This is a genomic window from Methylobacterium crusticola, from assembly GCF_003574465.1.
In the GTDB taxonomy this organism is placed as follows: Bacteria; Pseudomonadota; Alphaproteobacteria; order Rhizobiales; family Beijerinckiaceae; genus Methylobacterium; species Methylobacterium crusticola.
Genome location: NZ_QOWC01000059.1, coordinates 1 through 41,816, shown reverse-complemented (window position 1 = coordinate 41,816; position 41,816 = coordinate 1). Strand labels below are relative to the sequence as shown.

At 74.9% G+C, this 41,816-nt stretch carries 37 protein-coding genes and 2 pseudogenes; 24 read left to right on the top strand and 15 right to left on the bottom strand.

Annotated elements, in window-relative coordinates; translation table 11 throughout:
• From DT057_RS19200 to DT057_RS19175, 6 genes and pseudogenes are all read right to left on the bottom strand, one after another.
• A pseudogene (locus tag DT057_RS19200) lies at positions 1–225 on the bottom strand (hypothetical protein); the annotation flags it as partial.
• 929 nt (positions 226–1,154) lie between these two features.
• Positions 1,155–2,318, bottom strand: a complete 1,164-nt coding sequence (locus tag DT057_RS19195) for a DegT/DnrJ/EryC1/StrS family aminotransferase (RefSeq protein WP_128563710.1) — start codon at positions 2,316–2,318, stop codon at positions 1,155–1,157.
• The gene (locus DT057_RS19190; protein WP_128563709.1) at positions 2,315–3,334 is read right to left on the bottom strand and encodes an NAD-dependent epimerase/dehydratase family protein; all 1,020 of its coding nucleotides are present in this window, start codon (positions 3,332–3,334) and stop codon (positions 2,315–2,317) included. Before DT057_RS19190 ends, DT057_RS19195 begins: the two co-directional genes overlap by 4 nt.
• The gene (locus tag DT057_RS19185) at positions 3,318–4,433 is read right to left on the bottom strand and encodes a DegT/DnrJ/EryC1/StrS family aminotransferase (protein ID WP_128563708.1); all 1,116 of its coding nucleotides are present in this window, start codon (positions 4,431–4,433) and stop codon (positions 3,318–3,320) included. Before DT057_RS19185 ends, DT057_RS19190 begins: the two co-directional genes overlap by 17 nt.
• On the bottom strand, positions 4,430–5,464 hold the full coding sequence (locus DT057_RS19180) for a Gfo/Idh/MocA family protein (protein WP_128563707.1): 1,035 nt from the start codon (positions 5,462–5,464) through the stop codon (positions 4,430–4,432). Before DT057_RS19180 ends, DT057_RS19185 begins: the two co-directional genes overlap by 4 nt.
• A gap of 80 nt (positions 5,465–5,544) precedes the next feature.
• Positions 5,545–6,063, bottom strand: a complete 519-nt coding sequence (locus tag DT057_RS19175; protein WP_128563706.1) for an acyltransferase — start codon at positions 6,061–6,063, stop codon at positions 5,545–5,547.
• Between the two features lie 248 nt (positions 6,064–6,311).
• On the opposite strand from DT057_RS19175, the gene DT057_RS19170 reads away from it, so the two are divergent.
• Positions 6,312–7,100 (top strand): WecB/TagA/CpsF family glycosyltransferase, encoded by a 789-nt coding sequence (locus tag DT057_RS19170; protein ID WP_162501449.1) that lies wholly within the window; start codon positions 6,312–6,314, stop codon positions 7,098–7,100.
• A 342-nt stretch (positions 7,101–7,442) separates the two neighbouring features.
• Here DT057_RS19170 and DT057_RS19165 read toward each other — a convergent pair whose 3' ends face one another.
• Entirely contained in the window at positions 7,443–8,717 is a 1,275-nt protein-coding gene (locus DT057_RS19165) for a glycosyltransferase family 4 protein (RefSeq protein ID WP_128563704.1), read from the bottom strand.
• A gap of 368 nt (positions 8,718–9,085) precedes the next feature.
• Here DT057_RS19165 and DT057_RS19160 point away from each other — a divergent pair, with 368 nt between their 5' ends.
• Positions 9,086–9,733, top strand: coding sequence for a NeuD/PglB/VioB family sugar acetyltransferase (locus DT057_RS19160; RefSeq protein ID WP_128563703.1), 648 nt, complete (start codon positions 9,086–9,088; stop codon positions 9,731–9,733).
• A gap of 2 nt (positions 9,734–9,735) precedes the next feature.
• The gene (locus tag DT057_RS19155) at positions 9,736–10,677 is read left to right on the top strand and encodes a glycosyltransferase family 2 protein (protein WP_128563702.1); all 942 of its coding nucleotides are present in this window, start codon (positions 9,736–9,738) and stop codon (positions 10,675–10,677) included.
• A gap of 179 nt (positions 10,678–10,856) precedes the next feature.
• Here DT057_RS19155 and DT057_RS19150 read toward each other — a convergent pair whose 3' ends face one another.
• Positions 10,857–12,068, bottom strand: coding sequence for a glycosyltransferase family 2 protein (locus tag DT057_RS19150; RefSeq protein ID WP_128563701.1), 1,212 nt, complete (start codon positions 12,066–12,068; stop codon positions 10,857–10,859).
• Between the two features lie 140 nt (positions 12,069–12,208).
• Positions 12,209–12,940, bottom strand: a complete 732-nt coding sequence (locus tag DT057_RS19145; RefSeq protein WP_128563700.1) for an exopolysaccharide biosynthesis polyprenyl glycosylphosphotransferase — start codon at positions 12,938–12,940, stop codon at positions 12,209–12,211.
• A gap of 381 nt (positions 12,941–13,321) precedes the next feature.
• Between DT057_RS19145 and DT057_RS19140 the strand changes: the two genes are divergently transcribed.
• Entirely contained in the window at positions 13,322–14,656 is a 1,335-nt protein-coding gene (locus tag DT057_RS19140) for a polysaccharide biosynthesis/export family protein (RefSeq protein WP_162501448.1), read from the top strand.
• A 37-nt stretch (positions 14,657–14,693) separates the two neighbouring features.
• On the opposite strand, the gene DT057_RS19135 is transcribed toward DT057_RS19140, so the two are convergent.
• The gene (locus DT057_RS19135) at positions 14,694–15,023 is read right to left on the bottom strand and encodes a hypothetical protein (protein ID WP_128563698.1); all 330 of its coding nucleotides are present in this window, start codon (positions 15,021–15,023) and stop codon (positions 14,694–14,696) included.
• A 122-nt stretch (positions 15,024–15,145) separates the two neighbouring features.
• Here DT057_RS19135 and DT057_RS19130 point away from each other — a divergent pair, with 122 nt between their 5' ends.
• The 4 genes from DT057_RS19130 to DT057_RS19115 all read left to right on the top strand — a co-directional run bounded on the left by DT057_RS19130 (position 15,146) and on the right by DT057_RS19115 (position 19,732).
• Complete coding sequence (locus tag DT057_RS19130) at positions 15,146–16,381, top strand: GNAT family N-acetyltransferase (RefSeq protein ID WP_128563697.1); 1,236 nt, start codon at positions 15,146–15,148, stop codon at positions 16,379–16,381.
• 270 nt (positions 16,382–16,651) lie between these two features.
• Entirely contained in the window at positions 16,652–17,992 is a 1,341-nt protein-coding gene (locus DT057_RS19125; RefSeq protein WP_238313590.1) for a serine hydrolase domain-containing protein, read from the top strand.
• 129 nt (positions 17,993–18,121) lie between these two features.
• On the top strand, positions 18,122–19,288 hold the full coding sequence (locus tag DT057_RS19120; RefSeq protein ID WP_128563695.1) for a M20 aminoacylase family protein: 1,167 nt from the start codon (positions 18,122–18,124) through the stop codon (positions 19,286–19,288).
• Positions 19,289–19,300: 12 nt separating this feature from the next.
• Complete coding sequence (locus DT057_RS19115) at positions 19,301–19,732, top strand: HIT family protein (protein WP_128563694.1); 432 nt, start codon at positions 19,301–19,303, stop codon at positions 19,730–19,732.
• A gap of 21 nt (positions 19,733–19,753) precedes the next feature.
• Here DT057_RS19115 and DT057_RS19110 read toward each other — a convergent pair whose 3' ends face one another.
• The gene (locus tag DT057_RS19110) at positions 19,754–20,215 is read right to left on the bottom strand and encodes a hypothetical protein (protein WP_203236322.1); all 462 of its coding nucleotides are present in this window, start codon (positions 20,213–20,215) and stop codon (positions 19,754–19,756) included.
• 115 nt (positions 20,216–20,330) lie between these two features.
• Complete coding sequence (locus DT057_RS19105; RefSeq protein ID WP_128563693.1) at positions 20,331–21,560, bottom strand: ISAs1 family transposase; 1,230 nt, start codon at positions 21,558–21,560, stop codon at positions 20,331–20,333.
• Between the two features lie 282 nt (positions 21,561–21,842).
• Between DT057_RS19105 and DT057_RS19100 the strand changes: the two genes are divergently transcribed.
• The 7 genes from DT057_RS19100 (at position 21,843) to DT057_RS19070 (ending at position 27,611) form a co-directional block, all read left to right on the top strand.
• Complete coding sequence (locus DT057_RS19100; RefSeq protein WP_128563692.1) at positions 21,843–22,064, top strand: eL24 family ribosomal protein; 222 nt, start codon at positions 21,843–21,845, stop codon at positions 22,062–22,064.
• 18 nt (positions 22,065–22,082) lie between these two features.
• The gene (gene ffh / locus DT057_RS19095) at positions 22,083–23,771 is read left to right on the top strand and encodes a signal recognition particle protein (protein WP_128563691.1); all 1,689 of its coding nucleotides are present in this window, start codon (positions 22,083–22,085) and stop codon (positions 23,769–23,771) included.
• A gap of 57 nt (positions 23,772–23,828) precedes the next feature.
• Positions 23,829–24,188, top strand: a complete 360-nt coding sequence (gene rpsP / locus DT057_RS19090; protein WP_128563690.1) for a 30S ribosomal protein S16 — start codon at positions 23,829–23,831, stop codon at positions 24,186–24,188.
• Between the two features lie 11 nt (positions 24,189–24,199).
• The gene (gene rimM / locus DT057_RS19085) at positions 24,200–24,901 is read left to right on the top strand and encodes a ribosome maturation factor RimM (RefSeq protein WP_128563689.1); all 702 of its coding nucleotides are present in this window, start codon (positions 24,200–24,202) and stop codon (positions 24,899–24,901) included.
• An 81-nt stretch (positions 24,902–24,982) separates the two neighbouring features.
• Entirely contained in the window at positions 24,983–25,681 is a 699-nt protein-coding gene (gene trmD, locus DT057_RS19080; RefSeq protein ID WP_128563688.1) for a tRNA (guanosine(37)-N1)-methyltransferase TrmD, read from the top strand.
• 224 nt (positions 25,682–25,905) lie between these two features.
• Positions 25,906–26,712 (top strand): Crp/Fnr family transcriptional regulator, encoded by an 807-nt coding sequence (locus DT057_RS19075; RefSeq protein ID WP_128563687.1) that lies wholly within the window; start codon positions 25,906–25,908, stop codon positions 26,710–26,712.
• Between the two features lie 62 nt (positions 26,713–26,774).
• Positions 26,775–27,611, top strand: coding sequence for an ABC transporter substrate-binding protein (locus DT057_RS19070; RefSeq protein WP_128563686.1), 837 nt, complete (start codon positions 26,775–26,777; stop codon positions 27,609–27,611).
• A 7-nt stretch (positions 27,612–27,618) separates the two neighbouring features.
• On the opposite strand, the gene DT057_RS19065 is transcribed toward DT057_RS19070, so the two are convergent.
• The gene (locus tag DT057_RS19065) at positions 27,619–28,320 is read right to left on the bottom strand and encodes an ABC transporter permease (protein WP_128563685.1); all 702 of its coding nucleotides are present in this window, start codon (positions 28,318–28,320) and stop codon (positions 27,619–27,621) included.
• Between the two features lie 273 nt (positions 28,321–28,593).
• On the opposite strand from DT057_RS19065, the gene DT057_RS19060 reads away from it, so the two are divergent.
• From DT057_RS19060 to DT057_RS19045, 4 genes are all read left to right on the top strand, one after another.
• The gene (locus DT057_RS19060) at positions 28,594–29,763 is read left to right on the top strand and encodes a phosphoserine transaminase (protein WP_128563684.1); all 1,170 of its coding nucleotides are present in this window, start codon (positions 28,594–28,596) and stop codon (positions 29,761–29,763) included.
• Positions 29,764–29,951: 188 nt separating this feature from the next.
• On the top strand, positions 29,952–31,547 hold the full coding sequence (serA, locus tag DT057_RS19055) for a phosphoglycerate dehydrogenase (RefSeq protein ID WP_128563683.1): 1,596 nt from the start codon (positions 29,952–29,954) through the stop codon (positions 31,545–31,547).
• Positions 31,548–31,607: 60 nt separating this feature from the next.
• Positions 31,608–32,705, top strand: coding sequence for an S-methyl-5-thioribose-1-phosphate isomerase (gene mtnA, locus DT057_RS19050; RefSeq protein WP_128563682.1), 1,098 nt, complete (start codon positions 31,608–31,610; stop codon positions 32,703–32,705).
• Positions 32,706–32,879: 174 nt separating this feature from the next.
• A complete protein-coding gene (locus DT057_RS19045) occupies positions 32,880–33,155 on the top strand; it encodes a hypothetical protein (protein ID WP_128563681.1) in 276 nt (91 codons plus the stop codon).
• Between the two features lie 6 nt (positions 33,156–33,161).
• Here the strand turns inward: DT057_RS19045 and DT057_RS19040 are convergent, their stop codons facing one another.
• A complete protein-coding gene (locus DT057_RS19040) occupies positions 33,162–34,451 on the bottom strand; it encodes a hypothetical protein (RefSeq protein ID WP_128563680.1) in 1,290 nt (429 codons plus the stop codon).
• A 259-nt stretch (positions 34,452–34,710) separates the two neighbouring features.
• Entirely contained in the window at positions 34,711–35,427 is a 717-nt protein-coding gene (locus tag DT057_RS19035; RefSeq protein WP_128563679.1) for a GntR family transcriptional regulator, read from the bottom strand.
• Between the two features lie 100 nt (positions 35,428–35,527).
• Between DT057_RS19035 and DT057_RS19030 the strand changes: the two are divergent.
• The 5 genes and pseudogenes from DT057_RS19030 to DT057_RS19010 form a co-directional block, all read left to right on the top strand.
• A pseudogene (locus tag DT057_RS19030) lies at positions 35,528–36,556 on the top strand (zinc-dependent alcohol dehydrogenase); the annotation flags it as partial.
• 217 nt (positions 36,557–36,773) lie between these two features.
• The gene (locus DT057_RS19025) at positions 36,774–38,519 is read left to right on the top strand and encodes an acetolactate synthase catalytic subunit (RefSeq protein ID WP_128563677.1); all 1,746 of its coding nucleotides are present in this window, start codon (positions 36,774–36,776) and stop codon (positions 38,517–38,519) included.
• Positions 38,520–38,585: 66 nt separating this feature from the next.
• Entirely contained in the window at positions 38,586–39,791 is a 1,206-nt protein-coding gene (locus DT057_RS19020; RefSeq protein WP_128563676.1) for an ABC transporter substrate-binding protein, read from the top strand.
• Positions 39,792–39,896: 105 nt separating this feature from the next.
• The gene (locus DT057_RS19015) at positions 39,897–40,784 is read left to right on the top strand and encodes a branched-chain amino acid ABC transporter permease (RefSeq protein WP_128563675.1); all 888 of its coding nucleotides are present in this window, start codon (positions 39,897–39,899) and stop codon (positions 40,782–40,784) included.
• Between the two features lie 68 nt (positions 40,785–40,852).
• Positions 40,853–41,816: branched-chain amino acid ABC transporter permease (locus DT057_RS19010; RefSeq protein ID WP_244937384.1), on the top strand; the 964-nt coding region annotated here is incomplete at its 3' end.

The following is a 41,816-nucleotide window of genomic DNA, read 5'->3' as shown; positions in this document are numbered from 1 at the left end:
CCAGGCGTCGATCGACGCGTAGGTGACGATCCGGTGGTCCGGGATGGCCTCGGCCAGGCAGTTGCTGAGGCACTCGCGCACGAGCTGGCGCGGTTCGATGATCACGATGGCGGGGCGGGTGTCGGCATCCTCGTCCGGTTCGCACGCAGGCGTCGCTTCGGGCATCCCGACGAGGCCGCGGCCTCTCGGGGCGAGGCTGTAATCAACCAGCGCAGACGTCGACATCCTTCACCTCCATGACTCGTGCGAGTATCTTGTTGTTGCTTGTCCGCACGGCCCAGGTTGTCCCGGGACCGCACCGCAGGCTTGTCCGCGACAGGCCTGCTCATCCATTCTGCTTCGATGCCGAGGTCGTTTTCGAGTGGACTCGTCCTGCGCGCTGTTCGATCGATGGGGTCGCTGCTGCAGGATGACCAATCGGTTCGACCTACCTCACTCGGTTACTGTTGCTGGCATAATAGAGCGGAAACAGTCCAATGGCTACAGATGTTAGAACTAAATTTCGCCGAATTTGACCGGATTCCGCTGAATCAAGATGTGTAGAACTGCTGACGATGCCCGCGGCACGGGTGCATAAAGTGGATCTCGATTGACAAAAAGGCGTAGTCCCCGCCGGGCTGAGGGACGCGAAACACCCCGCTCCTCAGGCTCTCGCTCGAGGAACAGGTTCGCGGATCTGGCCGGTGAGGGTCGGGGCGGCAGCCTGCCGCGGCGCGCGCCGGGGGCGACCGTGCTCCTGTCCGGCAGCGCGCCGGCGAACAGGACGAGTGCCGCCAGGTCCGTTCCCGCCATCGCGTCGGGGAAATCAGGTCTGGCTCGATGCGGGCATGGCCTGTATGAGGCCGGGGATCGCGCGCCCGCGGCGCCTGGTGGGCATCCTCAGGACAAGGCTTGCTCCGGTCGATCCTCCATCAAACGATGTATGCAATTGATCAAAGCAGTATCGGTTCTTCGCGTCTCGCGAGCCGTGACTAACGCCACAATGAAAGAATGCGATCTATATCAAAAGATAATTTTTGACGGTAAATTAACAGAGTTGCCATGCGCTTAGCCGCCGGGCCGCGGCCCGGGCGATGCCCGGCAGGATTGGGATCGGCCGGGTCGTGGCCCGGCCGATTACCCGGGGATCGGGATCGGCCGGGCCCTTGGGGGCCTCAGGCGGTGCGCGACAGGACCGGCCGGCGGTCCAGGACCTCGTCGAGGGCGCCCGCGATCTGCCGGACCACCGCCTCGGACATGCCGGGGAAGAGCGGCAGCAGGATGCAGCGGTCGCGGGCCGCCTCGGAGTGCGGCAGCCGGAACCGCTGCTCGAGGTCGGCGTAGGCCGGCTCGAGGTGGATGCACATCACGCCGCGGCGGGTCGCGATGCCGCGGTCGAGCATCCCCTGCATCACCCGGACCTGGTCGCTCCCGGGCGGCAGCCCCACGCAGTAGCTCTGCCAGTTGGTCCGGGCCCAGTCGGGCTCGGCGGGGGGGCTCACCCCCGGCACCTCCGCCAGGGCGTCGCGGTACGCGTCGGCGAGCCGGCGCCGCTCCGCCACCATGGCGTCGAGGCGCTTGAGCTGCTCGCGGCCGACCGCCGCCTGGATGTCGGTCATCCGGTAGTTGAAGCCGGCCGTCGGGTAGTCCTCGAACACCACCGCGCTCATGCCGTGCCGGGCGACGTCGGAGACGCTCATGCCGTGCTGGCGCCAGAGGCGGAAGAGGCGGTCCCACTCGGCGTGGCGCGTCACCAGCATCCCGCCCTCGCCCGTGGTGAGGAGCTTGCGCGGGTGCAGGGAGAAGCACGCGACGTCGCCGATGGGGCGCCCGATCCGCTCCCACTGGCCGTCGACGTGGATCTCCGAGCCGATGGCGCAGGCCGCGTCCTCCACCACCGTGAGGCCGTGCCGGCGCGCGATCGGCATCAGGCGGGCCATGTCGCAGGGCATGCCGATCTGGTGCACGCACAGGATGGTCCGGGTCCGCGGCGTGATCGCCGCCTCGACCCGGTCGGGGTCCATCGTGAAGGTGAGCGGGTCGATGTCCACGAACACCGGCAGGGCGCCGCACTGCCGGATCACGTTGGCGCAGGCGATGAAGGTGTGGCTGACGGTGATCACCTCGTCGCCCGGGCCCACCCCGGCGGCGAGGAGGGCGAGGTGCAGCGCCGTCGTGCAGTTCGAGACCGCGCAGGCGTGGTCGGCCCCGACCGCGCGCGCGAACTCCCCCTCGAAGGCGGCGACCTGGGGACCCTGCGTGAGCCAGCCGGAGCGGATCACCGCGGCGGCGGCCTCGGCCTCGGGCTCGCCCATCACGGGCTTGATGATCGGGATCATGAGGCGAGGTCCAGGGCGAGAGGGGCGGTGTCGGCGGCGCGGCTCGCCCGCCACCAGGCCACGAGGGCGTCGAGGCCCTCGGCGAGGCCGGTCTCGGCCGTGAACCCGATCCGGTCCCGGGCGAGGGAGACGTCGGCCAGGCGCCGGGGCACCGGGTTGACGCTGCGCTCGGCCTCGTGGACCGGGACGAGGTCCGGCCGCCCCATGACGGTGGCGAGGCGGAGCGCCAGGTCCATCAGGGAGGTCTCCTCGCCCCGCCCGACGTTGAGGACGAGGTCGGTCTCGGTCGAGACGGCCGCCAGGATGTTGGCCCGGGCGATGTCGCGCACGTCGACGAAGTCCATGGTCTGGAGGCCGTCGCCGAAGATCAGCGGCGGGTCGCCCCGGGCGATCCGCTCCATCCAGCGGATCAGCACCTCGGTGTAGCGCCCGTGCAGGTCCATGCGCGGGCCGTAGACGTTGAAGTAGCGCAGGGCCACGTAGTCGAGGCCGTACATGTCGTGGAAGGAGCGCAGCAGCCCCTCCCCGAAACTCTTCGCCGCGCCGTAGAGCGTGCGGTTGCCGTAGGGGGCCTGCGACTCGGGCGTCGGGAAGGTGTCGGCCATGCCGTAGACGGAGGCCGAGGAGGCGAACACCACCTTGCCGACCTTCTCCTCGACGCAGAGCTGCATCAGGTCGGAGGTGGCGTCGACCATCACCGTGATGGCCTCCCGCGGCTCGGCCGCGCAGTGGGTGATGCGCAGGGCCGCCTGGTGGAAGACCGTGTCGCAGCCCGCCACCAGCCCGGCCATCAGGTCGCGGTCGCGGATGTCGCCGACCACGAGCTTCACGGCCCCGGAGGCGAGCGGCCCGGCCAGGTTCTCGGTCCGCCCGCGCACCAGGTTGTCCACCACCACGATCTCGCGGCAGCCCCGGGCCACCAGGAGGTCGACGATGTGGGAGCCCACGAAACCGGCCCCGCCGGTGACGAGGACCCGATCGAGCCGCCGCGGCATCGACTCAAACCGCTTCAGCATATCGGTCTCCCAGGCTGCGGGTCAGGGACGCGACGACCGTCGCGATCTGCGTGTCGGTGATCTCGGGGAAGAGCGGCAGCGACAGCCACTCCCCGGCGAGCGCCTCGGCCACGGGGCAGGGGCCGCCGAGCACCACCTTGTCGGCGTAGGCCGGCTGGTGGTGCACCGGGCGCGGGTAGTGGATGCCGGTCGCGACCCCGTCCTCGAGCATCCGGGCCCGGACGGCGTCGCGGTCGGGCACCCGCACGGCGTAGACGTGGTAGACGTGCTCGCGCCCGCCGGGCTTCGGGGCCCTGAGGCCCGCCTGCGCCAGCAGCGCGTCGTAGCGCGCCGCCGCCCGGCGCCGGGCCAGCGTCCAGCCCGCCAGGAACGGCAGCTTCACCCCGAGGGCGGCCGCCTGCACGGTGTCGAGCCGGTAGTTGAACCCGGCCCGGACGTGGTTGTAGCGGCCCTCCTGCCCCCAGTCGCGCAGGGAGCGGATCTCCTCGGCGATGCGCGGGTCGTCGGTCACGACCGCCCCGCCCTCCCCGCAGGCGCCGAGGTTCTTGCCCGGGTAGAAGCTGAAGCAGCCGACGGTCCCGAAGCCGCCCGCGCGCCGCCCGTGCTGCTCGGCGCCGTGGGCCTGGGCGGCGTCCTCGATCACCATGATGCCGTGGCGATCGGCGATGGCGCCGATCGCCGCCATGTCGGCGAGGCGCCCGTGCAGGTGGACCGGCACCACCGCGCGGGTGCGCGGGGTGATGGCCGCCTCGAAGGCGGCCGGGTCCATCGTGTAGGTGTGGGGATCGACGTCGACGATCACCGGGGTGGCGCCGGCGTACAGGATCGCCGCCACGGTCGCCACGAAGGTCATGCCGACCGTCACCACCTCGTCGCCCGGGCGGATGCCGGCGGCGATCAGCCCGAGATGGAGCGCCGAGGTGCCGGTGTTGACCGACACCGCGTGGGCGACCCCGCAATAATCCGCGAAGTCGCGCTCGAAGGCCGCGACGGGGGGGCCCAGCACGTAGGCGCCGCTGCGCATCACGTCGAGCACCGCCCGTTCCAGGGGCTCTTGCACGGCCCGGTACTGGGCTTCCAGGTCGAGGAGCGGGATCATGACGCAGCCTTCAGGGGTACGAGGTCGATGGGATGGCCGCGCTGGGCGAGGGACTGCGAGGCGGCCTCGAGCAGGCGCACCACCCGCAGACCGCTCTCGCCGCTCGTCAGCGGCACCTGGTTGTTCGCCACGCAGTGGCCGAAATGCTCGATCTCGGTGATCAGCGCCTCCTTGACCGGGATGTGCGGCGTCCAGACGTCGCCCATGCGGTAGGCCGGCAGGATGCGGCGGATCTCCTCCTGGGAGGGGCGCTCGTGGAACTCGACCCCGCGGTCGTAGACCTTCACCTTCTCGCTCGGCTCCATGTCGTCGTAGACGATCATGCGGCGGCTGCCGCCGATGAGCGTGCGGCGGATCTTGACCGGCGCGAGCCAGTTCACGTTGAGGTGGGCCGTGACGCCGCCCTCGAGGTAGAGGGTGATGTGGGCGAGGTTCTCGGGGCTGCCCTTGATGTGCCCGGCGCCGTTGGCCGAGATCGCGAGGGGCTCGGCCCCGAGCAGGAAGTCGAGGATCGCGAGGTCGTGGACCGCGAGGTCCCACACCACGTTCACGTCGTCCTGGAACAGGCCGAAGTTGATCCGCGTCGAGTCGTAGTAGAACAGGTCGCCCGTCACCCCGGAGTCGATGAGGTCGCGGATCTTCTGGACCGCGCCGGTGTACACGAAGGTGTGGTCGACCATCAGCACGAGATTGCGCTTGGCCGCCTCGGCGACGAGGCGCGCGGCCTCGCGGGAGGTGGGGGCGAGGGGCTTCTCGACCAGGACGTGCTTGCCCGCCATCAGGGCCGCGAGGGCGATCTCGTAGTGCAGCCGCGTCGGGGTGGCGATCGCCACCGCGTCGATGGAGGGGTCCGTCAGCATGCGCTGCCAGCCGTCGTCGATGGCGACGCCCGGGTGGCGCAGGGCGGCCCGGGCCTGGGCGGCGCCGGAGGGGTCCGCGATCGCCTTCAGGGTGCAGCCGGCCGCCTCTGCGACGCAGCGCGCGATGTTCGGCCCCCAGTATCCGTATCCGATGACGCCGATCCCGATCATGTGGCCTCCGCCTGGTTGGTCTGTCGTGATGCGTGGGAGGGGCCGGCTCTCGCGCCGGCCCCGGAAAGAGAGGGGCCGCCTCAGGGGCCGGCCCCGGCCGGCGGGGCGGCCCCGGCCGGCGGGGCGGACCCGGCCGGCGGGCCGGCCACGATCCGGGCCGGCACGCCCGCCACCGTGGCGCCGGCGGGCACGTCCCGGGTCACCACCGACCCGCAGGCGACCCGGGCGCCCGGCCCGATGGTGAGGCCGCACAGGATGGTGGCGTTGGCGCCGATCCGGGTCCCGGCGCCGATCCGCGTCGGCAGCAGGGTCCAGTCGCCCGCCGCCATCGGGGTCCCGGCGAGGGTCAGGGCGCGCGGGTAGCGGTCGTTGGTGAACATCACCCCGGGGCCGACCGAGACGTCGTCCTCCAGGGTCACGCCCTCGCACAGGAAGGCCAGGGTGCCGACCTGGCAGCGGGCGCCGACGCTGGTGTCGCGCTGGATCTCCACGAAGGGCCCGATCGTCGTGCCGGCGCCGATGCGGCAGCCGTAGAGGTTCACGAGGGCGGGATCGGGCAGGCGGGCGGAGCCGTCGATCTCCGCGTTCACAACCGGCATCTGGCCCTCGCCTCGCTGCATCCCGGGTCGACGCTAGGCGGCCGGGACCGGCAAGTAATCGTGCCAATGCGAGTGAGTGCGGTACGCCCTAATCACCCCGAACGATGCGCGAACGGGCGCGGCACGCTACCTCTTCGGGTGGAGTCCGCGCCCATCGTGCAAGGTCGGGGTCCGCGCCCGGCACGCCGTTTTCCGGTCTAGGCGGCGGCGCCCCGCGGTCCCGACACTTCGCGCGAAGGAGCATCATCATGCCGACTGTCGCCGAGACCGCACCGACCTGCATCGTCCGGGGCCTGAGCTTCGACGCTCTGGCCCAGGCCCTGGCCCGGGGGCGCACCAGCATCTTCACCCTGAACCTGATGCACCTGCGCCTGCTCGCGCAGAATCCCGAGTTTCGCGAGAGCTACCGCGAGGCCTCGATCGTCACGCTGGACAGCAACTGGCTGAACACCTGCTTCCTGCGCCGGCGCATGACGGTCGCGGCGGGGAGCGACTTCGTGCACTTCCTCGGCAGCCGCGGCGCCCTGCGCGACAAGTCGGTGCTGGTGGTGGGCAACGTGACGCCCGCGGACGCCGCCCGGGTGATGGCGAGCCGGCGCCTCGACGTCGTCCGGCCGCCCTTCGGCTTCATCCGCGACCCGGCCGCCGTGGAGGACGTCATCGCGCGCTGCCGGGCGCTCGAGCCCGAGGTCATCTTCATCGCGGTCGGCGCCCCCCAGAGCGAGATGCTGGCCCTGCGGATGCGCCGGGCCGGGCTCGCCGAGGCCTCGATCCTGTGCTGCGGCGCCGCGTTCGAGTTCGAGCTCGGCGTGCAGCGGCGCTCGCCGGTGTTCCTGCGCCGCACCGGCCTCGAATGGGTCTGGCGGCTCGCCACCAACCCGCGCCGCCTGGCCGGCCGCTACGCCTCGGACGCCGGGTTCGTGCTCGCGCGGCTCGGGCAGTTCGCGGGCCTCGCCCGCTCGGGCCGCCTGCGGGTCGGCGGCCTCCACCTCCAGTTCCGGCAGGAGGCCGGGCTGGAGGAGGCGAGCGTGGGCTGACCCCGGGGGGGCGCCGGAGGCAAACGGCCGATCGGGCTCGCCCCGATCGGCCGTTCCTCGTTGGGCGGGCCCCCGTGGCGGGCGGATTTTCGCGGTGGGCGGGAGTCCCGCGGACGCGCCTTGCGGGCCCGCCGGCGCCTTTCCCGGCGGCCCGCCGGGGCTTTGCGCCGCGCCGGGCCCGCGTGCTTGCGAAGGCGCCCCTGCCCGCGAAGGCGCCCCTGCCCGCGAAAGGGGGGGCGTGCCTGAAGGCTCGCGGCGGCGCCCGAGGCCGCCGGGCCCGGGCCGGGTTCGCGCTGAGGATTCGCCGGGGCGGAGGCGCCGGGCCGAGCCCGGGCCGGGCCCTCAGGCGTCGGCGGCCACCGCCGCCTCGGCGGCGCGGGCCTTCGCGGGGGCGGCGTCGGCCGGCACCCGCGGGCCGGGCGCGACCGCCGCGGCGAGCAGGCCTCGCAGGGTCGCGGAGAGGTCGCGCAGGTCGTGGTGCCGGGCCACCCGGGCGCGGCCCGTCCGCCCCATCGCGGCGAGCGTCTCCGGATCCGCCAGGAGGATGTCCCGCAGGGCGCCCGTCAGCGCCCCGACGTCGCCCGGGGGCACGATCCGGCCGCAGCCCGCGTCGACCAGCTCGGGGATGCCCGCCACCGTGGTGGTCACGACCGGGCGCTCGAGGGCGAGCGCCTCGAGGAGGACGATCGGCAGGCCCTCGGCGAAGCTCGGCAGGACGAGGGCCCGGGCGCCCGCGATCGCGGCGCGCACCTCGGGGTTGCTGCGCCAGCCCGCCAGGGAGACGAGGTCGGCGACCCCGTGGCGGGCGATGGCGGCCTCGATCTCGGCCCGGCTCTCGCCGTCGCCGATCAGGATCAGCCGGAACGGCGGCACCGTGCCGCGCAGGGCGGCGGCCGCGGCGGGCAGCAGCGCCTGGCCCTTCTGGGGGCAGAGGCGCCCGACGCAGACGACGTCCCGGTCGGCCGCCGCCGGCGGCCCCGCGGGCACGAACTCCGCGAGGTCGAGGCCGCAGCGGGCGACCGCGATCTTGTCGCGGTGCTCGGCGCCGCCGAGGCGCAGGAGCTCGCCGCGGCAGAAATCCGAGATCGCCACCACGAAGGCCGCGTCGGCGAGCTTCAGGGACAGGCCGTCGGCCGCCGCGGTCAGGAACTCGTCCGGGCCGTGCGCCGTGAAGCTGTAGCTCGGCCCGCCCATGCGGCGGGCCAGCAGGGCCACCGCGGCGGCGTTCGAGGAGAAGTGGGCGTGGACGTGCTCGATGCCGGCGGTCCGCAGCTGCGCCAGCAGGTAGACCGCCTCCAGGAGGTAGGCCGCGTGCCGCACGAGGCCGCCGCCGGCGCGGGCGAGCCGCGCCGCGAGCCAGAGGCCCCTGAGGAGCGCGAGGGGCCCCAGGAGCGCCTGCCGGGCGAGGGCGCGGGCGAGGCCCGCGGCGTTCCCGCTCAGGAGGTAGTGCACCCGCGCCTGGTCGGCGACGTCGCGCGGGTCGACGAGGGCGTGCGGCCAGGGACGGATCGCGAAGCGCCGCACCGCGACCCCGTCCGCCTCCAGGGCCTCGATCTCCCGCCGGATGAAGGTGGTGCTCGTCATCGGGTAGGTGTTGAGGAGGTAGGCGATCCTCATCGGGCGGCGATCCTCGCGGTGCGCCGGCGCTCAGCGGCCGGCCGGGGCATCGGGTTGGCGGCGGCGGGAGCCCGGCGGGCCCCCTCTCCCCGGGCGGGGCTTCGCCCGCGGGGACGGGGGGCCCGCCCGGGGCAGAGGGGGGCCCCGCCCGGGGAGAGACTAGGTCGGCGGCGCTCGCGCCGGAGCGGCGCAATCCGGTCGCGGCGCTGCCCAGAACGGACGACGCCCCCGCCCCGGGCTACGGCTTTCGACGGGTCCGCTTCCGCCGATTGCGAGGCTTCCGCGGCGGCACCGGGCCGGTAGCCTTCCGGGCAGCCGGCAGCGGGGCCCGCCCACGCGCCCCCGCGCGGCCTTCAGGCATCGGGGTCATGCAGCGTCCACTCATCATTCTCGGCACCGGGGGCAACGCCCTCGACATCCTGGACCTCGTCGAGAGCCGCGCCGGCGCCTGGCGCGCCGTCGGGTTCCTGGACGACGCGAAGCCCCCCGGCACCCGGATCGCCGGCCTGCCGGTGCTCGGCGCGATCGCCGGGGCGCAGGACTTCCCCGGCCACGCCTTCGTCAACGCCATCGGGAGCGAGGCCAGCCACCGCGACCGGCTCGGCATCGTCGCCCGCACGGGCCTGCCCGACGAGCGCTTCGCCACGCTGGTCCATGCCGGCGCCAGCGTCTCGTCCCGGGCGGTCCTCGGCGCGGGCACCTGCGTCCACCACGGCGCCACGATCGGCGGGAACGTCCGGGTCGGCGCCCATGTGGGGATCGGGCCGGGCGTGATCGTGGGCCACGACGGCGTCGTCGGCGACGGCGCGATGCTCGCCCCGGGCTGCATCGTCAGCGGCTTCGTGCGCCTCGGCCGCGCCTGCTACGTCGGGGCGGGGGCGAGCGTGCGCCAGCGCGTCGCGGTGGGCGACGGGGCGCTGGTGGGGCTCGGCGCCGTCGTGCTGCGCGACGTGCCCCCGGGCGCGACCGTCGTCGGCAACCCGGCGCGTCCCCTGCGCCGCGCCGGGGGAGACTGACCATGCGGGGCGAGGCGCCGCCGCGGGTCTCGGTCGTGATCCCGCTCCACCAGGGGGCCGGCACGATCGGGCAGGCGCTCGCCGGCGTGCTCGGCCAGAGCTTCTCGGATTTCGAGGTCGTGGTGGTGGACGACGGCTCCACCGACGGGGGCGCCGAGGCGGCGGCGGCCCTGGCGGATCCGCGCGTCCGCCTGATCCGCCAGGGCCGCCAGGGCGTGGCCGCGGCCCGCAACCGCGGCCTGCTCGGCGCCCGGGCCGCGTGGGTCGCCTTCCTGGACGCCGGCGACCTCTGGCGCGAGGACCACCTCGCCGAGATGGTCGCGGGCGCCCGCTTCGGCGACGCGGTCGCGATCTTCGGCAACTACGTCCTGGAGAGCCGCGGCCGGCCGGTCATCCCGATGAGCGTGCCCGCCCGACGGGTGCCCGACCTCTTCGCCTTCGCGCTCGCGGTCCACCGCCACCCCGTCCACGCGAGCGCCGTCATGGTGGAGCGGGCGGCGGCGATCGATGCCGGGCTGTTCCCGGTCGGAGCGCCGGCCGGCGAGGACACCGACCTGTGGTGCCGCCTCGCCCTCCAGGGCGCGTTCCGGTACGTCGCCCGGCCGACCGCGATCCACCGCGACCGCCTCCGGGGCGCCCGCCCGCGGATCCAGGGCCGCGTCCCGCCGCCGCCGCGCTTCTCCCGCACCCTGGCGCGGCTGGTCCGCGACGGGGCGGTGCCGCCCGCCCTCGTCGCGACGGCGCGGCGCTACGGGAACCTCCTGCTGCTCGAGTACGCCGGCGAGCTCCTCGAGGCCGGCGACCCCGTCTCCGCCCGGCGCGTGCTCCTGCGGGACTGCTCGCTGGCATCCGACCCGGTGCGCTACCTCAAGCGCGTGGTCCGGACCTTCACGGCGGGCCAGGCGCTCCACGCGGCGAGCCGGTCCATGGGCCGCGCCCGCTGATCCCGTGCGCCGCGCCCGCTCGGCGGGCCGGACAGGGGTCGGCCGGCGGGCGCCGCGCGCGGGGGGCCGACCGGGGAGCGCGGTCTCGGTGCCGGCCGAGCCCGGATGGGGCTTCCCGTCCGGGCCGGACGCCGCGTCCGGGCCGGAACGCCGAGGCGTCGTCCGAGAGAGCCCCGCCCCTACCCGGCCGGGGGCTCGGCCCCGCCGCCGGTCCGGCGCTCGGCCCGGACCCATTCGGCCTGCGGCTTCACCAGGAATTGCAGCAGGATCGCCACCTTGCCGACGGCGAAGCCCGGCAGCGCGAGGGCGTCCCGCCAGGCGATCAGGCCGCGGCCCCAGCGCCCGATCGCGACCGCGAGGGCGAGCCCGAGCAGGAGGACGGCCGGCCCGGCGACGAGGAGGGGCGCGAGACCGCCCCCGGCCCACCACCAGGCCAGGGCCGCGAGGCCGAGCCCGGCCTCGGCCAGGGTCAGGACGACGAGGGGCGGCACGCAGAGGTCGAGGGCGAGCCCGAGCAGGCGCGGGTCGCGCCGGCGCCAGGCGCCGCCGACGAGGGCCGAGGCGTAGGGCAGGATCAGCGCGAGGTGGCCGTGCTCCCAGCGGGTCTGCTGCGAGCGGCGCGCCGCGTCGCCCTCGGGCAGGACGCTCGTCACCTCGGCCTGCGGGCAGAACCGCGCCGGATGCCCGGCGAGGGCGAGATCCATCCCGAGCTTGAGGTCCTCGGTCAGGTGGCTGCTCGCCAGGCTGGCGGCGGCGAGGTGGCGCGCCGGCACCGCGAAGCCCGTGCCCGAGAGGGCGCAGGGCTGGCCGAGGCGGCTCCAGCCCAGCGGGCGCCCGACCTGCTTCACCAGGGTGGCGAAGGCGGCGATCCGGTGGCTCGAGGAGGCCCGCGGCGGCGCCGTGAGCCGGTAGGCCCCCTGCACCGGCCCGTCCGTGGCGGCGCTCAGGCGCGCGAGCCGGTCGATCCCGCCCGCCTGCATGGCGCAGTCGGCGTCGATCACCACCACCACCTCCGGCAGCCCGGTGCGCTCCAGGTAGCGCAGGCCGTGGTCGAGGGCGAAGCCCTTGCCCCGCCGCGCCGGGTCGTCGCGCTCCACCACCTCGGCCCCGGCCGCGCGGGCCGCCGCCGCGGTCGTGTCCCGGCAATTGTCGGCCACCACCACGAGGCGGTCGGCCGCCGCGAGCTCGGGCATGAGGCCCGCGACCGTGCCGGCGATGATGCGGCCCTCGTCGTGGGCCGGGATCAGCACGGCGAGGGAGGGCCGCGGATGGGCCGGGACGGGCCGCGGCCGCACCGGCGGGCGCGAGGCCAGCATCTGCGCGAGGAAGACCAGCACCGGCACCGCACCCGCGAGCGCCAGGCCACAGAACACCAGGTCCATCAGGAGCATCGCGGGGTTGTCCTCGAGGTGAACGGGCGGCCGCCGCGGGGGCCGGGGCGCGCGGCCCTGTGCCGGCGCGGGCGGCCTTCGCGGGCGCGCGGCCTTGCCGGCGCGCGGCCTTGCCGGCGCGGGCGGCCTTCGCGGGCGCGTCAGTAGGCCCGGTGCGTGCGGAAGATCTCGCGCACGGTCATCACCAGGATCACGAGGTCGAGGAGGATGGACCAGCTCTCGATGTAGGCGAGGTCGAGGTCGACCCGGTGCTTCATCGCGGCGACGTCCGGGGTCTCGCCGCGGCTTCCCCGCACCTGCGCCCAGCCGGTGATGCCGGGCTTGACCGCGTGCCGGTCGGGGTAGCCCGCGATGAGGCCGGAATACTGCGCGTCGTGCGCGATCGCGTGGGGGCGCGGCCCGACCAGGGACATCTCGCCCCGCAGCACGTTGACGAGCTGGGGCAGCTCGTCGAGGCTCGAGCGGCGCAGGAAGCGGCCGACCCGGGTGACCCGGGGATCGTCGCGGCGGGCCTGCCGCACGACCGGGCCGTCCTCGCAGCAGGTCATGGTCCGGAACTTCCAGACCTGGAACGGCCGGTTGCCGAACCCGACGCGGTTCTGGCGGAAGATCACCGGGCCGCGGGAATCCCGCGTGATCAGCACGGCGATCAGCGCCAGGAGCGGCATCAGCAGGACCAGGGCCGCCCCGGCGAGCACGAGGTCGAGCGTCCGCTTCGCCGTCCGGGAGGGCAGGCTCAGGGCCGGGGCCGACCCGGCCGGGAGCGGGGCCGGCGCGAGCGACGGCAGGCCCGGCGCCCGCGCGGGCGCCTCGTCGAGGAGCGCCGCGCCGTCCGTGTCGGCGGGAGCTCGCAGTCGCGCAACCGGGGCCATCGCCGTCTCCGCCGTTAACGAGACGTTAACGATACGCTGCCGGGTGACGGTAAGGTCAACTTCGCAACAGACTTAAGGCATGACTGACTTAGGCTGACGTTGGACTGTGACCCAAGCGGCTGCGACAGCGTCGGACCGGCCGGAAAGGTGGTACTCGATTCTCGCAATTCGTGCGCTCGACCCGGTGCCCTTGCGGGGGCCGGCTACCTCTTCCGGATGAGCGCATCGCCCGCAGCGGTAGCGGGGCCGCCAGCCCCCTCTCCCAGGTCGCGGCCGGGCCGGGGCGGCCTACGCCGTTTTAGGATGCTGCGCCGGCCGGCCCGACGGCCGAGGCTTCCGGCGGCTCCCGGCGCGGCCGCCGGACTGACGAGGTGCCCCGGTATGACAGCGACAACCCCCCCCTCCGGCGCCCGGGCACGGTGGCGCGGAGGCCTCGTGCTCGGCGCGGTGCTGCTCCAGGCCTGCCTCGCCGTCCCGGCACGGGCCGAGGGGCCGCCCGGCTACGTGCTCGGGCCGCAGGACCGGGTCCGCCTCAAGGTGTTCGAGTGGCGGGCGAGCCGCGACGAGGTCTACGCCTGGACCGCGCTCAACGACGAGTTCACGATCGGGGCGGAGGGCGCGCTCTCCCTGCCGATCATCGGCGACATCCAGGTCGCCGGGCTGCCGACCCGGGAGGTCGGCCGCCTCGTCGGCGCGCGGCTGCGCGACCGCATGGACCTCGCCGAGGCGCCCGACACCGCGGTCGAGATCGCCCAGTACCGGCCCTTCTACATCAGCGGCGCCGTCGACAAGCCGGGCGAGTACGCCTTCCGGCCGGGCCTGACCGTCGCCAAGGCGATGGCGGTGGCGGGCGGGCCGCCCCGCACCGTCGACCCGGTCCTGCTCCGCCTGGAGCGGGACGCGATCACTTCCCGGGGCGACCTCGTGATGCTGCACAAGGAGCGCGAGCAGCTGCTCGTCCGCCTGGCCCGGCTCTCCGCCGAGAAGGACGAGCGCCCGAAGGTCGAGTTCCCGAAGGACCTGGCGTCCCGGGGCGACGCCGGGCTCACGACCCTGATGGAGCGGGAGGTCTCGATCTTCGAGGCGCGCCGCAAGGCCATCGCCACCCAGGCCGACGCGGTCGAGGACCTCAAGCGCTTCCTGCGCCAGCAGCTCGACGCGCTGAACGGCCAGCTCGCCACCGCCGACACCCAGATCAAGCTGATCGCCACCGAGATCCGCGGCAACGAGCAGCTCGCCGAGCGCGGCCTGGCCACCCAGCAGCGCACCATCGCGTCCGGCCGGGCGATGGCCCAGATGGAGAGCGAGAAGCTGCGCATCAACACCGACCTGTCCCGGGCCCGCGAGGCGATCACCCGGGCCGACCTCACGATCCTCGACCTGCGCGCCCGGCGGGCCACGGAGGTGACGGCCGAGCTGCGCGAGACGCAGAAGCTGCTCGACCACCTCAAGCCCCGCATGGAGACCGCCGAGCGGCTGGTGCTGGAGGCCGAGGTCACGGCGCCGCGCTTCCTGGCCGACCGCGCCAAGTCCCGGCGCGTCCAGCCCCTGGTGCGGATCACCCGCCAGACCGGCGCCGCCACGCAGGAGCTCGTGGCCGAGGAGACCACCCTGGTCCTGCCCGGCGACGCGATCAGCGTCGAGCCGGCGACGGCGGACGGCCCGGCGGTGTCCTGGCCGTCCGCGCGCACCGGGGCGATCACGTCCCTGAACTGAGGGCACGCGCCGCGGCCCCCCGCGGCGCTCCCGGGCCTCAGGCGCGGCCGGCGAGGCGCGCCCAGGCGCGCTCCAGCCAGCGCGCGGCGCGCTCGAGCGGCCCCTTCATGCCCGGGATGTCCTCGCTCAGGAGGGCGAGGCCGAGGGGCAGCATCCACAGGCCGAAGATCGGCAGGATCGCCAGGAAGCCGCCCAGGATCAGCAGGAGGGCGGCCGGGATGCGCACGAGCCGCCGCGCGGGCGCCCGCAGCCAGGCGATGCCGTCGCCGATGCGCCGCGGCAGCCGCCCGAGCAGCCGGTCGACCCGCGCGTCCCAGGCCTGCGCCGTCGGGCCGGTGCCGGCCGCCTCCGTGATGCCCGCGTCCATGCCGCCTCCGTCCTGCCGGCGTCAACGCCCGAGGCCCCGCCGCGGGTCCGGAGCTCGTGCCGGGGGGCCTGCGAGGCGCCGCCGCATTGCCGCGGCGCCTCGCAGGCCTAAGTCCGGACTCCATGGACACTCCCAACGACGCAGGGTGCGGCGCCACCCCGGATGCGAGCGCCCTCCAGGTGCGCGTCGTGCCGCGGCTCGCGGAGATCGGGGCGGCGGGCTGGGACCGGTGCGCCCTCTCGGCCGAGAGCCTGACGGGGGCGGCCGAGAGCCACAACCCGTTCGTGTCCCACGCCTTCCTGTCGTCGCTCGAGGAATCCGGCTGCGTCGGGGGCCGCACCGGCTGGCTGCCGCTGCACGTCTCGGCGGAGCGCGACGGGCGCGTGGTCGGGGTCGCGCCCTGCTACCTGAAGTCCCATTCCCAGGGCGAGTACGTGTTCGACCACGGCTGGGCCGACGCGTTCCAGCGCGCCGGGGGCAGCTACTACCCGAAGCTCCAGGTCAGCGTGCCGTTCACCCCCGTCACCGGGCCGCGCTTCCTGATCGCGCCCGGCGAGGCGCCGGCCGAGGCCACGGCCGCGCTGGTGGCGGGCCTGCGGGCCCTGCGCCGGGAGACCAAGGCCTCCTCCGTCCACGTCACGTTCCTGCCGGAGGCGGAGGCCGAGCGGGCCGCCGCCCTCGGGTTCCTGCACCGCGTCGACCAGCAGTTCCACTGGGACAATGCCGGCTACGCCACCTTCGACGACTTCCTGGGGGCCCTCGCCTCGCGCAAGCGCAAGGCGATCAGGCGCGAGCGCCGCGACGCGCTGGCGGCGGGGCTCACCGTCGAGTGGGTCACGGGCTCGGACCTGACGGAGGCGCACTGGGACGCCTTCTACCGCTTCTACATGGACACCGGCTCGCGCAAGTGGGGCCGGCCCTACCTCAACCGGCGCTTCTTCTCGCTGATCGGCGAGCGCATGCCGGAGCGCATCCTCCTGGTGATGGCCCGGCGCGCCGGGCAGTACGTGGCGGGCGCCATCAACCTGATCGGTGACCGCGCCCTCTACGGCCGCAACTGGGGCTGCATCGAGGACCACCCCTTCCTGCACTTCGAGGTCTGCTACTACCAGGCGATCGACTTCGCGATCCGCCGGGGCCTCAGCCGCGTCGAGGCCGGGGCGCAGGGCGAGCACAAGCTCGCCCGCGGCTACCGCCCGGTCATCACCCACTCGGTCCACGACATCGCCGACCCCTCCCTGCGGGCGGCCATCGCCGACTACCTGCGGCGCGAGGCGCGCCACGTCGAGGCGGCCGCCCGCGAGCTCGACGCCGCGACGCCGTTCCGGCGCGAGGAGGCCCGGCGCGAGGAGGATTGAGGCCCGCCGGGCGGCCCCGGCCGGCGCTCCCCCCGGCCGGGGCTCCCACCGGGCGGCGCGCCGGTGCGGCGCGGGGCCTCGGCCTCGGCCGTGGCGTTTCGGCCCCGACCTCGGCCGTGGCGTTCCGGCCCCGACCTCGGCCGTGGCGTTCCGGCCTGCGGCCGGCTAGGCTCGCGTCGGCGGGCCCGCGAGAGGCCCGGGCGGGGCCCGCGGGTTCCGGCAAGAGGCTGAGAGGGAGACGACGCCATGGCGAGGAGCGAGGGAGGGCGCGTGCCCGCATCCCGTCGGATCGTGATGTCCTGCATCGGGGCGGCCCTGGTCGCCCTCGCGGCGGCGCCGGCTTGGGCGGACGCGACGGGGCGCCCGCGGGGCGGGGCGGTGCTGTCGGCCGCCCGGCCCGAGGAGGTCGGCCTGTCCTCCGGGCGGCTCGCGCGCATCGGGCGGGTCATGGAGGAGGAGGTCGCGGCCGGCCGGCTGCCCGGGGCCGTCGTGATGATCGCGCGCCGCGGCCGCCTCGCCTACGCGGAGAGCTTCGGCTTCCGCGACAAGGCCGCCAACGCGCCGCTCGCCAAGGACGCGATCTTCCGGATCTACTCCATGACGAAGCCCCTGGCGTCGGTCGCCGCCATGACGCTCGTGGAGGACGGCCGCATCCAGCTCACCGACCCGGTCTCGAAGTACCTGCCCGAGTTCAAGGACCTGAAGGTCGCCGTCCCGCGCCCCAACGCCCTCGGCGAGCAGGCCGTCGACCTGGTCGCGGCCGAGCGGGCCCCGACCGTGCAGGACCTCCTGCGGCACTCCGCCGGCCTCGCCTACGGCGAGATCACCACGAACGCGCTGGTGAAGGCCGCCTACGCCAAGGCGGGACTGTTCAAGCCCGACTTCGACTACAACACCACCGACCTCTCGCCCGAGGAGTTCACGAGCCGCCTCGCGGCCGCGCCGCTCGCCTACCAGCCCGGCACCGTCTGGCAGTACAGCCTCGCCGTCGACGTGCTCGGGCGCGTGGTCGAGAAGGCCTCCGGCCAGCGGCTCGGCGCCTACCTGGAGGAGCGGGTCCTCGCGCCGCTCGGGATGACCGAGACCGGGTTCTCGGTCCCGGCCGACAAGGCGGGGCGGATCGCGCTGCCCCTCCCCACCGATCCCGCCACGGGGGCGCCGAACCGGCTGATCGACGGGAGCGTGCCGAAGAACGATTCCGGCGGCGCCGGCGGCTACGGCACCGCCTCGGACTACCTGCGCTTCGCCCAGGCCATGCTCGACGGCGGCGCCCTCGACGGGGCGCGGGTGCTCAGCCGGACCAGTGTCGAGCTGATGACCTCCGACCACCTCGGCGACCGCATCCGGCCCGTCGCGACCCCGGGCGACCTGCTGATGGGCGTGCCGGGCTACACCTTCGGCCTCGGCTTCATGGTGCGCAAGGAGCCCGGGATCGCCGGCGTGCCGGGCTCGAAGGGCGAGTTCATGTGGGCCGGCTACGCCGGGACGTTCTTCTGGGTCGACCCCAAGGAGGACCTCGCGGTCGTGATGATGACCCAGGCGCCGGGGCCGAGCCGGGCCCATTACCGCCGGGAGATCAAGCAGCTCGTGTACGGGGCGATCGTCGACTGAGCGCCGCCGCGGGGCCCGGCGGGCCCGGTCCCGGCGCCTCCCCCTCTGGACTCCCCCGGCCGGAGGGGGGAAGGATGGCGCCGTCCGGCCCGGCCCCGTCCGGGCGCCAGAGCCCGAGCGTCCGCCCGCATGACCCCGATCGATCACATCGCCGCCGACCTCGACGAGCTCGTCGCCATCCGGCGCGACCTGCACGCCCACCCCGAGCTCGGCTTCGAGGAGGTGCGCACCTCCGGCATCGTGGCCGAGAAGCTGGCCGCCTGGGGCATCGAGGTGCATCGCGCGGTCGGCCGGACCGGCGTCGTCGGCATCCTCGAGGGCCGCGGCACGAGCCCGCGCCGGATCGGCCTGCGCGCCGACATGGACGCGCTCCCCATCGAGGAGGCCACGAACCTGCCCTACCGCTCGACGGTGCCGGGCACGATGCACGCCTGCGGCCACGACGGCCACACCACGATGCTGCTCGGGGCCGCCAAGTACCTGGCGGAGACCCGCGCCTTCGACGGCACCGCCGTGTTCATCTTCCAGCCCGCCGAGGAGGGCCTGGGGGGCGCCCGCGCCATGCTGGCCGACCGCCTGTTCGAGCGCTTCCCCTGCGACGAGGTCTACGGGCTGCACAACAACCCGGGCGGCCCGGTGGGGCGCCTGTCGGTGCGGGCGGGCCCCGCCATGGCGGCGGCCGACTTCTTCGACATCCGCGTCGTCGGCCGGGGCGCCCACGGGGCGCAGCCGAACCGGGGCATCGACCCGGTGGTGATCCAGGCCGCCCTGGTCCAGGCGCTCCAGACGGTGGTGAGCCGCAACGCCGATCCGCTCAAGTCGGCCGTGCTCTCGATCACCCAGGTCCACGCCGGCGCCGCCTACAACGTGATCCCGGAGGAGGCCCACCTCGCCGGCACGATCCGGACCTTCGACGACGACGTGCGCGCCCTCGTCGCCCGGCGCATGCGCGAGATCGCCGCCGGGGTCGCGGCGGCCTTCGGGGCCGAGATCCGGGTCGAGATCCGCGACATCTTCTCGGTCCTGCGCAACAGCGAGGCGCAGGCCGCCGCGGCGGCCGAGATCGCCGCCGAGCTGTTCGGCGCAAGCCAGGTCGACACCGATCCCGAGCCCAAGATGGGGAGCGAGGATTTCGCCGACATGCTGCACGCGGTGCCGGGCGCCTACGCCTGGCTCGGCGGCAAGTCGGGCGCGAACCTGCACAACGCGGCCTACGACTTCGACGACGCGATCATCCCGCTCGGCGCCGCCTACCTGGCGCGCCTGGTCGAGCGCCGCTCGGCCTCGGCGGCCTGAGGGGAGGCGCCGATGACGAGCTCCGCCTACGATCCCGCCAACATCTTCGGGAAGATCCTGCGGGGCGAGATCCCGTGCCACCGGGTCTACGAGGACGCCCACACCCTCGCCTTCATGGACGTGATGCCCCAGGCCGACGGCCACACCCTGGTGGTGCCGAAGCGGCCGAGCCGCGGCCTGCTCGACGCCGACCCGGCGGTGTTCGCGCCCCTGTTCGCCACCGTGCAGCGGGTCGCCGCCGCCGCCAAGGCGGCGTTCGCGGCCGACGGCGTCGCCGTCTACCAGTACAACGAGGCGGCGGCCGGCCAGACCGTCTTCCACCTCCACGTCCACGTCCTGCCGCGCCACGAGGGCGCCGCCCCGCGGCGCCACGCCGGCGGCATGGCCGACCCGGCCGTGCTGGCCGCGCACGCGGAGCGGATCCGGGCGGCCCTGGACGCCTGAGCGGGCGCGCGGCGGGCGCCTTCAGCGCTTCTGGAACAGCGGCTGGGCCAGGGCCTCGGCGCGGGCCATCCAGAGGTCGCGCTCGGCGCGCAGGTCCTCGGCCTTCTCCATCTCGCCCTGGACGTGGCTGCGCAGGGCGCGCAGCTCCTCGGCGAGGAGGGTCTGCACCTCGTCGTAGCGCTCGGCCTCGAGGCGCAGGCGGGCCTTGAGCATCATGTTCTCGGCCATCAGGGCGGCGACGTCGTCGTCCTCGCTCTGCTCCGGGGGCGGTTCCGGCGCGGCCTCGGGGGTGGCCGGGACGACGCGGGGTTCCCAGGCGGCCTGCGCCTCGGGCGGCCGGCGGGCCTCCGCGGGCCGGGCGGCCGGGCGGCCGGTCTCGGCCGTGTCGATCCGCGACAGGGTGGCGAGCCAGTCCCGCAGCGGGCCGGAGGGCTGCCGCGAGGCGGCGGCATTGCTCTGCATCTGGTAGGCGGGATCGGACACGCCGCGTCTCCTGCAACTCTCGACGCCCCGAACAGACCCGATCATGGTTAAGGAGGCGTAAACGAGCCTGGCGGGCGCCGCCCCGGCGCGTCCGGCCCAGGGCCATGAATCCAGGTTAACGCGGGTTGATGCCGAGGACAGCCTGTAGGTAGTTTGGGTCCCAAGCTGCCATTTTGCGTCGGAGCTTGAGGCTGATGGTCTTGGGTGGTGCGCCTGGTCGTGGCGCGCGCTTGAGCGGGGATCGCTTCGGCTCCGGGCGGGGCGGGGCGGTTCGCACGAGGTTGAGGGCGAAGTGGCGGACCACGGCCATGGTGTGGGCGCCGTGGCCCTTGCGCAGGCGGGACTGGTCGTCGGCGAAGACCACGTCGAGGACCCAGTGGAGGCTGTTCTCGATGGCCCAGTGTCCGCGCACGGCGTCTGCGGCGCGCGCGGCGGTGAGGGCTGCGGAGGAGACGTAGTAGCGGGTCTCGGTGCGGCAGCGATCCTTGAGTTCGGTGCGGGCCTGGACCCGCACGAGGCAGGCCGCGCCCGGCAGGCGGGTCTCGCCGGGGAAGCGGCGGGGCCCGTCGAGCCAGTCGACCTGCCGTACGACGCCGACGCGCCGCTCCTCGATGCGGCCGTGTCCCTTGTCGTGCTCGGTCACGGTCTCGACTTCGTCGGAGAGGCCGGTCTCGAACAGGCTCTCGATCTCGGCGCGCAGGGTGGGCTGGTTGGCCTTGACCGCGAGTAGGTAGTCGGCGCCCGCCGCGGTGATGGTTGCGGCGATACTCGGGTTGGTGGCGACCGCGTCGATGGAGACGAGCGCGCCCTTCAGGCCGTCCCGCTCGGACAGGCGGGCGATCAGGGCCGGGATGGCCGTGGTCTCGCTGGCCTTGTCGGGCACCGCCTCCTGGCCGAGCACGAGGCGGGCGGTGGTGGCGAAGGCCGAGACCAGATGCAGGGGCGGCGCGCCCGTGGCGCGGTCGTGGCTGCGGCGCGAGGTCTTGCCGTCGATGGCCACGAAGTCGGGCCGTTCGGGCCAGGTGGCGCGCACCCAGTCCGTGAAGGCCTGCGCGAACAGGCCCGGATCGATGCGGTTCATCAGAAGGGTCAGCCAGCGCCCGCCCGGCACGCCGTGATGGTAGGGCAGGTAGCGGCGCAGCACCGGCAGGTGCGCCTCGCCCCAGGCCGCGATCAGGTCGTAGTCCTCGCAGTCGCAGATCGTGCCGCACACCACCAGCAGCAGCACCTCGGGCAGCGGGTGGGCGACCCGCCAGGGTTCGCGCGGATCCTCGATCTCGGCAAAGTGCGCCAGCAGGGCCTTCAGGCGCGAGGGCGGCAGGCTCTCCAGGATCGCAAGGCTCATCAGCAAGGCTCCGACTCAGCGGCGCCCACAGAGTCAGCCTCAACGCAATCCGTAAACAGCCGTTAACCCGAGTTCGCGGCCCTGGCGTCCGGCCCGGGCCGCATTGACTTTTCGCCCGCACCCCTCTACGCCCCGCCCTCTCAGGACGAGGTCTCGTCTCGACGCCGACCGGCCCCGCGAGGCCGGAGGTCAACGCCCGACAGCGCGATGCGCCCTCGGGCGCGAACGGCGTTGAGCGGTGCCTCACGACGAGCGGCCGCGCGGCCGCTCCCAGGACGCCGGATGAACCAGACGGATCACGCGCGGCTGCGCATCGAGGACGCGGTGAACGAGGTCTGCCCGTGGTCGGGCAAGCCCGTCGCGGCCGATTCGCTGACCCTCTACAACGGCGCCGTGGTGGGCTTCTGCAACCCCGGCTGCCGCGACAAGTTCGAGAGCGCGGTGCGGCACTTCGAGGGCGCGCTCCAGGCCCGCCGCGCGGCGTCCGCGGGCGTGGACGAGTAGACCCCGGGGAACCGACCCATGTTCGAAGGCCTCTCCGACCGCCTCTCCGGCATCCTGTCCGGGCTGACCCGCCGCGGCGCCCTGACGGAGGCCGACGTCGCCGCCGCCCTGCGCGAGGTGCGCCGCGCCCTCCTCGAGGCCGACGTCGCGCTCGAGGTGGTGCGCGGCTTCACCGAGAAGGTGCGCGAGCAGGCCGTCGGCGCCGTGGTGCTGAAGTCGGTGACGCCCGGCCAGATGGTCGTGAAGATCGTCAACGACCAGCTCGTGGCGATGCTCGGCACCGAGGCCGAGGTCATCGACCTCAACGCGCCGTCGCCGGTCGCCATCCTGATGGTCGGCCTCCAGGGCTCGGGAAAGACCACCACCACCGCCAAGATCGCCCGGCGCCTGACGGGCCGCGACAAGCGCCGGGTGCTGCTCGCCTCCCTCGACACCCGCCGCCCGGCCGCCATGGAGCAGCTCGCGATCCTCGGCCGCCAGGTCGGGGTCGAGACGCTGCCGATCGTCGCCGGCCAGACGGCGGTGCAGATCGCCCGGCGCGCCATGGAGGCGGCCCGCCTCGGCGGCTTCGACGTCGTGATGCTCGACACCGCCGGCCGCATCACCCTCGACGAGGGCCTGATGCAGGAGGCCGCCGACGTGAAGGCGGCGACCCGGCCCCACGAGGTGCTGCTCGTCGCCGACGCCCTCACGGGCCAGGACGCGGTCAACACGGCCCGCGCCTTCGACGAGCGCCTCGGCGTCACCGGCATCGTGCTCACCCGCATGGACGGCGACGCCCGCGGCGGCGCCGCGCTCTCGATGCGGGCCGTCACCGGCAGGCCGATCAAGCTCGTCGGCACCGGCGAGAAGGTCGACGCGCTGGAGGAGTTCCACCCGGCCCGCGTCGCCAACCGCATCCTCGGCATGGGCGACATCGTCTCGCTCGTCGAGAAGGCGGCCGAGACCATCGACCAGGAAGAGGCCCTGCGCGTCGCCGAGAAGATGCGCAAGGGCAAGTTCGACCTCGACGACCTGTCGATGCAGCTCGCCCAGATGGAGAAGATGGGCGGCATCGGCGGCCTGATGGGCATGCTGCCCGGCATGGGGCAGATCAAGAAGCAGGTCGAGGGCGCCAACCTCGACGAGCGGATGTTCCGGCGCCAGCGCGCCATCATCTCGTCCATGACCCCGGCCGAGCGCAAGAACCCCGACATCCTCAAGGCCTCGCGCAAGAAGCGCGTCGCCAGGGGCGCGGGCGTCGACGTCGCGGAGATCAACAAGCTCCTCAAGATGCACCGCACCATGGCCGACATGATGAAGGCCATGGGGTCGGGCAAGCGCGGCATCGGCCAGGCCCTCGGCAGCATGTTCGGCCTGGGCGGCGGCATGGCAGGCGGGATGGGCGGCGGCATGGGCGGGCTCGGCCGGATGATGGGCGGCATGCCCCAGCCCACCCCCGAGATGCTGGCCGAGATGCAGAAGGCCCTGCCCCCCGGCACCACCCTCCCGCCGATGCCCCCCGGCCTCGGCGGCCCGCAGGCCCAGGGCGCCCCAAAGGGCGCCGCCCAGAGCGCCGCCAAGGGTGCCGCCAGCGCCCCGGGCAGGCTCCCCGCCCCGGCCCCGGCCCAGGCCCCCGCCAAGGGGCCGGTCCTGCCGGGGCTCGGGGGCGGCCGGCTCCCGGGCCTCCCGGGCCTCGGCGGCCTCCCCTTCGGCAAGAAGAAGTAGGCGGCAGGCGGGCCCGACCGTCGCCGTCCCGATCCCCTCACCCACAGGAAGAGCACCATGTCCCTCAAGATCCGTCTCACCCGCGGCGGCGCCAAGAAGCGCCCGTACTACCGCATCGTCGTGGCCGACGCCCGCTCGCCCCGCGACGGCCGCTTCATCGAGAAGGTCGGCGCCTACGACCCGATGAAGCCCAAGGACGACCCGGCCCGCGTGACGCTGGAGGCCGAGAAGATCCAGTCCTGGCTCGCCAAGGGCGCCCAGCCGACCGACCGCGTGCTGCGCTTCCTCGACGCCGCCGGCCTCGCCAAGCGCCCGGCCCGCAACAACCCGCAGAAGGCCGAGCCCGGCACGAAGTCCAAGGACCGCGCCGCCGCCCGTGCCGAGAAGGCCGGCGCCGGCGAGGACGCGGCGGCGTAAGCCCGGCAGCGATGGCGCGCCGGCCCGACGCCCCGACCCCGCCCGGAGCCGGGAAGCCCGGAGCCGGAACCCCCGGCGCCGGGGGTTCCGGCGCGAAGCCTCCCCGGGCCCGGAGCCCGGAGGCACGCCGGGGCGTCGCGCCGGCCCCGCCGACGGCCGGGATCGCGGACGATCCCGGCTTCGTGCTGCTCGGCGAGTTCGGCCGCGCCCACGGCCTCCACGGCGAGGTGCGGCTGAGATCCTACACCGCCGACCCGCGGGCGATCGCCACCTACGGGCCCCTCGCCGGGGCGGACGGCCGCCGGGTCGAGCTCCTCGCCGTGCGCCCGGCGGGCGGGCCCGGCATGCTCGTCGCCCGGGTCGCGGGGATCGCCGGCCGCGAGGCGGCCGAGGCCCTCGCCCGCCTCGCCCTCTACGTCGCCCGCGATCGCCTCGGCGCGCCCGCGGACGAGGACGAGTTCCTCACCGCCGACCTCGTCGGCCTCCCGGTGACCGACGGCGCCGGGACCGTCCTCGGGACGGTGCGGGCGGTGCCGAATTTCGGCGGCGGCGACCTCCTGGAGATCGCGCCCGCCCACGGCGGCGCCTCCGCGCTCCTCCCCTTCACCAAGGCCTTCGTGCCGGAGGTCGACGTCGCGGCCCGCCGGGTCAGGATCGACCCCCCCGACGACCTGTTCGCCCCGAGCCAGGCGCGCGACCCCGACGCGGGCTGAGCCGGCCCGGACGGCCCGTGCCCGCCCGCGCGGCGGGCCGCTCCGGTTGACCCCGCCCCCGCCCCGCGCGATCAACCCCGCATGACCCCGTCCTGGCGCGCCACGGTCCTGACCCTCTATCCGGAGATGTTCCCGGGCCATCTCGGGCTCTCGCTCGCCGGCGACGCGCTGGCGCGGGGCGAGTGGGCGCTCGAGGCGCGCAACATCCGCGACCACGGGCTCGGCCGCCACCGGGCGGTGGACGACACCCCCGCCGGCGGCGGCGCCGGCATGGTGCTGCGCTGCGACGTGCTGGCCGCCGCCATCGACGCCGCGGCCCCCGCCTCCGACCCGCGCCCGCGGCTGCTGATGAGCCCCCGCGGCCGGCCGCTGACGCAGGCGCAGGTCCGGGCCCTGAGCGAGGGGCCGGGCCTGATCGCGGTCTGCGGCCGCTTCGAGGGCGTGGACGAGCGGGTCATCGCGGGCCGCGGCCTCGAGGAGGTCTCGGTCGGCGACTACGTGCTGTCGGGGGGCGAGCCCGCCGCCCTCGTGCTCATCGACGCCTGCGTGCGCCTCCTGCCCGGGGTGATGGGCAAGGCGGCCTCGGGCGTGGAGGAGAGCTTCGAGGGGCCCGGGCTCGAGTACCCGCACTACACCCGGCCGCGGGAGTGGGAGGGGCGCCCGATCCCGGACGTGCTCACGGGCGGCAACCACGCCGCCATCGCCCGCTGGCGCGCGGCCGAGGCCGCCCGCCTCACCCGCGAGCGCCGCCCCGACCTGCTCGGGCGGGACGGGCCGTGACGGCGTCCGGCGTCGCGAAGTGTTGTCGCGCGGGCCGCGCCCGACACGTGCGGACGTCGCTCGATGGCGTGAGGCGCCGCCGCCGCGGCCCGAGTTCATCCTGCGTAGAAGCGGCGGCGCCGGAGGACTCGTAAGTCCATGGCCTTGCGCCGGGGCGACCGGCGATTATCTGCCGGCAGGTGCCGCGGCCCCGTGCCGAACTCCCGTGTCAGCCCCCGCACCCCATGCCCGACTCCGCCCACTACCTGATGCATCGGCCCGAGATCGGCGACGCGCTCCGGCGAGGAGACGAGGCGCTCGCCCGCCTGATGGGCCCGGCGGCCCGCGTCTTCCCGGCCGGCCGCGTCCTGGTGGAGGCCGGCGCGGAGAACGGTTCCATCTTCCGCCTGCGCAAGGGCTGGGTCGCCCGCACGCGCACCCTCGAGGACGGCCGCACCCAGTACATCCTGATCTTCCTTCCGGGCGACCTGTTCGCGGTCAAGAGCCTGTTCGTTCCCCAGAGCCCGGACGCCGTGCAGGCCCTGTCGGAGGTGGTGGTCGAGCAGGTCGACCACCGCACCCTGCGGGAGGCCTACGTCCGGGACCCGGACGTCGCGGTCCGCTGCATGTGGCAGGTGGTCGAGGAGGAGCGCCGGCTGCACAGCTGGATCGTCGGGCTCGGGCGCGGCAACGCCGACGAGCGCCTCGCCCTGCTGCTGATCGACTTCCGGGGCCGCCTGATCCTGTCCGGCACCCTCCCGCCGGACTCCCTCGCCTACGACCTGCCGATGACCCAGGAGCAGATGGGCGACCACCTCGGCATCTCGAACGTCCACGTCAACCGGGTGCTGAGGACGTTCCGGGTCGACGGCATCGCGACGATGCGGGGCCGGCGGGTGACCATCCTCGACCTCGACGCGCTCGTGCGGATCGCCGGCCCCCTGCTCGACGCTCACGAGCGCAGCAAGCCGGAATTCGTCGGTCCCGTGCCGGTCGCCGGGCGCGAGGGCGGCGGGGCGGCCGGGGGGCTGGCCGCGCGGGAGCGGCCGTGAGCGAGCGAGGAACCGGGCGTGGATGTCGTGGCCCACGTCCGCCCTCCGGGGAGTGCCACTCCATGCTGCGCCGCCGCCTCCTCGTCCTGCCGCTGCTCCTCGCCGCCGGCGGGCTCCCGGCCGGGCCCGCCGGCGCGCAGACGCGCGCCATCACGGTCGCCTCCACGACCTCGACCGAGCAGTCGGGCCTGTTCGGCCACATCCTGCCGATCTTCCGGCGCGAGACCGGCATCGACGTGCGGGTGGTCGCGGTCGGCACCGGCCAGGCCCTGGCGATCGGCGCCAAGGGCGACGCCGACGCGCTCCTCGTCCACGACCGGGCCGGCGAGGACGCGTTCGTGGCCGCGGGGCACGGGCTCGACCGGCGCGACGTGATGGCGAACGACTTCGTCGTCGTCGGGCCGGCCGCCGACCCGGCGGGCCTGCGCGGCCTGCGCGACGCCGGGGAGGCGCTGGCGCGGATCGCCCGCGCGCGGGCGCCGTTCGCCAGCCGCGGCGACGACAGCGGCACCCACCGGACGGAGCAGCGGCTATGGAAGGGCGCCGGCATCGACGCGCGGGCGGCCCTCGGGCCGGCCTACCGCGAGCTCGGGCAGGGCATGGGGCCGACGCTCAACGCCGCGGCGGCGATGGACGCCTACACCCTCGCCGACCGGGCCACCTGGGCCAGTTTCCGGAACCGGCAGGGCCTCGAGATCCTGGTCCAGGGCGATCCGGCGCTGTTCAACCCCTACGGGGCGATCCTGGTGAACCCCGCCAAGGGGGCGCACATCCGGGCCGCGGACGCCAGGACCTGGCACGCGTGGCTGACCTCGGAGCGGGGCCGGGACGCCATCGCCTCCCACCGCGTCGGCGGCGAGCCGCTCTTCGTCCCGGCCGGCACGATGCCGAGCCAGTAGGCCGCCCTCAGCCCCGCGGCAGCGCCGCCCGGCTGAGCCCGAAGGCGAGCGCGCTCACGAGGAGCGTGACGGCGAGCAGGATCAGGCCGAGCCCCAGCGCCTGGGCGAGGTCGCCGCGGCTCGTCTCGAGGGCGATGCTCGTCGTCATAGTGCGGGTGTGGCCGCGGATGTTGCCGCCCACCATCAGGATGGCGCCGACCTCCGCGATCGCCCGCCCGAAGGCGGCCAGGAACGCCGTCAGGAGCGGCGCCGGGGCCATCGCCAGCAGGATCGCGACCGCGTGCCCGCGCCCGACCCCGTCGATGCGCAGGGCGTCGCCGTACTCGGCCCACAGGCCCTCGCAGGCGCGGTGCGCCAGGGCCGCCACGATCGGCAGCGCGAGGAGACACTGGGCGAGCACCATGGCGCCCGGCGTGAACAGCAGGCCGAGGCCGCCAAGGGGCCCGGCGCGCGACACGAGCAGGTAGAGCACGAGGCCGACGACCACCGGCGGTAGCCCCAGGAGCGCGTTCAGCACGACGAGGAGCGCCGTCCGCCCGGGGAAGCGCGTCGCCGCGATCAGGGCCCCGAGGGGCGCCCCGAGCACGAAGCCGAGGCCGGCGGCCGCGAGGCTGACGCGCAGCGACAGGCCCACGATGGCGACGAGCTCGGCGTCCGCCCGCAGGATCAACTGTAGCGCCAGGCCCAGCGCGCGACCGAACTCGTCCATGCTGGGCGCCTCATAGAGCATTTCGCGCGGCCGCGGGCGCCTCTCGTCGGCGCCCCGGGCCCGGCCGCGGATCCGCGTGCCATACTGTCGCGGCCGGGCCCGGGCGGCCCGCGGGGGGGCGGCGGCGTCCCGCCGGGGCCCCGGGGAGCGCCTTCGCCCGGCGCAGCGGATCGTCGGCGGCCGCTTGACCGCCGCCCCGGTCTCGGCCATTCCGCCCGGCGGGACACCTCTCCCCACCGAGGGGCGCCCATCTGGAAGGATGGACTCACGCACATGACGACCCGGCCCGAGGCGCGCCCGCGCGCGCCGTACTTCTCGTCCGGCCCCTGCGCCAAGCGCCCCGGCTGGACGCCCGCCGCCCTCGCGGACGCGGCCCTGGGCCGCTCGCACCGGGCGAAGCTCGGCAAGGCCAAGCTCAAGCAGGCCATCGACCTCACCCGCGCGGTGCTGGAGGTGCCCGAGGATTACCGCATCGGCATCGTGCCGGCCTCCGACACCGGGGCGGTCGAGATGGCGATGTGGTCGCTGCTCGGCGCCCGCCCGGTCGACATGCTGGCCTGGGAATCCTTCGGCGAGACCTGGGTGACAGATGCGGTCAAGCAGCTCAGGCTCGATGCCCGCGTGATCACCGCGCCCTACGGCCGGCTGCCGGACCTGTCCCAGGTCGACACCCGCCGCCGCGACGTCGTGTTCACCTGGAACGGTACCACCTCGGGCGTGCGCGTCCCCGACGCCGCCTGGATCGCCCCCGACCGCGAGGGGCTGACGCTCTGCGACGCCACCTCGGCCGCCTTCGCGCAGGACCTCGACTGGGCCAGGCTCGACGTCGTGACCTTCTCCTGGCAGAAGGTGCTCGGCGGCGAGGCCGCGCACGGCATGCTGGTGCTCTCGCCCCGGGCCGTCGCCCGGCTCGAGAGCCACGTCCCGGCCTGGCCGATGCCCAAGATCTTCCGCATGACCAAGGGCGGCAAGCTGATCGAGGGGCTGTTCGAGGGCGAGACCATCAACACGCCCTCGATGCTGGCGGTGGAGGACTACCTCGACGCCCTGCGCTGGGCGCAGGGGATCGGCGGCCTTGCCGCCCTGCGCGCCCGGGCCGACCGGAACGCCGGGGTGATCGCCGCCTGGGTCGCGCGCACGCCCTGGATCGCCAACCTGGCGCAGGAGCCGGCCACCGCCTCGAACACCAGCGTCTGCCTGGTGGTGAGCGACCCGGACGTCGTCGCCCGCGGGCCCGCCGCGGTGTCGGCCGTGGCCAAGGGCATCGCCGCGGCCCTCGAGCGCGAGGGCGTCGCCCACGACATCGGCGCCTACCGCGACGCCCCGCCCGGGCTGCGCATCTGGTGCGGCGCCACCGTCGAGGCCGCCGACCTCGAGGCCCTGACGCCCTGGCTCGACTGGGCCTTCGCCCAGGAGAAGGCCCGCCTCAGCCAGGCGGCCTGACCCCTCGCCGCCCGCCTGCCCGCGCCCCCGGCCGCCCGGGGCCGCGCCGGCCGGGAGCGGGTCCGATCCATCGAGACCGGGAGCCGCGGCCGCATCGCGCCGGCGCGGCCCCCGCCGCCCCGAGGCGCGGATTTGCCCGACGCGGCGCGTCAGGGGGGATCCGCGCGCCTGCCCGAAGGCCGCCCGCCATGCCGCACCCGAAGACGATCCTGATCTCCGATTCCCTCTCGCCCGCCGCGGTCGCGATCTTCCGCGAGCACGGGCTGCGGGCCGACCTGCGCCCCGAACTCGGCAAGGACAAGGAGGCCCTCGCGGCCGCCATCGGCGACTACGACGGCCTCGCCATCCGGTCGACCACCAAGGTCACGGCCGCCCTCCTGGCGCGGGCCGGGCGCCTCGCGGTGATCGGCCGGGCCGGCATCGGCGTCGACAACGTCGACGTGGCGGCCGCCACCGCCCGCGGCGTGATCGTGATGAACACGCCCCACGGCAACGCGGTCACCACCGCCGAGCACGCCATCGCGATGATGCTGGCGCTGGCCCGCCAGATCCCGCAGGCCGACGCCTCGACGCAGGCCGGGCGCTGGGAGAAGAACCGCTTCCTCGGCATCGAGCTCACGGCCAAGACCCTCGGGGTGATCGGCTGCGGCAACATCGGCGCCATCGTGGCCGACCGGGGCATCGGGCTGCGCATGCGCGTCGTCGCCTACGACCCCTTCCTGACGCCCGAGCGGGCGCAGGAGCTCGGCGTCGAGAAGGTGGACCTCGACGAATTGCTGCGGCGGGCCGACGTCATCACCCTGCACGTGCCGATGACCGAGAAGACCCGCAACATCCTCTCGGCCGAGGCGCTCGCCCGCACCAAGCCCGGGGTGCGGATCGTCAACTGCGCCCGGGGCGGCCTCGTGGACGAGGCGGCCCTGCGGGCGGCCCTCGATTCCGGCCACGTCGCGGGGGCGGCCTTCGACGTGTTCTCGGTCGAGCCGGCGACGGAGAACGCGCTGTTCGGCCATCCCAACGTGATCTGCACGCCGCATCTCGGCGCCTCGACCACGGAGGCGCAGGAGAACGTCGCCCTCCAGGTCGCCGAGCAGATGTCCGACCACCTGCTGCACGGGGCGATCCGCAACGCGGTCAACTTCCCGTCGATCTCCGCCGAGGAGGCGCCGCGCCTGCGCCCCTACGTGACCCTGGCCGAGCAGCTCGGCGCGTTCCTGGGCCAGCTCACCGAGGCGCCGATCCGCGCCATCCGCATCGCCTACGAGGGCGAGGTGGCGGGCATGAACACCCGGGCGCTGACCGCCGCCGCCGTCGCCGGCGTCCTGCGGCCGTTCCTCGAGGGGGTCAACATGGTGTCGGCCACCGAGGTGGCGCGGGGGCGCGGCATCGTGGTCGAGGCGACGACCCGCACCGTGGCGCACGGCACCTACGGCTCGCGCCTGCACCTCACGGTCGAGGCCGAGGACATGCCCCGCGACGCCGCCGGCACGGTGTTCCAGGACGGCAGGCCCCGCATCGTCGAGATCCGCGGCATCGCCCTCGAGGCCGCGGTCGCCCCCCACATGCTCTACATCCGCAACGCCGACCGGCCGGGCTTCATCGGCCGCTTCGGCACGCTGATGGGCGAGGCGGGCGTCAACGTCGCGACCTTCCACCTCGGCCGCGACCGGCCGGGGGGCGACGCGATCTGCTTTGCCGCCGTGGACGAGCCGGTCTCCCCGGAGCTGCTGCGCGCCATCGAGGCGATCCCGCAGGTGAAGCGGGCCCGGGCGGTGCGGTTCTGAAGCGGCGGGAGGGCGGTCCCCGCCTCCCTCCCGCCCCCTTTCGTGGTAAGGCTCGCCCGCATGAACATCGCCGGCCGCCACTACCGCACCATCTTCCCGGAGCCCGGCGGGCACGGGATCTGCGTCATCGACCAGACCCGCCTGCCCTTCGCCTTCGAGATCCGGACCCTGCGCAGCGCGGAGGACGCCGCGGTGGCGATCCGCACCATGATCGTGCGCGGCGCGCCGCTGATCGGCGCCACGGCCGCCTACGGGCTGGCCCTCGCCCTGCGGGAGGACGCCTCCGACCGCGGACTCGAGGAGGCCGTGCGGCGCCTCGCGGCGACGCGGCCGACCGCCATCAACCTGCGCTGGGCCCTCGACCGGGCCGCGGCGCTGCTGCGCCCCCTCTCCCCGGGGGCGCGGGCGGAGGCGGCGCTCGCGGAGGCCGGCCGCATCGCCGACGAGGACGTCGCGAGCTGCCGCGCCATCGGGGTGCACGGGGCGCGGCTGATCGCCGAGGCCGGCGCCCGCAAGGCCGGGCCCGTCAACGTGCTGACCCACTGCAACGCCGGCTGGCTCGCCACCGTCGACTGGGGCACGGCCCTCGCCCCGGTCTACGCCGCCCACGATGCCGGGGTGCCGGTCCACGTCTTCGTCGACGAGACCCGGCCGCGCAACCAGGGCGCGGCGCTCACGGCCTTCGAGCTCAACGCCCACGGGGTGCCCCACACGGTGATCGCCGACAATGCCGGCGGCCACCTGATGCAGCACGGGCAGGTCGACCTCTGCCTCGTCGGCTCGGACCGCACCACCGCGACGGGCGACGTCTGCAACAAGATCGGCACCTACCTGAAGGCCCTGGCGGCCCGCGATTGCGGCGTGCCGTTCTACGCCGCCCTGCCCTTCTCGACCATCGACTGGACCCTCGCGGACGGCATCGCCGGCATCCCGATCGAGGAGCGCGACGCCCGCGAGGTGACCCACCTCACCGGCCGCACGGACGAGGGCGCCCTCGCCACCATCGCGGTGGTCTCCCCCGGCAGCCCGGTGGCGAACCCCGCCTTCGACGTGACCCCCGCCCGCCTCGTCACCGGCATCATCACCGAGCGCGGCGTCGCCCCGGCCACGCCCGAGGGGCTGCTCGGGCTCTACCCGGAGCGCCGCGCGGCGGCGTGAGGCGCCGGGGCCCCCCGGACCGGCGATCCTCTGTGGATTGCGTGGACGCCCGGCCCCTCGGCCCCCGGCCGCGCCGGAGCGTTGACGACCCGTCAACGGGACGGGACGGAGTCTCGCACCCGCCGGATCGGCCATCGGATCGGCCATCGGATCAGCCATGGGCGGGAGGCGGGCATGCGGGGACGGCTCGGGATCGAGGGGGCTGCGGACGCGGACCGGACGCCCGGCGCGGCGCGCGCCGGCACCGTGGCGGCCCTGGGGCTCCGGCTCGCCGCCGTGACGCTCGGCACGTCCTTGTGCGTCGGCACCTGCCTTGCCTACGCGGTCGCCCCCGAGCGCCGGGCCCCCGAGCCGGAGGCCGGCCGCTTCGCCCTGCGCCTCACCACGTTCGCCGGGGATGCGGCCGCCCCGGCGGCCGGCGACGACGGGTTCCGCCTGCGCCTGCGGTGAGCGCCGTCAGCGGGCCGCCAGCGCGGCCTTCAGGCGGACCGGGTCGACCCGCGTCAGCAGGACGTCGCCCGACCCGTCCGCGGCGAAGCTCGCGAAGGCGAAGCGGCCCCGGTCGTCCCAGGCGTCGGAGCCGGTGTGCACGGTGCGCCGCCCGAGGCGGGGATCGAGATCCGCGAGGCTGCACAGGCGCGTGGAGGCGCCCGTCGCGAGATCGACCTCGTAGAGCGCCGCCGGCCCGGCCCCCGGGTCGTAGCTCGTCGTGGCCGCGTAGGCGCGGCGCCCGTCCGCCGTGACCTGGAACATCCACAGGCGCGCCCCCGGGCGGTCCCGGGCGACCGGCCCGAGGAAGGTCCAGGCCGGGCCCTCCTCGGAGAACCGGTAGACGTGGCCCTCGTCGTCGGCCGCCACGCAGGCCCGCCGCTCCGGGAAGCAGCGGCCGGTCTCGAGGGCCCGCGGCTGCGCGAGCGCGAGGTCCGGCAGGGCCGTCATGCCCCGGCCGGGCTCGTAGGCGTGGAGGTGGGAGTAGGGCGAGGCGTCCCGCCCCGCCCCGGCGCCCGGAGCGCCCGCCGCCCCGCCCGGGTGGCCGGCCGAGACGTGGAGGCGCCCGCGCGAATCCACGAACATGAAGCGGCCGGCGTAGACGTAGGGCCGGTCGTAGCCGGCCGGCCGGCCGAGATTCTCGGTGGTGCCCCGCGCCACGTCGTAGCGCACGATCTCCGCGGTCGGCACCACGGCGCCGTAGACCGCGTTGGAGGCCGGATCGGCCGCCAGGGCGACGAGGCCGCCGTGGGGCAGGCCCGTCCCGCCCGGCTCCGCGGCGCTGAGGTCCCCGAACCGGTCCGCGGCCGGATCGTAGGCGTACCAGTGGAAGCCGCGCCGGGACAGGTAGCCGTCGTCGAGGCCCGAGCGGTCCATCGTCGCGACGTAGACCTTGCCGCCGAACCAGAGCGGGCGGGTGTGGAACTTCTCCGCCGTCTCGCCGGGCTCCCAGTTGCGCGCCGCCTCCGAGGCCGAGCGGGCGTCGCCGACGAGGCGCAGCCGGTCGGTCCCGGCGGCGAGCCGGTACAGGGCCGCGTTGGTGCGGTGGTCCATGCCGGCGACGTAGAGGTCGCCGTTCGGGGCCGAGCCCGTGGCGTGCCAGCTCTGCGACGGGTGGAGCCCGTTGGGCGTGTCCGGCAGGGTCCAGACCCGCACGCCGTCGATCCGCCCCGCCTCGCCGGCGCTCGAGGTCTCCGCCGCCGCCGCGGGGGCCGCGAGGAGCGCCAGGGCCGCGCAGGCGGGGGCGAGCAGACGCATGGTGGACCCCGCGCTCCGGCGTGGGACAAACGTGCCTCGCCCGGAGCCGCTTTTCCGACGGCGTGGACACCGGTTCGCCGCCGACAGTGCGGCGCGAGCAAAGGCTCTGTCAAACAAGGGCTCTTCCAAGGGCTCTTCGCGCCAGGGCCTTTCGCGCCAGGGCCTTTCGCGCCAGGGCCTTTCGCGCCAGGGCTCGGCACCCCGGCGATTTCAACCGGAACGCGCGACGGGCCGTCGGCGGCGGCGCAGCCCCGCGAGGTCAGGAGGGCGCGGCCGCGGCCTTGACGCGGGCCAGCAGGCCCTGGCCGCCCCGCTCGATGTCCTCGCGGACCGCCTCGCGCGCCTCCCCGGGATCGCGGCCCCGCAGCGCGTCGATGATGCGGCGGTGCGGGTGCGGCTCCCAGTCCGGGAGGCCGCCGTCGTAGAGGTGGGACAGGATCGGCCCGCAGCGGATCCAGAGCATCTCGACGATCTCGTAGAGCACCGGCAGGCGCCCGAGCCGGCACAGGCCGAGGTGGAACTCCGTGTTCAGGTCCACCGCCCGCGCGAAGGCGCGGGTCCGGTGGCAGTCGGAGATCGCCGCGTGGATGGCCGCGAGCCCGTCGATCGCGTCGGCCGACGCGATCAGGGCCGCCGTCGCGGCGGCCCTGCCCTCGAGGTCGATGCGGATCGCCCGGATCTCCAGGAGCTCGGCCAGGGTCAGCATCGGCACGACGACGGTCCCGCGGGCGTCGAGGGCGAGCGCCCGCTCCGACACCAGCCGCAGCAGCGCCTCCCGCATCGGCGTCGCGCTGATGCCGAAGCGCACGGACATCGGCCGCAGCCGCAGGCGCTCGTTCGGGCGGAGCTGCCCCCGCATGAGGGCCGCGCGCAGCTCCGCGTAGGCGCGCTCGCCGAGGTTCTCGCGAACCAGGGGGCGCACCCAGTCGGTCGCCTCGGATCCGGGCTGATCCTCGCGCGCGGAGCGGCTTGACATGCGGTCCCGTCTCGGACGATGAGTGTTATAACAAATTACAGCGGGTGCCTCATAGCAGGGCACCCGGCGCAGGTCACCACGGTCGCGCCCCGGGAGGAAGATGCTGGCGTTGCGAAAATCGGCTGCCGCGTTCGGGCTCGACCTCGCGCAGGTCGCCCCTCCGGCCGCGCCCGGCCCCGGACAGGTGACGGTCGCGGTCGCGGCGGCCGGGATCTGCGGCAGCGACCTCCACGCCTATGCCTGGACGCCCGGCTACGGGTTCATGGCGCGCGCCCTGCCGGTGACCCTGGGCCACGAATTCGCCGGCCGGGTGCGCGAGGTCGGCGCGGGCGTGACCGACCTCGCCCGCGGCGACCCCGTGACGTGCTGGCCCACCGTGACCTGCGGCGCCTGCCCGGCCTGCCGCGCCGGCCGGCCCCAGGAATGCCGGGACCGGGCCATCGTGGGGCTCCACCGGGACGGCGCCTTCGCGGAGGCGGTCGTCGTCCCGGCCCGCAACTGCCGCCGGCTGCCCGACGGCCTGCCCCTCGACGTCGCCGCCCTGGCCGAGCCCCTGGCGGTCGCCGTGAACGCCGTCGACGTCGCCGAGGTGCGGCCGGGCGACCGCGTCGTCGTGCTCGGCCCCGGCCCCATCGGCCTCGGCATCGCCTGGGTGGCGCAGGACCGCGGCGCCGCGGTCCTGCTGGCCGGCCTCGACGACGAGGTCCGGCTGGCCAAGGCGCGCCAGATCGGCATCGCCCGCTGCGTCGACCTGGGCGACGAGACCCTGGAGGAGGCCGTGTCCCGGCTCCTCGGCGGCCCGCCCGACCGGGTGATCGAGGCGACGGGCGCGGCGCGCTCCGTCACGGACGGCCTCGCCCTGCTGCGCCCCGGCGGCATCCTGGTGGCGGCGGGCATCCATTCCGGCGCGCTCACCCTCGACCTCACCGCCTTCGTGCGCAGCAGGACGCAGCTGCGCGCCGCCCACGACACCACCGCGCGGGCCCTCGACGAGGCGATCCGGCTCCTCTCGGACCACGCCGAGGCGCTGGGCCGGCTCATCACGCACCGGCGCCCCCTCGCCGAGGGGGTCGCGGCGTTCGAGCTCGCCCGCAGCCGCCGGGCCGTGAAGGTCATGCTCGTCCCGGGCGGCCCGGAGGGGGGGGCGTGCCCCCGCCGCGGCCGGCCGCCCGCGCCGGGACCGTGCCGCCGCCGGCGACCGGCACGGCGCGCCCACCCACCCACCCCGTCGTCCCGCCCGACCGGGCGGCCGGGGCCCGCGTGCGCAACGAGGCCGGGGCGCGCGCCGGGCCGGTCGGCCCCGGGCCGGGGGCGATGCCGGAACCCTGCCGGATAAGGACACCAGCATGACCCTCGCCGCGAGACCCGCCTCCCCGGCCCCCGGGGGCAACATGACCGGCGCCGACGCCCTCGCGGCCGCCCTCCAGCGCCACGGCGTGCGCGAGGTGTTCGGCCAGAGCATCCCGTCGGCCCTCTTCCTGGCCGCGCCGGGCTACGGCATCCGGCAGATCGGCTACCGCACGGAGAATGCCGGCGCCGCCATGGCGGACGCCTTCGCGCGGGTCTCCGGGCGGGTCGGCGTGGTGGCGGCGCAGAACGGTCCGGCCGCGACGCTCCTCGTCCCGGGCCTCGCCGAGGCCCTGAAGGCCTCGATCCCGGTCGTCGCCATCGTGCAGGACGTGAGCCGGCGCTTCACGGACAAGAACGCGTTCCAGGAGCTCGACCACCTCGCCCTGTTCTCCGGCGTGGCGAAGTGGGTGCGCCGCGTCGGCGACCCGAGCCGGATCGACGACTACGTCGACATGGCCTTCACGGCGGCCGGCACCGGCCGGCCGGGCCCCGCGGTGCTCCTCGTGCCCCTCGACATCCTGGACGAGCCGGCGGGGATCGACGCGGTGGCGCCGCGCCGGGCGGCGCGCCTCGGCACCTACCCGCTCGACCGCACGGTCGCCGACCCGGCGCGCGTCGCCGAGGCGGCGGCGCTGATCGCGGGCGCCCGGCGCCCGGTCGTGATCGCGGGCGGCGGCGTGCATTCCTCGGGCGCCAGCGCCGAGCTCGCCGCCCTCCAGGCCCTCGGGCTGCCCGTCGGCACCACCGTCATGGGCAAGGGCGCGGTCGACGAGACCCACCCGCTCTCCCTCGGCGTCGTCGGGTACTTCATGGCGCCCCGCGGGCGGGCGTCCCACCTGCGGGAGGTGGTCACGGGGGCCGACGTGGTGCTCCTCGTGGGCAACCGGGCGAACCAGAACGGGACGGACAGCTGGTCCCTGTACCCGCGGGACGCCCGCTACGTGCACGTCGACGTGGACGGGGGCGAAATCGGCCGGAACTACGAGGCCCTGCGGCTCGCCGGCGACGCCAGGCTGACGCTCGCGGCGCTCACCGCGGCGCTCGGCGCCGCCGGGCTCCCCGGCTCGCGGGACGGCCGGGAGGCCCTGGAGGGGCGGATCGCCGAGGCGCGGGCGCGCCACGACGCCGACATGGGCGCCCTCGTCGACATGGCGGCAGTGCCGATCCGGCCCGAGCGGATCATGGCGGAGATCGACGCCGTGCTGACGCCCGAGACGATCGCCGTCGCGGACGCGAGCTACGCCTCGATCTGGATCGCGAACTTCCTCACCGCCCGCCGGGCCGGGCAGCGCTTCCTCACGCCCCGCGGCATCGCGGGCCTCGGCTGGGGCCTGCCCTTCGCCCTCGGCGCCAAGGTGGCGCGCCCGGACGCGCCCGTGATCTGCGTCACCGGCGACGGCGGCTTCGGCCACGTCTGGGCCGAGCTCGAGACGGCGCGGCGCATGAAGCTGCCGGTGGTGCTCGTCGTCCTCAACAACCAGATCCTCGGCTACCAGAAGCACGCCGAGCTCTCGCTCTTCGGCAACTTCACGGACGTCTGCCACTTCGAGGCCGTCGACCACGCGGCCATCGCGCGGGCCTGCGGCTGCGCGGGCGTCCGGATCGAGCGGCCCGACGACCTCGCGGGCGCCCTGCGCGACGCCCTGGCGGCGGACGGCGTCACGGTCGTCGACGTCGTGACGGACCAGCGGGCCTACCCGCCCATCACCAGCTTCGAGGGCAAGGACGCCCTCGCGTACTGACGGCGGGCCCCGCGGCCCGCGAGACACGGGGCCCTGCGGTCCCCAGAACGCCACCGGGGAGGAACCATGAGACACGCTGTCGTGACGAGGACCGCCGTGGCCGTCCTGCTCGGGCTGGCCGCGACGGCGGCCGAGGCGGACGTGCGGTTCGGCGCGCTCTACCCCTTCAGCGGCCAGCTCGCGCTGCTCGGCGAGGAGAGCGCCCGCGGCCTCGAGATCGCGGTCGACGAGATCAACGCCGCCGGGGGCGTGCAGGGCGAGAAGGTCGTGCTCGTGCGCGGCGACGCCGTGGACAACAACCAGGCCATCGGCGAGGCGCGCCGCCTGATCTCCCTCGAGCGGGTGGCGGCGATCTTCGGCTCCTACTCGTCGGCGCGCTCGATCGCGGCGAGCCAGGTCGCGGAGCTGTCCGGGGTGCCCTACTTCGAGCTCGGCGCCGTCGCCGACGAGGTCACGGGCCGGGGCCTCAAGTTCCTCTACCGCACCAACCCGACCGCCGAGGACATGGGCAAGCTCGCGGTCGAGATGATCGTCGGCAAGGTCGCGGCCGGCCTCGGCAAGAAGCCGGACGAGCTGAAGATCGGGATCATCTACGAGGATTCGAGCTACGGCACCTCGGTCGCCGGCCACCAGAAGAAGTTCGCCGCGGGCGCGAAGCTGAACGTCGTCACGGCGCAGGGCTACCCGGCCGCGACGCTCGACATGTCCTCCCTCGTCCTCGACCTCAAGCGGCGCGGCGTCGACGTCGTGCTCCAGACCTCCTACCTGAACGATTCCGTGCTGTTCCTGCAGCAGGCGAACGAGGCCGGCTTCAAGCCGGGCGCGATCATCGGCGGCGGCGGCGGCTACTCGATGCAGCCCACCGCCGACGCCGTCGGCCACGGCATCATCGAGGGCGTGCTGGACACCGACTTCACCCAGTTCCTCGTCAACACCCGGTACACGCCCGGCATCGAGGGCTTCGTCGACGCCTACAGGAAGAAGTACAACGGCAGCCCGCGCTCCGGGCACTCGCTCAACAACTACGTCGGCGCCAAGATCATCCTGCAGGAGCTGAACACCGTGAAGGGCTTCACGCCGGACACGATCACCAGGGCGGTCAAGGGCATCGACGTCAAGCCGGGCGTGACCGCGGTCGGGTACGGCTTCAAGTTCGGCGCGAACAACCAGAACGAGCGGGCCGCCATGATGGGCATGCAGTGGCAGAACGGGAAGCTCGTCACGGTCTACCCCGACGAGGCGGCCGTCGCGCCGATGCAGTTCCGCAAGTAGCCGCCCCGCCGGGGCCCCGCCGTGCCGGGGGCCCGCCCTGCCGGGGCACCGGCCTGCCGAGCCCCGCGGGCCCCGCCCCGCCCCACCCGTGTCCGCGAGGCGCGAATGGACATCCTCCTGCAGGTGCTCGCCAACGGGCTGATGCTCGGCGGCCTCTTCGCCATCGTGAGCGTCGGGCTCACGCTCATCTTCGGCATCGTCAAGGTCGTGAACTTCGCCCACGGCGAGTTCCTGATGCTCGGGATGTACGGCACCTACCTGGTCACGACCGGGCTCGGCCTGCACCCCTTCGTGGCGGTGATCGCGGTGGTGCCGGCCCTGTTCGTCCTCGGCGTCCTGACCCAGCGGCTCCTGATCCAGCCCCTGATGGCGGCCGGCGACGACCACATCCAGATCTTCGCGACGGTCGGGCTGTCGACGGCGCTGATCAACCTCGCCCTCCTGGCCTTCGGGGCCGACATCGCCAACACGCCCCCGCACGGCCTGCGCGCGCCGGTGGTGATCGGCCCGGTGCGGGTGCTCGCCGGGCAGGTCGTCATCCTGGCGGCGGCGGCCGTCCTGGTGGCGGGGCTCCAGCTCTTCCTGTCGCGCACCCAGACCGGCCGGGCGATCCGGGCGGTGGCGCAGAACCGCGCGGCGGCCGAGCTCATGGGCATCGACGTCGGGCGGATCTACGCCCTGACGTTCGGCATCGGCGCGGCCTGCGTGGGGGTCGCCGCCGTGCTGGTCGCGCCGCTCTACCCGACCTCGCCGACGAGCGGCACGTACTTCGTCCTCACCGCCTTCGTGGTGGTCGTGCTCGGCGGCCTCGGCTCCATCGGGGGCGCCTTCGGGGGGGCGATCCTGATCGGCCTCATCGATAGCCTCGCGGGGTTCTACGTCGGCTCGGACCTGCGCGAGGTCGCGGTGTTCGGCGTCTTCCTGCTCATCCTGATCCTCAGGCCCTCGGGCCTGTTCGGGGCGCGGCTCACGCTCGCGCACGTGTCGCCGTGAGGGCGCTCCCGACGGCGGACAGCCCCGCCGCGCCCGCCCCGCCGCGGCGGGGCGCGGCCGCCCTCGCGCTGCTGCTGGCGGCGCTCGTGGCGATCCCGGTCGGGATCGACAACCCCTTCGTCTACCACGTCTTCATCACGATCTGCATCTTCGCGGCGCTCTCGAGCGCCTGGAACATCGTCGGCGGATTCACGGGCCAGCTCTCGCTCGGCCACGGCATCTTCTACGGGATCGGGGCCTATTGCGGCGTCATCCTGGCCGGGATGGGGATCAGCCCCTGGCTCGGGATGTTCGCCGGGGCGGCCCTCGCGGTGCTCGTCGCGGTGGCGATCAGCTACCCGTGCTTCCGCCTGCGCGGCCCGTTCTTCTCGCTCGCCACCATCGCGTTCCTGGAGGTGTTCCGCGTCCTCGCGCTGCACTTGCGCGAGATCACCGGCGGCGCGACCGGCCTCATGATCCCGCTGAGGCTCGGCTGGGAGTGGATGGTGTTCCGCGAGCGCCTGCCGCTCCTCGCCATCGCGTTCGGCATGCTCCTCGTCACGCTCGCGGTCGCCTGGTGGGTGCGCTGGCGCCGGCTCGGCTACTACCTCGTGGCGACGCGCGAGCGCGCCTCCGCGGCCCAGGCCGCCGGCGTCGACACCGTGCGGGTCCGCCTCGTCGCCGTCGCGCTGTCGGGCGCGCTCACCGCCATGGTGGGCACCTTCCACGCGATGTACCTGACCTTCATCGAGCCGGCCGCGATGTTCTCGCTGACGCTTTCGATCCAGATCGCGATGTTCGCGCTCATCGGGGGCATCGGCACGGTGTTCGGCCCGCTGCTCGGCGCCGTGCTGCTCGTGCCGCTGACGGAGCTCGCCCGGGGCTGGCTCGGCGCCAAGGCGCTCGGGCTGCACGGCTTCGTGTACGGCGTCGTGCTGATGCTCGTCGTCCTGTTCATGCCGAACGGGCTCATGGGGCTGGTCTCGCGCCTCGCCGGCGGCCGCGGGGCCGCCCGCGGCGCGCCGGCCGCCCCGGTGCCGGCGGCGCCCGCGG

What these genes read in the sequence shown, in the direction of transcription:
- DT057_RS19165 (WP_128563704.1), bottom strand. Translation starts at nt 8,717, where the DNA reads ATGAGGATCGCCTACCTCCTCAACACCTACCCGATGACGAGCACCACC.
- DT057_RS19060 (WP_128563684.1), top strand. Translation starts at nt 28,594, where the DNA reads ATGACGACCCGGCCCGAGGCGCGCCCGCGCGCGCCGTACTTCTCGTCC.
- DT057_RS19175 (WP_128563706.1), bottom strand. Translation starts at nt 6,063, where the DNA reads ATGCCGGTTGTGAACGCGGAGATCGACGGCTCCGCCCGCCTGCCCGAT.
- DT057_RS19115 (WP_128563694.1), top strand. Translation starts at nt 19,301, where the DNA reads ATGACGAGCTCCGCCTACGATCCCGCCAACATCTTCGGGAAGATCCTG.
- DT057_RS19195 (WP_128563710.1), bottom strand. Translation starts at nt 2,318, where the DNA reads ATGATCCCGATCATCAAGCCCGTGATGGGCGAGCCCGAGGCCGAGGCC.
- DT057_RS19185 (WP_128563708.1), bottom strand. Translation starts at nt 4,433, where the DNA reads ATGATCCCGCTCCTCGACCTGGAAGCCCAGTACCGGGCCGTGCAAGAG.
- trmD (WP_128563688.1), top strand. Translation starts at nt 24,983, where the DNA reads ATGACCCCGTCCTGGCGCGCCACGGTCCTGACCCTCTATCCGGAGATG.
- DT057_RS19035 (WP_128563679.1), bottom strand. Translation starts at nt 35,427, where the DNA reads ATGTCAAGCCGCTCCGCGCGCGAGGATCAGCCCGGATCCGAGGCGACC.
- DT057_RS19155 (WP_128563702.1), top strand. Translation starts at nt 9,736, where the DNA reads ATGCGGGGCGAGGCGCCGCCGCGGGTCTCGGTCGTGATCCCGCTCCAC.
- ffh (WP_128563691.1), top strand. Translation starts at nt 22,083, where the DNA reads ATGTTCGAAGGCCTCTCCGACCGCCTCTCCGGCATCCTGTCCGGGCTG.
- rpsP (WP_128563690.1), top strand. Translation starts at nt 23,829, where the DNA reads ATGTCCCTCAAGATCCGTCTCACCCGCGGCGGCGCCAAGAAGCGCCCG.
- DT057_RS19170 (WP_162501449.1), top strand. Translation starts at nt 6,312, where the DNA reads ATGCCGACTGTCGCCGAGACCGCACCGACCTGCATCGTCCGGGGCCTG.
- DT057_RS19040 (WP_128563680.1), bottom strand. Translation starts at nt 34,451, where the DNA reads ATGCGTCTGCTCGCCCCCGCCTGCGCGGCCCTGGCGCTCCTCGCGGCC.
- DT057_RS19075 (WP_128563687.1), top strand. Translation starts at nt 25,906, where the DNA reads ATGCCCGACTCCGCCCACTACCTGATGCATCGGCCCGAGATCGGCGAC.
- DT057_RS19140 (WP_162501448.1), top strand. Translation starts at nt 13,322, where the DNA reads ATGACAGCGACAACCCCCCCCTCCGGCGCCCGGGCACGGTGGCGCGGA.
- DT057_RS19025 (WP_128563677.1), top strand. Translation starts at nt 36,774, where the DNA reads ATGACCCTCGCCGCGAGACCCGCCTCCCCGGCCCCCGGGGGCAACATG.
- DT057_RS19100 (WP_128563692.1), top strand. Translation starts at nt 21,843, where the DNA reads ATGAACCAGACGGATCACGCGCGGCTGCGCATCGAGGACGCGGTGAAC.
- DT057_RS19180 (WP_128563707.1), bottom strand. Translation starts at nt 5,464, where the DNA reads ATGATCGGGATCGGCGTCATCGGATACGGATACTGGGGGCCGAACATC.
- DT057_RS19045 (WP_128563681.1), top strand. Translation starts at nt 32,880, where the DNA reads ATGCGGGGACGGCTCGGGATCGAGGGGGCTGCGGACGCGGACCGGACG.
- DT057_RS19120 (WP_128563695.1), top strand. Translation starts at nt 18,122, where the DNA reads ATGACCCCGATCGATCACATCGCCGCCGACCTCGACGAGCTCGTCGCC.
- DT057_RS19070 (WP_128563686.1), top strand. Translation starts at nt 26,775, where the DNA reads ATGCTGCGCCGCCGCCTCCTCGTCCTGCCGCTGCTCCTCGCCGCCGGC.
- serA (WP_128563683.1), top strand. Translation starts at nt 29,952, where the DNA reads ATGCCGCACCCGAAGACGATCCTGATCTCCGATTCCCTCTCGCCCGCC.
- DT057_RS19020 (WP_128563676.1), top strand. Translation starts at nt 38,586, where the DNA reads ATGAGACACGCTGTCGTGACGAGGACCGCCGTGGCCGTCCTGCTCGGG.
- DT057_RS19135 (WP_128563698.1), bottom strand. Translation starts at nt 15,023, where the DNA reads ATGGACGCGGGCATCACGGAGGCGGCCGGCACCGGCCCGACGGCGCAG.
- DT057_RS19105 (WP_128563693.1), bottom strand. Translation starts at nt 21,560, where the DNA reads ATGAGCCTTGCGATCCTGGAGAGCCTGCCGCCCTCGCGCCTGAAGGCC.
- DT057_RS19150 (WP_128563701.1), bottom strand. Translation starts at nt 12,068, where the DNA reads ATGCTCCTGATGGACCTGGTGTTCTGTGGCCTGGCGCTCGCGGGTGCG.
- DT057_RS19190 (WP_128563709.1), bottom strand. Translation starts at nt 3,334, where the DNA reads ATGCTGAAGCGGTTTGAGTCGATGCCGCGGCGGCTCGATCGGGTCCTC.
- DT057_RS19160 (WP_128563703.1), top strand. Translation starts at nt 9,086, where the DNA reads ATGCAGCGTCCACTCATCATTCTCGGCACCGGGGGCAACGCCCTCGAC.
- DT057_RS19015 (WP_128563675.1), top strand. Translation starts at nt 39,897, where the DNA reads ATGGACATCCTCCTGCAGGTGCTCGCCAACGGGCTGATGCTCGGCGGC.
- rimM (WP_128563689.1), top strand. Translation starts at nt 24,200, where the DNA reads ATGGCGCGCCGGCCCGACGCCCCGACCCCGCCCGGAGCCGGGAAGCCC.
- DT057_RS19065 (WP_128563685.1), bottom strand. Translation starts at nt 28,320, where the DNA reads ATGGACGAGTTCGGTCGCGCGCTGGGCCTGGCGCTACAGTTGATCCTG.
- DT057_RS19130 (WP_128563697.1), top strand. Translation starts at nt 15,146, where the DNA reads ATGGACACTCCCAACGACGCAGGGTGCGGCGCCACCCCGGATGCGAGC.
- mtnA (WP_128563682.1), top strand. Translation starts at nt 31,608, where the DNA reads ATGAACATCGCCGGCCGCCACTACCGCACCATCTTCCCGGAGCCCGGC.
- DT057_RS19145 (WP_128563700.1), bottom strand. Translation starts at nt 12,940, where the DNA reads ATGGCCCCGGTTGCGCGACTGCGAGCTCCCGCCGACACGGACGGCGCG.